This is a genomic window from Streptosporangium sp. NPDC002721, assembly GCF_042888905.1.
In the GTDB taxonomy this organism is placed as follows: domain Bacteria; phylum Actinomycetota; class Actinomycetes; order Streptosporangiales; family Streptosporangiaceae; genus Streptosporangium.
In genome coordinates, this window is the sequence record NZ_JBIAQI010000020.1 from 53,865 (window position 1) to 109,706 (window position 55,842).

Consider the following 55,842-nt stretch of genomic DNA (forward strand, 5'->3'; position numbering starts at 1 on the left):
AGGAAGACGATATTCGCCTTCGATCAGATGGTCGGCAAATGCTGAGACCAGGTCGACCGTGAGCAGTTCAGATCGAATGCTCTCACAAAGGAGAGCCAGTGTTCCCTGGTGATGCACATTATGAGACTTGGCCGCTCGACGTGCCGGACCGTCGTCGATGATTGCCATGGCGCCGTGTGCCTTGGCGTACGCCAGCACACCGGCTTCGCCCAGGTTGCGATTACCGGCGCCGACCAGCAGCGCGCTGAACGTTGCGAACTCTTCGTATTCGTCGATGAGATCGCGCTGCTCTATCCAGGACGCATTCAGAACGGAATGAAGGTATACGTGTTCACGGACACCGTTTTGAAGCTCGTAGACCACGGTGTCCGGGATCACAGCGGTTCTCTCACCGACAACCGCGCGCAGCACCCCGAGCCAGCTCTGCTTGGCGAAGTGGCTTAACGGGCCGGTATCGAAAACCAGGGTGTCAACTTGATCCGCCATGGTCAGACGTACTGCCAGATCGCACCTTCGGAGCGCCTGGGCAGCGGGGGCAACATGCTCTCGTCCCAGGTGTCGAACAGGAGATCCAGAGCTCGATCCGCAGAGATCACCTCGCTACGATACAACCCCAGAACGGCACGCTCGTAATTTCGCGGCAAACTGGGTGGAATCAGTTCGTCCTTCGCCACCACAAGATCGAAATCTACGATATCCGCCCGTGTCGTCCTGATCAGCCGGACTTTTCCGGCCTCGCCGTGACTGATGAGACCGAGTTCATTGAGCCGTCGAGCAAGCGTTGTCATGTCGACACGATACAAACTGGCAATGCGCACGGCAGCCGTTCGCAGTTCGCCTTCGCTGTCGGCCACAAGTTTCTTCCAGTCACGCTCAATGCTCATCCTGGGTAGCAGTAGAGCGCGCGCGAAACGATCGAACAAGCCCTCGCGCTGTTCGACACTTTGCTGCTCGGCGATGCGCCAATCCACGGTGTATTCATCGGCCACAAGATAATGCCCGAATTCATGGGCGAGCGCGAGACGCCTCCTGCCCACACGCCGCTGACCGTTGATGATCGCTACACCTCCACTGCGCAGCAGGACCGTCGCCGCGTCGGCCGTGTCGGTACCGAGGTCATATGAGAACACAAGCAGGCCGATCGAGGCCGCCTTCTCGTCCAAACCCACGATCGGGCCGTCACCGTCCACGCCCAGCAGCGCTCGTGTGTCCGAGGCGAGTTTCTCGGCCTGAGCATTGGTCGTAGGCATCTTCTTGCTCGGCGTAACGGGCAGGACGAAGTGCTCCGCCTGTTCGGCAACGAACTCGACCGCCCGGGTGAGCCGCTCGACCATCAGATCGATCTTCGGGCTGGGTGTGCCCGGTTCCTGCGCATTACGCCGGGAGACGATCGCAGCAGGTGCGTCCTGGATGAACCACTCGATTCGCACACCGATCACGTCAGACAGCTTGGCCAGCTCCAACGCCGAGATCCGACGATCTCCCCCTTCGATCTTCGCCAGAGCCGAACGATCCAATGGGATCAAGGCGGCCAGTTCGGCCTGCGTGAGACCGGCTCGCCCACGCGCCTCGGCGATCCGCCGCCCCAGCGTCTCCGCGTCAATCATCACGTGTTCGATAATAGAACATTGCCTTCGCGCCGCCGAGCGGGACGCTCCAAGTGATCCGCCTCGTTCACCGGTGCCGCGGCTGGACGGCCCGGCTGTCGTTCTCGGCGGGCCGCCCTACCTCGACGGCTCCGGCCCGGACGCGCGCGAACCCTGCCCCAGGTCTCTCAGGGGTACGTCGGCCGGTGCCGTTTGCCGCTTCTTCGTGACCGGGAGGGCCGGGAGTCGGAAGGATGGGCTCATGAGAGTCGAACGCGGCGAGATCGACGATGTCCTGCTCTTCGTTCCCACCCAGCACAGGGACGACCGCGGGCTGTTCACCCGTACCTTCGACGCGGCGCTCGCCGCCGCTCACGGGCTGCGGCCCGAGGCGTTCGTCCAGGACAGCCAGTCGCGGTCCCGGCTGGGGACGATCAGGGCCCTGCACGGCAGGGGCGGCCGTGGGGAGGCCAAGCTCGTCCGGTGCGCCCGCGGGGCCGTGCACGACGTGCTCGTCGACGTCCGGCCGGGCTCGCCGACCTTCGGCCGCCAGATGTCTGTGGTCCTCGACGACGAGACGTTCGTCCACCTCTACGTCCCTCCCGGCCTGTTGCACGGTTACCAGGCACTGACCGACCAGGCCGACGTCTGCTACCGGATCGACCGGGAGCACGACCCCGCCGAGGACCTCGCCGTCCGCTACGACGATCCCGAGCTCGGCATCCGGTGGCCGCTTCCGGTCACCGCGATCAGCGAGCGGGATCTGGCCGCGGGTTCCTGGGCGGATCTGCGTGCCCGGCTGGCCGGCTGACCTTCCGGGCTTCTCACCGGGCTTCCCGACGGCTTTCCCGGGCGGCCGCATACCCCGATGACCAGGAACGACAGGCCGGGCACGGTCGCGAACGGTCGCGGACGGGCGCGGGTCGAAGGTGGCCGCCCCGGCCTGGCGGGTTCCGGGTCTTCACCGCCTGCGCGGGCAGGCCGACGCCGACAGAGGCGGAGCGGGGCGACACCGCGTGCCTGTAACGATGGCTTCCCTTCCTCGATATGCCTCAGGAACGGAATGCCGCGTGAATTCCCCTGCCCGCAAGAGAATCGTGGAACCAGAAACGAGGGCGCGAGTGCGTTCGGTCGTCAACCTCACGGTGCACGGGATCGGCGCGACCAACCGCGAACTCGACCCCGGTGAAGACCTGACCTGGGTCGGCGTCGAGCAGTTCGAGCGGGTTCTCGACGCGGTGGCCGGCCGCCGGGACGTGCGGATCACCTTCGACGACGGCAACGCCTCGGATGTGGAGATCGCTCTTCCCCGGCTTCTCGATCGCGGTCTCACCGCGGAGTTCTTCGTCCTGGCCGGCCTGCTCGGCGAGCCGGGCAGGCTCGACGAGGAGGGGGTACGGGAGCTGGTCGCCGCGGGGATGTCCGTCGGCTCCCACGGCTGGGCCCATCGCGACTGGCGGCGGATGGACACCGAGCAGTCGGCGCGGGAGATCACCGGCGCCTGCCGGGCCCTCGCGGAGCTCACCGGACGGCCGGTCTCCAGGGTGGCCATCCCGTTCGGCTCCTACGACCGGCACGTGCTGGCCGGCCTGCGAAGGGCGGGGGTGACGCGCGCCTACACCAGCGACGGCGGTGGCGCCCGGCCCGGCTCCTGGCTCCAGCCGCGCAACAGCCTCCGCCACGACCTCGACGCCGGATGGACCGCGCACGTCCTGGACGGCCGTCCCTCACCCGTGCTCCGCGCCCGCCGGTTGGCCGCCCGCGCCGTGAAGCGCACCCGTGGCCGACCTTCCTGATCACCTTCTCCCGATGGAACGTGGTAAAAGCATGCCGACGCAGAGCAAGGACGATTCCCGGGTCGCCGTCGTGATCGTCACGTACAACAGCGCGGACGTGATCGAAGGCTGCCTGCGTTCCCTCGCCGAGGGTGCCCGGGGCGTGCGGCTGGCCCACGTCGTCGTGGCCGACAACGCCTCCAGGGACCGGACCCTCGAAATCGTCCGGGAGACGACCGATCTCCCCCTCCAGGTGGTCCAGCTCGGCCGGAACGCCGGCTACGCCTCGGCGATCAACGCGGGTGTCGACGCGCTGGACCTCGACCACCTAGACGCGGTGTTCGTGATCAACCCCGACTGCCGGTTGCTGCCGGGATCGCTCGTTCCCCTGGTGGAGAGGTTGCGGCAGCCGGGATGCGGTCTCGTGGTTCCCCGCCTGGCCAACCCGGACGGCAGCCTCCAGCCCTCGCTGCGCCGTACGCCCACGGTGGGCAGGGCGATCGCCGAGGCGGTGATCGGCGGTGACCTCGCGGGCCGGATCGGCACGCTCGGCGAGCTGGTCACCGATCCCCGCGAGTACGAACGGCCCGGCCCCGCGGCGTGGGCCACCGGCGCGGCCATGCTCATCTCCACGGAGCTCGTCCGCGAGATCGGACCGTGGGACGAGTCCTTCCTGCTCTACAGCGAGGAGACCGAGTACGCGCTCCGCGCCGCCGACCGGGGCTGGACGCTGTGGTACGAACCGGCGTCGACGGTCGAGCACATCGGGGGCGACTCCGGCGTCAACCCCACGCTCGCCGCGCTGCTGACCGTCAACAAGGTCAAGCTGTTCCGGCGGCGCAGGAGCAGGGCCGCCTCGCTCGCCTACTATCTCGCGGTCGTCCTCGGCGAGGGCGCGCGCGCGCTCACCGGCCGCCGGACCTCGCGGGCCTCGGTCACGGCGCTGCTCAGACCGTCACGCCGACTGCGCAAGCTCGCCGACTGACCGGACGACCTGAGGGAATCACGATGAGCGGTGCCGTGGGCGAGCCGTCCACCGGACGAGGGACGACAAGGTTGCGGACCGTCGGGTTCGACGCGCTCACCGCACGGGAGCTGGACACCTGGCACGCGCTGCGCGCGGACAACCCTCTGCTGGACAGTCCCTGCTTCCATCCCGGATTCGCCGCGGCCGTGCACGCCGGTGGGCGCGAGGTACGGGTGTCGGTGGGCACGGACGCCTCGGGCGGGGTGCGCGTCCTGCTTCCCCACCATCGCGAGCGGTCGCTGATCAGGCCCGCGGGCTGGCCCGCGGCGGACTTCCAGGGCCCCGTCCTCGCGCCGGGTTCCGCCTTCGACCCGCTGGATCTGCTCACCGGCGGGGTGCGCGCCTTCGAGTTCGACCACCTGGTGGAGAGCTGTCCGGAGTTCGAGCCCTGGGTGGAGTCCCGGCGGACGTCTCCGTACGCGGACACCTCCGGCGGGTTGGAAGGGTATCTCGGCCGGGCCTCCCGCAGCGGCAAGGACAACATGGGGCAGGCGCGCCGGCGCGCCGCCAAGGCCGAGCGGACCCACGGGGCGGTGCGTTTCGTCGCCGACGCGGTCGACCCACAGGCGCTGGACCGGGTCGTCGCCCTCAAGCGGGCCCAGTACGCCGCCACCGGTGCCCGGGACTACTTCGCCGAATCCGGTCGTCATGACCTGCTGACCCGGTTGCTCCACACCCGCGACTCCTCCTTCGGCGGCGTGCTGTCCACCCTGCGCGCGGGCCCCCACCTGATCGCGGCACATTTCGGGCTGCGTTCGGAGAACGTCCTGCACTGGTGGTTTCCGGTCTACGATCCGGCGTTCGCCAATCTTTCCCCCGGCTGGATGCTGCTGCGCGAGATCGTGGCCGCCTCCCCCGCCATGGGCATCACGCGCATCGATTTCGGTCGGGGTGACGACGAATATAAAAGGCGCGCGAAAACGGGCGAGACCCTGGTGTGCCAGGGAATCGTGACGCGGAGTTCGACCAGAAGGGCCCTTAGGCGGGCACGTGGTGTCATGGTCACCGCGGCAAAGTCGTCCACATTTGGACATAACCTTCGCAAGGCGCTACGAATATTTCGTGATATAAAGCGATAAAATCGCCTGAACCGCCGAGGTGAGCGCTTCTCGCAATCGTAACGATCGAGAGGAATTCCCCGAACAAAGGGTGAGTCGGGCGAGGCTTAGTAAATCGCCTCCCACACCGGGGCTCGCGGAAATGACGCGATGGAGGCAGCGCAGGATGAGAATCAGCGTGTTCGGGCTGGGCTACGTGGGCTGCGTCTCCGCGGCCTGTCTCGCGGCCGGCGGACATGAGGTGGTCGGCGTCGACGTCAATCCGGTGAAGATCGACCTCATCACCCGGGGCCGGGCACCGGTGGTCGAGGAGCGCATCGGCGAGCTGACCTCGGAGATGGTGCGGACCGGCGCGTTGCGGGCCACCGCCGACGTGGCGGAGGCGATCGAGGCCACCGAGATCTCCCTCGTCTGCGTCGGCACGCCCTCCGCTCCGAACGGCAGTCTGTCCACCGTCCATCTGGAGCGGGTGGCCGAGCAGATCGGCCGGGCGCTCGCCACCCTGGACCGCCGGCACACGGTCGTCTTCCGCAGCACCATGCTGCCGGGCACCTGCGCCGAGCTTCTCGTCCCGATCCTGGAGCGGGCGTCCGGCCTCCGTGCCGGGGCGGACTTCGGGGTGGCGGTCAATCCCGAGTTCCTGCGCGAGGGAACGAGCGTCCGTGACTTCTTCGAACCGCCGAAGACGGTCATCGGCGAGTTCGACACGGTGAGCGGCGACCTGGTGGCCGCGCTCTACGACGGCCTTCCCGGCGAGATCTTCCGAGTGCCCCTGGCAGTGGCCGAGATGACGAAATATACGGACAACGCCTTCCATGGCTTGAAGATCAGCTTCGCCAACGAGATCGGGGCGATCTGCCGGACCCTCGGGCTGGACTCCCACCAGGTCATGGAGGTCTTCACCGCCGACCGCAAGCTCAACATCAGTCCCGCCTACCTGCGGCCCGGCTTCGCCTTCGGGGGCTCCTGCCTGCCCAAGGACCTGCGGGGCCTGGTCTACGCGGCCCGGCGGGCCGACGTCTCGGTGCCGCTGCTCTCGCACATCCTGCCCTCCAACGAAGACCATCTGCGGCGCGCCTTCGAGCTGGTGGCCTCGGCCGGCAGCCGCCGGGTCGGGCTGTTCGGGCTGTCGTTCAAGCCGGGCACCGACGACCTGCGGGAGAGCCCGCTGGTCGAGCTGGCCGAACGCCTGCTCGGCAAGGGATACGAACTCCGCATCTACGACGCGAACGTCTCGCTGTCCCATCTCATGGGGGCGAACCGCGACTACATAGAGAGCAGGTTGCCGCACCTGGGCGAGCTGCTGACCAACTCCGCCGACGAGGTGCTCGCCCACGTGGACGTCTGCGTCGTCGGATGCGCGGACCCCGCCGTGCTGAGCGCGCTCGACAGGGCGGGCGACCGCACGATCATCGACCTCGTCCGCCTTCCCGACGCCGACGCGCGCCGGGCACATCCTGGATACGTGGGCCTTGGCTGGTAAAGCACTCATTCTCGTCGAGAATCTCTCCGTACCGTTCGACCGGCGGGTGTGGCAGGAGAGCACCACGCTGCGCGACGCCGGGTGGGAGGTGCACGTCATCTGCCCGCGCGGCACCAGGCGCGACAGTGAGCCCTACGTCGAGCTGGACGGGGTGCGGATCCACCGCTATCCGCTGCGGGCGGCGACCGGCGGGCCGCTCGGTTACCTGCGTGAGTACGGCTCGGCGCTGTGGCACACCTTCCGGCTGGCACGCCGTGTCGGGCCGGTCGACGTCGTGCACGCCTGCAACCCGCCGGACCTGCTGTTCCTGGTGGCGAGGACGCTCAAGCGGCGCGGCGCGCGGTTCGTGTTCGACCAGCACGACCTCGTGCCCGAGCTCTACCTGTCCCGCTTCGACCGCGGTGAGGACTTCCTCTACCGCATGGTGTGCCGGCTCGAACGGCTCACCTACCGCGCGGCCGACGTGGTCATCGCGACCAACGAGAGCTACCGCGAGGTGGCGATCGCCCGGGGCGGCAAGCGGCCAGAGGACGTGTTCGTCGTCCGGAGCGCACCCGCGGTCGAGCGGTTCCACGAGGTGCCCGCCGATGAGTCGATCAAGCGCGGCAAGCCGTACCTGCTCTGCTACCTGGGCGTGATGGGCCCCCAGGACGGCGTGGACTACGCGCTGCGGGCGCTGGCCAGGCTCCGCGACGAGCTGGGCCGTACGGACTGGCACGCGGTGTTCGTCGGAGGCGGGGACGCCTTCGACGACTCGGTCGCCCTCTCCCGCAGGCTGGGCCTCTCTGGCAGCGTCGAGTTCACCGGCCGGATCCCGGACGAGGACCTGCTGCGCCACCTGTCCACGGCGGACGTCTGCCTGGCCCCGGACCCGCTCAACCCGCTCAACGACGTGTCCACCATGAACAAGATCATGGAGTACATGGCGATGGCACGCCCGGTCGTCTCCTTCGACCTGCGGGAGGCGAGGGTCTCGGCCGGCGAGGCGGCGGTGTACGCGCCCGCCAACGACGAGTCGCAGTTCGCGAAGCTGGTCGCGCGCCTGCTCGACGATCCCGGCGAACGGCGCCGGATGGGAGCCGCCGGGCAGGCCCGCGTCCGGGGGCCGCTCTCGTGGGAACGTTCCGCGGCCGCGTTGCTCGCCGCCTACGAGACCGCCCGCTCCCGATGATCGAACGCTCCTGATGACCGGACGCTCCTGATGATCGGACGCTTCTGGCATTCGCACGAGAACGAATGGGTGGTCATGGAAACAGTGCCTGGAACCCGTACCTCACGGACATCTCCGGCGGTACGCGGATGAGCGCCTCCGGCGGGTCGTCGGCACTCATCCGGCGGCCGTACGCGTGGTTGCGCCGGAGCATCGGCCGGCTGCTCTTCGAGCGCAGGTACGGCGTGCGCACCGCGGAGTTCGTGAGCCTTGAGGAGTTCGGCCTGGCCCACCGGGACCGGGTCTACTACTCACCGGCGAACTGGCAGACCCTGCGGCGCGCGCTGCCCCGCCACGAGGTCGGCGAGCACGATGTCTTCATCGACCTGGGCTCCGGCATGGGACGGATGGTGCTGGAGGCCGCTTCGCACTACCCGTTCAAGAAGGTGATCGGGGTCGAGCTCTCCGAGGAGCTCAACGCCATCGCGCGCGAGAACGTCACCGGCACCCGGCTCCGCCTGCGTTGCGAGGACATCGAACTCGTCCGGTCCGACGTGCTCGACTACGAGATCCCCGACGACGTCAGCGTGGTGTTCCTCAACAACCCCTTCCGCGGCGAGGTCTTCAGCACGGTGATGGAAAGGCTGATCGCCTCGGTGGACCGGAACCCCCGGCGAGTCACGGTGCTCTACTTCAATCCGGTCGAGGAGGCGTTCCTCCTCGGCACCGGCCGCTTCCGGCGGCTGCGCACGGTCCGGCGGGGGCGTAAGGCGGTGGAGGACGACCCGTTCGGCTCGACCCGGGTCTACGCGATCATCGAGCCGCCCGATGCCTGACCGCTCCGGTGCCGGGAGCGCCCCGCTAACCGCCGGGGCCGGACCGGCTCCCGGTGTCGGTCCCCCACCGCACCTGACCACCGCGCAGGGTCCGCACCCGGGTGAGCGTCCGGTCCATCAACAGGACGGCGAGGTAGCAGCCCGCGTCGAGCGGGCTCACCTTCCGCCCCGCCACGAGCGCCCCGAGGGAACCCAGCCGCAGGCGGCCCTCGGCCGCGGTACGGCCCAGGGCCGCGAGCTGCCGGTTGCCCATCCGCACCCGCACCCGCCGCCTCAGGTGCGCCGCGACCGTCCTGGCCGGGCGCACCAGCGAACCGGCCTCGGGCACCACCACCCGTTCGTGGGGCGCGAAGGCTCCGTGCACCCAGCCGTCGTCGGAGATCACGTCCGGCATGGGGAAGACCCTGCCGTGCCCCTGCTCGGTGAGCACGTAGACCCCCGCCCCGGCCAGCGCGCGGAACGGCGCGATCAGCTGATCGTGCACCCTGTGCAGGCGCCGGGCCATCCAGCCGACCCCGTCCAGGTCACAGACCGGGACCGGGGCGCAGGCGAGCACGCCCGGCCGGCCCGCCGCGGCGACGAGCGCGCGCACCGAGGCCGCGCCGAGCTCGACGTCGGCGTCCAGATACACCCGGGGGAAGGTGCGGCAGGCCTCGTCGCCGAGGCGCAGGGCGTTGGCCTTTCCCGCCACCGGGGTCTCCAGGACCCGCACACCGGCCCGTCCGGCGGCCTCCGCCGTGCCGTCGGAGCACGCGTTGGCGACCACCACGACGTCGAACTCTCCGGGCTCCGTACCGGCGAGCAACCGGCTCAGGCCGGTCGCGATGACGGCCTCCTCGTTGTGCGCCGGCACGACGACGCTGACAAGCGGTGATCGTTCGCCGGGCTGCCCCGCCGGGAGCGGGACACCCTCCTCCACAGCGTCGTTCATCGGAACGCCTCCGGATCGCCGTTCAACGAAGGATGACCAGATGAGAGTAGAACGGGCGGCACTCGACGGGGTGCCGTTGTCCACACCGACGCCGCACCGTGACGACCGGGGATGGCCCCGCCTGCTCGCGGCCGTCTGCGTGGCCGGGGTGACGCTCCTGACGGCGTGCGGCCCCTCCCCGGACGTGACGCCGACGAGCGCTCCCGCCACCACCGGCAATGCCGTCGGACGCTGCCCGGAGCACCCGACCCCGGCGTGCACCGGTGTGCCGCCCGGTGCGAAGCTCAGCACGCCGGCCCTGAACGAGGACGGCGCGGCCTACCGTGTCAGGACTCCGGGCGCCGTGCTCGACGGCGTGCACATCACCGGTGACCTCCTCGTCCACGCCGACGACGTGGTCATCAGAAACAGCCGGATCGACGGCGGAGTGATCAACGCCGACGGGGACAAGACCTTCCGCTTCACCATCACCGACTCCACCGTCGGCCCCGCCCAGGGCTGCCAGACCCTCCCCGGCGTCGGCCAGGACAAATACACCGCGACCCGCGTACACGTCCGCGGCCACAGCGACGGCTTCCGAGCCTCCGGCGACGACATCGTCATCAAGGACTCCTACATCCATCTCTGTTCCAACCCCGGAGACCACTCCGACGGCATCCAGACCTACCACACGGGAAAAGGCCTGGTCTTCGACCACAACACCATCGACCAGCGCGACGCCGAAGATGCCACCGCCCCCATCTTCCTCGTCGACGAGCAGATCGTGGACGCCTCGATCACCGACAACCTCGTGATGGGTGGCACCTACAGCATCCAGCTCAGGAACGGCCGCGGAAAGCTGATCATGCGCGACAACAAACTGGTCGACAAATCCTGGATCTACGGACCGGTCGATTCCGAGTGCGGGGCCATCGACTGGGCCGGGAACTCCCTGGTGACGATCGACCAGAACTACCGGATCACCTCCACCGTCGGCCCGCTGGCCTGCGAGGGATGATTCACATATCGATATCCCCATCTTGCCGCGGTCAATTGCGAATGATCATTCATGTTAATGTCGTTACATAATGCCCCTACCGGAAAGTCGATATTTGATGACATTTAACCGCTGATACTGCAAACCCGGCACGCGTCTATGACCTCAGTCGCAACAATGGCCTCTGTACGGGGACCAGAACGGACATATTGTCGAGCCGATCTCGCATCGGCACGGAGGTCAGAGAAATGGCCAGTACAAACTCCCCAGGCCACGGCGACGCCGAGGGCGGGTCACCCCGCCGCCGGCGATCACAGCGGGGCCTTTTCATACCGGCCCTGGTCGTGGCCCTGCTGGCGGTCTCCATCCCCGCCGCCTGGATCGTCACGCGCGACTCCGTCACCGTGGAACAGGTGGCGGCGGCCGAACCGGCACCCACCGAGCACGCCCCGGAATCCCCCAGCCCCAGGGAGACGAGTTTCTGGTCCGCGGCGAGCGAGGTACAGGCGCCGAGACACACCGGTCGCGCGCCCGTCGAGCTGGGCATGCGGTTCACCCCCGCCCGGAACGGCTGGGTGACCGGGATGCGGTTCTACAAGGCCGAGGGTGAGAGGGGCAGGCACACCGGAAGCCTGTGGAACGCGGCCGGGCAGCGGCTGGCGCGCGTCGTGTTCGCCGAGGAGAGCGAGTCCGGCTGGCAGCAGGCCCGGTTCGCCACGCCCGTCCACCTGAAGGCCAAGCGGCTTTACACGGTCTCCTACCATAGCCAGGGCACCTTCGTGGGCAGCACGGGCTTCACATCCGCCCGCTCGGGCCCGCTGTCCACGACGCCCCGCGGCGCGGGGGTGTTCGGGTACGGCGACAGCGCGTTCCCCCGCAGGTCGAACCCCAAGGGTTACAACTACTGGGTGGACGTCGTCTTCCGCTGGCACGACCGCGGTCCCGGACCGCGAGTCACGAGGTCTCCCGGCTCCCGGCCGTCGACGGGTCCGAGCCCCGCTCCGGAACAGACCGCGACGGCGCCCCCGACGGTGACCCCGACCGGCACGACGCCCTCGGCCCCCGTCTCAAGCCCCACCCCGAACCCCACCCTGAGCCCCACCCCGAACCCCACTCTGAGCCCAACCCCGGGCCCGGCCGTCACCGCGACGCCGACCGTCACCGGGCCGGCCGTCACGGCGACGCCCGGCAGAACCCCCACCCGGAGCACCACCCCGAAGCCGAGCGCCACCCCGACGCCGACATCGAAATCGACGGTGACGCCGAGCCCGAGCGGCACCAGGACGAGCGGGCCGACCCTCACCCCGGGCGCGACGTTCTCCCCTCCGCCAGGCGGCGGTTGCCCGAGTCATCCGACTCCGGCGTGCACCGGCGTGCCGAACGGCACCGAACTCACCGAGAGAGCCCTGAACGAGGACGGCGCGGCCTACCGTGTCAAGACTCCGGGCGCCGTGCTCGACGGCGTGCACATCACCGGTGACCTCCTCGTCCACGCCGACGACGTGGTCATCAGGAACAGCCGGATCGACGGCGGAGTGATCAACGCCGACGGAGAGAAAACCTTCCGCTTCACCATCACCGACTCCACCGTCGGCCCCGCCCAGGGCTGCCAGACCCTCCCCGGCGTCGGCCAGGACAAGTACACCGCGACCCGCGTCCACGTCCGCGGCCACAGCGACGGCTTCCGAGCCTCCGGCGACGACATCGTCATCAAGGACTCCTACGTCCACCTGTGTTCCAACCCCGGAGACCACTCCGACGGCATCCAGACCTACCGCACCGGGAAAGGCCTGGTCTTCGACCACAACACCGTCGACCAGCGCGACGCCAAGAACGCCACCGCCCCCATCTTCCTCGTCGACAAGCAGATCGTGGACGCCTCCATCACCGACAACCTCGTGATGGGCGGCACCTACAGCATCCAGCTGAAGAACGCACGCGGGGAACTGGTCGTGCGCGACAACAAACTGGTCGACAAATCCTGGATCTACGGACCGGTCGAGGCCGACTGCAAGGCCATCGACTGGGCCGGGAACTCCCTGGTGACGATCGACCGGAACTATCGGATCACCTCCACCGTCGGCCCGCTGAAGTGTGACGGCTGAGGCGCCTCGAAACACGCGGACGCCGCGGGAGGCGCGGGCGGTCAGGGCACGACCTGACCGCCCGCGTCGCGATTCGCACCGGCCGGATCCCCTGAACCGGAAGCGCCCGGGGACGCGCCGGGGTCGCGCGGACGGGAGCCGGCCGGCTCGGTGGCGGCGCGCAGCAGCGCCCCCGCGGCGCCGATCAGCAGGAACGACAGGCCGGTGGCCGTGTCGAAGGACATCAGGTCGAAGGTGGCCGCCCCGATCAGCGGGACCACCATGCAGGCGGCGAGGGTGAGACCGAGGTCGCGGGTGCCGGGATCGGTGCTCAGATGCCGGGCCCGGAGCCCCGCGTAGAACGCGCAGGCGAACATGCCGACGATCGACCCGATGCCGATCAGACCGGTCTCCACCGTGGACAGGATGTACTGGTTGTCGAACACCTGGTGTTTCGGGGCGTACCAGGTGCCGGCTCCGCGTCCGAGCCACGGATGCTTGGCGATCTCGTGGGCGGCGACCTCGTAGTCGTGCGTGCGGTAGCGGATGCTGTCGTCGTTCCCGAAGTTCGCGAACAGGCCGTAGAACGTGCCGAGCAGCCCCGGGACCATGACCCTCATCAGGGCCAGGAAGACGAGGACGACCCCCAGCGCGTGCAACCGCCGCCGGGCGGGCCAGCCGAGGAACAGGACGACGGCGACACCGGCCAGCCCGAGCACCGCGGATCGGGAGACCGAGAACATCAGGCCCATCGCGATCAGCCCCGAGCAGGCCCACCAGCGCAGGGTGGGCTCGGAGCGCTCGCGGGCCTGGAACCCGTAGTGGATGGCGATCGGCAGGAGCATCGCGCACACGACGCCGAACTCGATGGGATGGCCGGTCGTCGCCGCGACCCGCCGGAAGTCGGACCTCTGGGTGATGAATCCGTCCTCCGCGGTGTAGCGGAGCCCGGGGAACTCCATGTAGCGGGTGAGGTCCAGATCGAGCAGGAACTGGCAGGCTCCGATCACCGCGATGACCGCCCCGGCCACCACGACGGTCTGGAGCACGAAGTCCAGGCGGGCGGTGCCACGGACCCCGTCACAGACCAGGAGCGCGAGGCCGGCGTTCGCCACCAGCAGGATCAGGGCGTGATCGGCGAGGTTGAGCTCGTCGGACGGCATGTATCCGAAGGTGGCGTAGCCGAAGGTGGCGACCATCGCGGTCAGGAAGAACAGCAACGCGGTGCGCACCGGACTCCGGCCCTTCGCCATCCCCAGGGTGAGGGTGAGGTGCGCGCACAGGCACAGGAAGGTGGCGGCGAGGGCGACGAGGCTGGCCGGTGTGATCGACAGTGGCAGCCCCCGGAACACCATGCGGGCCGGGACGATCAGAAGGGCCACCGCGAAGACGCAGGCCAGGGTCGCGGCGTCGGCGCGCCGTCGCGGCGGCAGGGCGGGTCTTCCCGCCGCGCTGGGATCCGCCATCGGGTCAGTGCCTCACAGCCGGGTCGGCGGGCAGCCGGCCGTTGAGCGCGGCCGCCACCTCGGAGGGTTCCGGGGCGGGAGGTGGACGCCGGAGCCGCCGCCTGTGCAGGAAGCTCTCGGCCATGAACGTGGCACACAGGCTCGTCATGACGCCCACGCCCGCCGCCGCGGCGACCGCGCGCAGTTTCCGCCCCCGCTGGGCCAGCGGGGTGGTCGGCGGCACCGCCTCGTAGGTGGTGATGTAGGTCGCCGAGGGAGCCCGCACCGCCTTCTGCCGGAGCTCCAGCTCCCTCTTCGCCCGCGCCAGGACCCGCCGCACGACGTCCTGTGCGGCCGCCGCCGAATGTCCCTCCCCCTCGACGAAAAGGAACGGTCCAGTGGCGAGCGACTCCAGGTTGCTGCCCCCGTTGGTGACCTTGAAGGTGACATCCCCACCGTCTCGCACGCCGATCTCGGCCGCCATCTCCGGCGTCCCCATCGCCGCGATGAGAATCGAGGCGGAGATGCTCAGCCCGTGGTCGAAGTTGAGCATGGGGTTGGTCAGGCCGTTGGGGATGTCCGGGTTGCTCGGCAGGCTGCCGCCGGTGGTCGGCGTGGTCAGGATCAGCACCGCGTTCGAGACGTAGGTCGTCGGGACCGTGGAGTAGAGGCTCGCGGCGGCGGCGACGGACAGCGCGAAGACCGGCAGGAAAACGTACCAGCGTCGGAACACAACGAGGACCGTCCCCCAGAAGTCCATGCGCTTCCTCTCCCGAATCGGGCGACCGTGCGACAGCCCACCAATGGTCATCGCCCGGACCGGGGCAGGGCGTTACTCGGAATGGGCTGGAAGATGTGCGTAATGCACACCGTAACGAATCGTTTAATGTGACGATACTGCTTGCGGATGATTCGTGACCATCGATGCCACAGGACTGGGGTTCATCGTCCATGACCAAGCTGGCCGTCATCACTCCGACCCACGGGCCCGACGCGGAACTTTTCGCCGATCTGCATCGGTCGGTACTGAAACATACCTCGGACGAGACAGTGCACCATGTGATCATATCTCCGGCCTGGACGAGCATTTTCGCCAAGTACGCCGGCCCTCGCTGTCGCATTTGGACGTACAACGAGCTTCTTCCGAAATACTACATACGTCTGGCCCCTTACCCCCTGTGGGTCAATTCCCGTAGACCGTGGCCTCCGGTCAGGGGCTGGGTCATGCAGCAGACACTCAAGATCGCGCTCTCCGCCCGGCTCGACGTGGACGCCGTGCTGATCGCCGACTCCGACGTGGTGCTCGTCCGCCCAACGAGCGCGGCAAGCTTCACCGTCGACGGACGGCTCTGCCTGCACCGTGAGGAGAAGGGGGTGACCTCCGACATGGAGCGGCACGTCATGTGGCACCGGGTCTCCCGTGAGCTGCTCGGTCTTCCTCCCGCCCCTCCGCCCCCGCTGACCGACTACGTGACGGCGATGAACTTCTGGGTTCCCGCCACCGTCCGGGCCATGCAGCGACGGATGGCCGAGACCACCGGCCGGCACTGGCTGGACGCGTTCAACTCCCGGCTGCACATCTCGGAGTTCATGCTCTACGGGGTGTTCGTCGACGAGGTTCTGGGCCAGACCACGAAGCCCCCGCCCTCCAACACCACCATCTGCCACAAGAACTGGCAGCGGACGCCGCTGGACCACGAGGGGGCCGTCGCGTTCGCCGATCGGCTCGGCCCCGAGGCGGTGGCGATGATGATCTCGGCGAAGTCGGAGACGCCGTGGGACGTACGGCAGACGGCCATCAGGCGATGCGCCGAGATCACTGGTTGACCGTCTCGGTCTCCCGCACCTCGCCCGCGCGCTTCGGACGATCGGCCGGCCGTCCGCTCCCGCGCACCTGGATCAGGCCGTACGCGATGGCGACACCGATCACGAGCACCAGGACCAGCGCCCCGCCCGCGGCCGTCACCTTCGCGGAGAGCTTGGCCTCTGGGGTGGTGGAGGGCACCACGTCGACGACCGAGATGAAGGTGGACCGCGGGGCCCTGAGCTCGTCCTGGCGGGTGGCCAGCTCCTTGCGGACGCGTTCCTTCGCCTTGGCCACCACGTCCCGGGCCGTGGTGGCGGAGGTGCTCTCGACCTCCACGTAGACGAACGGGCCGTTCGTGCTGATGCCCAGCAGGTTCGGGTTCGTACGGCCGTCGTTGACGGTGACCTTGGTGCTGCCGTCCGTCACCCCCAGCTCGGCCGCGATCTCCGGGGTGTTCAGCGACAGGATGAGAATGCCCGCCGTGACCCGGAGACCGTCGCTGAACTGCAGGAGCGGGTTGGTCAGCCCGAGCGGCCTGGTGGACTCGGTCGGGAGCGTCCCACCGGTGGTGGGGGTGGTCAACACCATCGACGCGCTAGAAACATACGAGGCGGGCACCAGGAAGAAGACCAGAACGGCCACGGCGAGCGCGGACAGGACCAAGGGGGGACCGACGGTTCCGCGTCTGACGATACCGAATACGGCTTTCCAAAAGTCCATATTTTTCCGCCCCTTGTTAGCAACGGGGCATTTCCAATCCCCGAGACAGTACAGTTACGAATCGGGAAGTATACGCTTACCGTTACATTGGCCGGAGACAGAATCAGCCCGTGCGCCATTTCCTCATTTGATGTTACGTCTGGCGGTCATACAACGATAGACCCGTCGATAGGCCGAAAAGGGCGGTTGAGTGAGCCCGACATCGGCCCGAGATGGGAGTTGATCAGGTGAAATCACCCGAAAAGGGCGAGCAGGATAATCCCATCGACAATCCGGAGCGGCCGCCCGGGGAGCGCGGCAGGCTGGCGGGGCTGGACGGGATCCGCGGCGTCGCGGCCCTGTTCGTCGTGGTGCACCACTGCTGGTTGATGTCCTTTCCCGGGTATCCGGCCAACACGGGCCCGAGCTGGCTCGGCTGGCTGCTCTACGGGCACTTCGCGGTGGTCGTGTTCATCGTCCTGTCGGGTTTCTCCCTCGCCGTCTCGCCCGCGCGTTCGGGATGGCGGCTCGGCGACGTGCGCCGCTTCGCCCGGCGCCGCGCCTGGCGCATCCTGCCGCCCTACTGGGCCGCCCTGACGTTCAGCCTGGTGATCGCGTGGACCCTGGTCACCCAGCCGGGAGAGGGACCGCCCACGGCCAAGTCGGTGGTCGTGTACGGCCTGCTGCTCCAGGACGTCTTCGGCGCGCCCAGCCCCAACGGGGCCTTCTGGTCCATCGCCATCGAGGCCCAGCTCTACCTCGCCTTCCCGCTGCTGTTGCTGATCCTGCGCAGGGCGGGCGCGGCGGTGATGGTCGGGCTCGTCACCGCGGTCGTGGTGGCGATAGGACTGCTCGCGCCCGGCGTGCCCGCGGTGGACATGCTGATGCGGCTGACCCCCCAGTTCGCGGTGCTCTTCGCCCTGGGCGTGGTCGCGGCGGGTGTCGTCGGCGCGGGTGAGCGGGCCCGGCGGCTGCCCTGGCACTGGCTCGCGCCGCTCGCCGCGGCCCCGGTGCTGGCGGTGATCGTCGTGCGGGGTTCGGTCTGGACGGTGGCGCACTACTTCTGGATCGACATCGCGCTCGGCCCCTCGGTGGCCCTGCTGCTCGCGGCGGTGGCCACCGGCCGGCCGGCGCTCCTGGTCCGGGTGCTGGACCTGCGCCCGATCCGGGCCCTGGGCTCCTTCTCCTACACGCTGTACCTGATCCACGCCCCGATCGTGGTGGCCGTCCACCAGCTGGTCGTCACCCCTCGGGTGCCCGCCGGCCTTCCGGCGTTCCTGGTCGCCCTGGCACTGGCCGTACCGGTGACCCTGCTGGCGGCCCGCCTGTTCGCGGCGGTCTTCGAGCTGCCCTTCCAACGCCATCGCGACCGGGCCGCCCTGCTCGCGGCGGCCCGGACCACGCTGTCACGGAACCTCACCTCGGGCGGGTGAGCGCCTCGGCCTCGTACTCCAGCGCCAGTTCCTCCGGCATCGGATCGAGGTCCGCGCAGCGTACGAAGTCACGCAGGGTGGTTCCGGTGCACGCGGCGTCCACGTTCACCGCGCCCCGGCGCGCACGCACGTCGTCGATGTTCACCGACCGGAAGTCGATGCTGAAGCGGGTCCTGCCCGAGGTGTTGGGGACCGTCGAGTGCAGCTGGGCACCGGAGAAGAGCAGCACCCCACCGGGCTCGGGCACCACCCGCACCTGCGGGTCGAGCTCGATCGGCTCCTCGGGCCTGGGCTGCTCCCTGCTGTCGGTGCGCACGTGCCGGGCCGCGGTGAGCCTGCTGGTCCGGTTCCACTCGGCGTAGTCGTACCGGGCGCTGCCGTTGCGTACCGGGTGGTCGAAGTACCGGGGGTGGAAGGCCATCACGTTCTCCGGCACCACCGGGTAGATCGGGATCCACCAGTTGAGCTGGTTGAACGGCGCGGAGTACCAGCAGTCGCGATGGGGGTGGAAGGCGTAGGAGATACCGGAGGTGAGGTAGTCGTCGGAGGTGGAGGTCCGCAGCCGGGGAACGTCGAAGTAGGTCCGGTCGAGCGCGCAGCCGAGCTCCTCCAGGACGGCCGGCAGCAGCTTCTTGCACTCGGGGTGGTGGATGAACCGCGGCTTGAGGGTGGCGAGCAGGGCGGCGAACTCCTCGACCGGCAGGTCGAACTGGGCGGTCTCGGGATCGCGGTCCCCGAACGCCTCGGAGATCAGCTCCCGGGCGAGGTCGACGAGGCGGCCGGAGGAGGGCGTCGCGGAGTAGACGAACACCTCACCCCCGTAGAGCAGTCCCCTGCGGGTCTCGTCGTTCACGACGCTGTTGGAGAAAACTGTGGTCATCGCTGCACGGTCTCCCATTCACAAGGTGTGGATCTTGATCGGTGCCCTTCGAGGCGGTCAGCTCCCCGCCGGGGAGCGCCCCGGGGTACGGCCGGCGAGATCACCCGCCAGCCGCGCGAGCTTGCGGCCGCGGTGGGACACGGTCCGCCGCTGGCGGCGCAGGTACATCCGGTGCGCGGCGGCGCGGGCGCGATGGCGCTGCTCCGCGGTGAGGTCCCACTCGCGCAGCGTGCGCAGGATCTCCAGATACTGCAGGGTCGAGGAGAAGTACGCCTGCCAGCCGGGCACGCCCAGGCGCCGGCCGACCATGCCGATGCGTTCCGGCCGCCAGTTGCGGTGGGCGAGCACCTCGGGGACGTGACCCCACGGTCCGGCCAGCGCGAGCTTCGCGGCGAACACCTCGTCCTCACGGAGCATGTTGCGCCGGGGGATGTCCACCACGGGAACGCGCCGCATCAGGCCGTACAGCGGATCGATGAGCAGATGGCTCTCGTTGAGCATCCGCAGCATCTCGCCGAAGCGCTCGACCGGATCGTCGGAACGCAGTCCCGTGCCGTCGTAGGGGACGCTCTCGGTCACCCCGTCGGGGCCGGTGTAGGCCACCCCCGTGGTGACCAGGACGAGCCGTTCGTCCTCGGCCAGGACCCGCAGGGAGCGGGACACGCAGCCGGGATCCAGCCGGTCGTCGTCACCGACCCAGCGGAAGAACGTCCCCCGGGCGAGCCGGCCCACCCGGATGAAGTTGTTGAGCAGCCCGATGTTCTCCGGGTTCCGGTGGTAGGTGACCCGGCTGTCGGACTCCGCCAGGTCGCGGCAGTACTCCTCGGTCTCGTCCGTGGAGGCGTTGTCGGAGATCACCAGCTGGATGTTCTCGTGGTCCTGCGCCAGCACCGACCGGACCGCGCCCGCGAGCCTCGCGGCACCGTTGCGCACCGGCAGCCCGACGGACACCAGCGTGTCGGTTCCCACCATTTTTCTTCCTTCGTGTTCTGGATCGGTTCTCTCATCGGCGTCGACGCGAGCCGACGTCAGCGCGGGCGTGCGGGGATCAGCCCGGCCACCCGTCCGCCCAACTGCCTGAGCACCGCCCTCGGCACGACGACGAGGACGTAGACGAGCAGCCCGGCACCGCCCGCCACACACAGCTCGACGAACGGGAACCCGTCGGTCAGCCGGGCCAGCGACGCCATGACGACCGCCGCGAACGCGCCGCCGAGCAGCGGGCGCACCAGTGAGGAGGCCACGGGCCGCAGTTCCACCCCGGCCCGGTGCAGGGCCAGCGTCGCCAGCGGCAGCGCGACCAGGAGGGCGACCACCGCGTGGCCGATCGCCGCGCCGCGGATGCCGTCCAGCCGGGCGCCGGCCGCCAGCGCCGGCAGCAGCACCGCGACCCAGCTCAGGTTGAGCCAGACGGTGGCCCTGGTGGCACCGAGGGCCGCCAGGATGTCGGTCGTCAGGGCGGTCAGCATCCGCACGGCCATCACGACGGCCAGGAAACGCAGCACCTCGGCGGAGGGCGCCCAGCGCTCGCCGTACAGGAAGGCCACCATGGCGGGGGCGAGCGTCCCCATCGTCACGGCGACCGGCAGCACGATGGAGACCAGCAGCGGGACCACCCGCTGCACGCCGAGCGAGAGCGCCTTCGGATCCTCCTCGGCCAGCCGCGAGAAGCCGGGCAGCGCGACGTAGCGGACGGCGGTGCCGATCAGGCCGGGCACCCAGCTGGAGATGTTGAGCGCGAGCAGGTAGAAGCCGAGCAGCGTGGCCCCCAGCGCGTCGCCGACGATGACGGAGTCGGCGTTCAGCAGCACGCCCTCGATGCCGAGGCTCGCGCACAGCGGGAGTCCGAAGACCAGCAGTCGCCTGGCGACCGCGCGGTCGAGGCGGAGGCGGATCCGCAACCTGGCGAACACGACCACCAGCACCCCGGTGACCGAGGCGCCCGCGAGCTGGCCCCAGGCGAAGCTGAAGGCCCCGGCGCCGTTGAGGGCGAGCGTGATGGAGACCGTGGCGTTCACCAGGAATCCCACCAGGTTGGCCTTGGTGAGCCTGTCCTGCTCGAACCTGCGCAGCAGCGCCGCACTGCGTACGGCGGTGAGACCGTAGACGAGGTTGGTGGCGCCGAGCACCCGGATGACCCAGGTGGCCTCCGCGCTCCCGGACAGCTCCGCGAAGAACGGGGCGATCACCCAGAAGATCCCGTACAGGGCGGTGCTGGACACGATGGCCACGACCGTCGCGGTGGGCGCCATGTCCTCAAGCCTGCCCCGCCACTGCACCGTCGCCGCGATGACGCCCGCGTCGTTGACGTGGATGACGAACTGGCTGGCCGCCAGCGCGATGGCGAAGACGCCGAAGTCCTCCGGCACCAGCAGGCGGGCGAGGACCAGGCTCACGACGAAGGAGCCGGCCTTGATCACCAGGTTGCCCACCAGGCTCCAGCGCAGCCCGCGACCGGCCTGCTCGCCGATCGCCCCGACCCGCGCGGCGGCCTCTGCCCGGTCGCCGGGAGCGCCACCCGTCGCCGCCGGTTCCGCGTCCTGTCTCTGTTCCACCTGTCGCCTCTCAGCACCTGCCCGCCGAACCCGGTCCAGCACCTCGGTGTGCGCCGGACCGCCAGGCCGGCTCCTCGATCCGCTCGCCAGAATGTGCGCCGGACCGCTATGCGGGCCCCTCGATCCGTTCCAGCCAGATCTCCCGCCAGAAGGGGACGAACTCCCGGGGACAGCCGACGCTGTACGCGCCCGCGCAGACGACGCCCTCCAAGATGATGCAGGGGCTCTTCATCTGGAGCATCCGGCCGGTCTTCTCGTCGAGGCACCGGTCGACCCGGGAGAGCACCCGGGCCGTCTGCCCGCAGTAGCGGGACATCTCCTCCTCGAACCCCATGCCGCGGTTGAGCAGGTCCCGGTTGAGGGTCTTGACGATCTCCCGCTTGGACTTGATCCGGACGAGCTCTCCCGGCCGGAGGTCGAGCGTGGCGGTCGGCGTCCTGCCGACGGCCGTCCCCCGGACGAAGCCCCACTTGAGGCCGCCCCTGATCCGCAGCCACTTCGGCAGCACCCGTCCGCTGCGGTCCTGGAAACGGTTGAACAACCCGACGAGAACCGCGCGGAGCACGAAGACCGGGCCCGCGTTCCCGGTGCGCACGTCGGCGACGTACTGCCCGACGTCCTTGAACGGCAGGCAGGTGGGCGCGGCGCGCAGCAGCTCGGTCGCCTGGCAGGAGAAGCGCTCCTCCCCGTCGGGGCCGGGCTCCTTCCTGGTGGCGGCCTGCAGGATCGGCAGCAGGGGTCTTCCGTCCGCGAGCCCGGCGGTGGCAGGACCTGCGGGGGAGTCCGGGTCCACCCGCTTGAGCCAGGACTCCTTCCAGTAGAACTGGCAGGCCGTCTGGCAGCCGCCGTGCGCCTGCCCGTCGCAGCGGGCCCCGGTCAGGTGGACGGCGCGCTCCATCCGCCGCATGCCGCTGCGGCTGATCGTGTCGCAGAGCTTGTGCGCCACCTTGTGCACCGTGAGCCGCCGCCCGCAGAAGGCCAGCATCTCCGGCATGAAGGGCAGCTCGTCCAGCTCCCCCCGCTCGTCCAGCGTGGCCATGATCTCGGCCTCGCCGAGCACCTCCACCGTCTCGCCGACCCGGAGGTTGAGCGTTCCGGGACCCGTGCCGGTCCGTTGCAGTGTCATTTCCCGTACTCCTTGAGCAGTCCCGCGCCGCACAGCGCCCGTGCCGCGTCGGCCACCGCGGTGAAGGGAAGATCGGATCGTTCCGCGATGTCCAGGAGGCTGTGCCTCCCGTCGGAGAGGTTCAGCACCCACAACATCGCCATCTGGGCCTCCTTGGTGTCGCTGCGCCCGCCCAGCGATCCGTACAGGCCCCGCCTGCCCAGCTGCGGTTCCCCGTACGGGCTGAGGTTCAGGTACGCGCGGTTGCCCTCCAGCACCCGGGTGACCTCCCAGCAGGTCTCCAGGGTGTCGGCCATCGCCTCGTCGGAGACGAAGTCCGGGTCGTCGGCGGAGGTGTGGTACTCCGGGTAGCCCGCGTACGGGGTCCTGGTGAGCGAGCCGACGGGCAGGTCGAAGCCGGGCGAGCAGAACTGCCGCTCGTCGTAGCCGTACGGGGAGAAGTCCACGACCGTGTGCGCGCGCCCGGAACTGCGCAGGACGTGCCGCACGGCCCTGTCGATCTCGGCGTCGCCCCGCCTGCTGCGCTTGTACGTCAGCGGGCCGCGGTCTCCCGCGCAGGCCAGCACCAGGCCGTGCCTGATCCGCCCGGCGCGTTCCCGGTTGCGCGCCAGCCAGGTGATCGCACCGATGGTGCCCGGCGCGAACAGGAAGCGGTAGGTGTACCACGGGTCGGCCCCGGCCAGCCGCCGCGCGAGCCGGACCGCCACCGCGACGCCCGCCAGGTTGTCGTTGGCCAGCGAGGGATGGCACACGTGGCAGGAGACGAGCACCTCCTCGGCGACCCTGCCGGGCACCACGTGCTCGCCGTAGGTCAGGTGCCCGTCGGCGAGCGTGGAGTCGATCATGACCTCGTACGGCCCGTCGGGGAGGCCCTCCAGGGTGTCGTGGGCCAGGCAGAAGCCCCACGTCTCCGCGTAGTAGCTCGTGCGGTACGGGACGAGGGCGGGCTGCTCGGGAAGGGTGTGCAGGTGCCCGCGCAGCTCGTCCAGGGTCATGGTGGCCGACACCGGGACGCTGTAGCCGACCACGTGCAGGTTCGACGCGGCGAAGTCGACGACCCTGTTCCCCGAGGCGTCCTTGACGTAGGCGTCGCGGATGTTCCACTCCCTGGGCACCGTCCAGTCGAGGACCTGGGTGCCCGTCGGCACCTCGTGGACCCGCAGGCTGAGGGACTCCCCGACGATCTCCAGGGTGCGGCGCACGCCGTCGCCGGTGATGCTCCTGCAGAGCGGGTAGAGCCGCTCCACGAGCTCCCGCATCTCACCCGCCTCGCCGCCGCTCACCGTCTCTTGAGCCTCGTCACCGGCCGTCCCCGAAGCCCGGCTCCCGTCCCCCGGAGTTCCCTCGCCGCTCACCGCCCCCGACGCCCGGCTCCCGTCCCCCGCCCCCGGAGCCCCCTCGCCGCTCACCGTTCCCGGCGCCCGGCCGCCGGTGTCACCCGCCACCGTTCACCGCCCCGCGTGGTCGCAGCGCCCCGTCGACGGTTCCGGCCTCGCGGCGGGCCGACAGCCAGGCCAGCCTGGTGAAGTGGAGCCGGAAGCCGTCCTCGGTCAGGCCGAACCGCTCGTACGCCTCGGTCAGCTCAATCGCGCCCGCCTTCACCGTCCACAGCGCCCGGTAGCCGGGGAGCGCGTCCCGGATCCGGGAGAAGTCGACCCGGTAGGAGCGCGGGTCGGCCCCGGTCTCGCCGGTGATCACGACCCGGGAGCCGGGCACCGCCTCGGCGACCTCGGCGGCGATCTCCGCCACCGTCACGTTGTTCTCCTCGGTGCCGACGTTGAACGCCCTGGCGTGGACCGCCTCGCGCGGGGCGGTCAGTGCCATGGCGAAGGCGTTCGCGATGTCGGCGGCGTGCACCAGCGGGCGCCACGGGGTGCCGTCGGACAGCACCTTGACCTCCCCGGACAGGAGCGCGTGCCCGACGAGGTTGTTCAGCACGATGTCCGCACGCAGCCTGGGCGAGAACCCGAACGCGGTGGCGTTGCGCAGGAACACCGGGCTGAAGTCGCCGTCGGCCAGGTCGAGCAGGTCGTTCTCCACCCGGACCTTGGAGTCGGCGTACGGGGTGACCGGGCGCAACGGAGCGTCCTCGTCGACCAGGTCCGAGCCGGAGGCGCCGTAGACCGAGCAGGTGGAGGCGTACAGGAAACGGCGCACGCCCGCGTCCCGGGCCAGCCGGGCCAGCCGTACCGCGGCGCGGTGGTTGATGTCGTAGGTCAGCTCGGGCGCCAGCGCGCCCAGCGGGTCGTTGGACAGCGCGGCGAGGTGCACCACCGCGTCCACCCCCGCCAGCAGCCCGGGGGTGACGTCCCGAAGGTCGAGGGCGTATCCGGGCGGGTCGTCGGGCGCGGGGCCCAGCACGCGTCCGGCGAAGAGCCCGGAGTCGAGCCCGGTCACCTCGTGGCCCTCGGCGGCGAGCGCCGGGGCCATCACACTTCCCAGGTAGCCCTGGTGCCCGGTCAGCAGCACGCGCATCCGGTTCAGCCTCCAGCCAGATCTAAGGTCAGCTTGTTGACGTGGAACCCCTCGGCGTAGCGGGCGTGGCACTCGATCCCGCGGATGCGGGCCAGTCCCAGGAACGCCTCGCGGTCGTACCAGGAGCGGTGCCGCTGGGAGGGGTAGTGGCGGTGCAGCAGGCCCACCTTCGCCTCGGCCACCTCGGGCGTGAGCGGCTGGTAGGCCGAGGGCCGCCCGAGGTCGCCGTCCCACTTGGCGATCTCGTAGCCGAGCACCTGGTGGTCGCGGAAGGCCGTGGGCACCAGCCTGGCCAGGCCCCGGTGGTCCTGGTGGGCGTCGGCGGGGTTCGGCGCGAACAGCAGGTCCGGGTCGGTGCGCGCCCGCAGTTCCTCGACCGCCTCCTTCGCCTCCTCCCAATGCGCGGGCAGCCGCCCGTCGGGCAGCTTGAGCACGGTGAGCCGCAGGTCGGCGCCGGGACAGAAGGCGGCCAGCGCCGCGCGTTCCTCGTCCTCCCGCTCGGTCCCGCCGCCGGAGAGCACCAGGGCGTCCACCTGGACGCCGGGGCGCGCGGAGCAGAGGGTGAGCAGGCTGCCGCCCGCCCCGATGGCGAGGTCGTCGCAGTGCGCGGCGAGCAGCGCGATCCGGCCCGTCCCGGCCGGCCGGAACCGGATCACGTGGCCGTCACCGCCGCGGGCTCGCGTTCCCACAGCGCCCAGGGCCGGTCGCCGCGCGAGTAGGCCTCGTCGAGGGCCACCCGCTCCTTCACCGTGTCGGTCGGCCGCCAGTAGCCCCGGTGCGGGTAGGCGAGCATCCTGCCGCGCTTGGCCAGCTCGGCGCAGCCGTCCGCGACCAGGTCGCCGCCCACCGGGATGTGGTCGAAGATCTCCTGGCGGAGCACGAAGTACCCGCCGTTGACCCAGAGCGGCATCTCGCTGACCGGGGTGATCCCGCCGACCGTGCCGCGCTCCCCCAGCTCGATGCAGTGGAAGGTGTCGGAGGGCGGCACCACCATCATCGACGCGCCCGCGCCCGACCGGGTGAAGCGCTCCACGATCTCCGGCAGCGGCGCGTCGGTGAGCACGTCGGCGTAGTTGGCCAGGAACATCTCCTCGCCGTCCAGGTGGTCGCGGACCCGGCGCAGCCGCTCGCCGATCGGCGACGCGATCCCGGTCTGCACGAACGAGATCGACCAGTCGGAGATGTCGGTGGACAGCAGCTCGACCCTGCCCCCGCGCAGCACGAAGTCGTTGGACGTCGTCTCCTGGTAGTTCAGGAAGAAGTCCTTGATGTGGTGCGCGCCGTATCCCAGGCAGAGGATGAACTCGGTGTGCCCGAAGTGCGCGTAGTAGCGCATCACATGCCAGATGAGCGGCCGGGGCCCCACGAGCTGCATGGGCTTGGGCGCGTCACCGGGGGTGCCGTTGCGCATCCTGGTGCCGTATCCGCCGCAGAAGAGAACGACCTTCACGGGTTCACCTCGACGATCTCCAGGTTGGGGATGGGGAAGACCAGCCGGCCTCCCCAGTCGTGTACGAAGGACAGCTGGCCGACGAGTTCCTCGCGGAGGTTCCACGGCAGGACCAGCACGTAGTCGGGCCGCTCCTCGGCGAGCCGCTCGGGCGGCAGGATCGGTACGCGCGTGCCGGGGGTGAACCGGCCGTGCTTGTACGGGTTGCGGTCGACGGTGAAGCGGAGCAGGTCGGGCCGGATGCCGCAGTGGTTGAGCAGGGTGTTGCCCTTGCCCGGCGCCCCGTAGCCCGCGACGGTCCTGCCCTCGCGGGCGGCGTCGAGCAGGAAGCCCAGCAGGTCGCGCCGCACCCGCGCCACCCGCTCGCCGAACTCGGCGTACCCGGACAGCTCGTGCAGGCCGGCGGCCTTCTCCCTGGCGAGCAGCGCGGCCACCCGCTCGCTCGGCTCGCGTTCCCCCACGGCCTCCACCGGCCTGGCCCACAGGCGGATCGAGCCCCCGTGCGTGGGCAGCGACTCGACGTCCACGAGCGCGAGCCCGCCGGTGGCGAGGGCGCGCTGGGCGGAGGCGACCGTGTAGTACTGGAAGTGCTCGTGGTAGATCGTGTCGTACTGGTTACGCTCCATCAGGGTGAGCAGGTGCTGGACCTCGACGGAGACCCAGCCGTCGTCGGCCACCAGGGCGCGCAGCCCCCGGGTGAACCCGACGACGTCCGGGATGTGGGCGTAGACGTTGTTGGCCACCACCAGGTCGGCGGGCCCGTGCTCCACGCGCACCGAGGCGCCGGTCTCCGGGCCGAGGAACGCCGTGAAGGTCGTCACCCCGGCGTCCCTGGCCGCCCGGCCGACGTTCTCCGACGGCTCGATGCCCAGGCAGCGGATGCCCCGCCCGACGACGTGCCGCAGCAGGTACCCGTCGTTGCTGGCCACCTCGACCACGAACGACCCCGCCCCCAGCCCGAGCCGGTCGACCGCCCCGTCCACGAACTCCCGCGCGTGCTCCACCCACGAGGTGGAGTAGGAGGAGAAGTAGGCGTACTCGGTGAAGGTCTCCTCCGGCGTGATCATCGGCGGGATCTGCGCCAGCCAGCAGCCGGTGCAGACCCGCAGGTGCAGCGGGTAGGTGACCTCGGGCTCCTCCAGCTGCCGCTCGGTGAGGAACCGCTCGCAGGGCGGTGTCGCCCCGAGGTCGACGACGCTGGCGAGGCTCGTCGAGCCGCACAGCCTGCAGGTTGTCATGAATGCGCTCCCTCGCCGCGTGACGCGGTCCGACTCTTCTCCGACCGGGTCCCTCTCGTGCCCCGCCGCCGGGGCCCGCCGGGCCCGTCCCCCCTAGCCCGCCGCGAGCACATGGGACTCCCTCAGCGCCTCTCTCCAGTGCCGCATCGGCGGCAGCCCGGCCGCGCGCCAGCCGCCGTGTCCCAGCACGCTGTACGCGGGCCGGGGCGCGGGGCGCGGGAAGTCCTTGGAGGAGACCTCGGTCACCCGGGCGGGGTCGGCGCCGAGCAGCGTGAAGACCTCCCCGGCCAGGCCGAACCAGCTCGTGTGGCCCGAGTTGGTGGCGTGGTAGACGCCGGGCGGCGCCTCGCTCCGGACCAGGTCGACGATCCTGGCCGCCAGGTCCCCGGCCCAGGTGGGCTGGCCGCGCTGGTCGCCGACGACGTCGGGATCCGCCCCCTCCCCTTCCAGGCGGGCCATCGTGCGGACGAAGTTGTGGCCGGTCGCGGCGTACAGCCAGGCGGTGCGCACCACGTAGCCGCCGCGCGGCAGCACCTCCAGCACGGCCCGTTCGCCGGCGAGCTTGGTCCTGCCGTACGCGTTGACCGGGCAGGGCCGCGCGTCCTCGGGATAGGGGTCCAGCGCGGTGCCGTCGAAGACGTAGTCGCTGGAGGGCTGGATCAGCCGCGCGCCCGTGTGGCCGCACGCCTCGGCGAGCGCGCGGACCCCGGTGCCGTTGACCGCGAGCGCCTCGTCCTCTCGCGTCTCCGCCTCGTCGACGGCGTTCCACGCGGCGCAGTTCACCACGACGTCGGGCCGCAGGGCCGTGACCAGGCGGTGCGAGGCGGCGGCGTCGCGAAGGTCCAGCTCCCGCCTGCCGAACGCGAGGACGAGCTGCCCCTCGGCGCCCAGGCGGGCCGTCAGCTCGGTCCCGAGCATGCCGGAGGCCCCAATGATCATCCAGCGGGTCATCCGGTCTCCCCTCCCCGCCGCCCACCCGCCGGACCGGCCGAACCAGGTGAACTCCCCGGGCCGGGCGGGCCGTCGTCCGCCTCCACGGCCGCCTCCCACCAGCCCGGGTTGTCCTCGTACCAGCGGACCGTCTCCGCCAGGCCCCGCTCGAACGGCACGGACGGCCGGTAGCCGATCGCGCGGAGCCGGGAGTCGTCCAGGGAGTAGCGGCGGTCGTGCCCCTTGCGGTCGGGGACGCGCTCGACCATGTCCCACCCGGCGCCGCAGGCCTCCAGGAGGCGGGCGGTGAGCTCGACGTTGCTCAGCTCCGCCGTACCGCCGATGTGGTAGACCTCGCCGGGCTCGCCGCACTCGGCGACGAGGCGGATGCCCGCGCAGTGGTCGTCGACGTGCACCCAGTCGCGGACGTTGCCGCCGTCGCCGTAGAGCGGGACCCCGCGCCCCCGCAGGAGGCGGGTGACGAAGCGCGGGATCAACTTCTCCGGGTGCTGGCGGGGACCGTAGTTGTTGCCGCAGCGTGTGATGGAGACCGGCAGGCCGTGGGTGACCGCGTACGCCTGGGCGACCATGTCGCCGCTCGCCTTGGCCGCGGAGTAGGGCGAGCGCGGGCTGAGCGGCGCGCTCTCGTCCCAGGACCCCCTGTCGATCGACCCGTACACCTCGTCGGTCGAGACCTGCACCACCCGCGGGGTGCCCGCGTCCAGGCAGGCCTGCATCAGCGCCTGCGTGCCGAGGACGTTGGTCCGTACGAAGTCGGCGGCACCGTCGATCGACCGGTCGACGTGGGACTCGGCGGCGAAGTTGACGACGAGGTCGTGCCCGGGGACCAGGCCCGCCAGGAGCTCGCCGTCACAGACGTCGCCGTGCACGAAGTCGTGGGGCGTCCCCTCCAGGTTGGCCGGGTTTCCCGCGTAGGTGAGCTTGTCGAGGACCGTCACGGCGGCCCCGCTCGCGGCGACCACGCGGGCGAAGTGGGAACCGATGAAACCAGAACCACCGGTGACCAGGACTTTCATCGAATACCTCCAGTGTGGAGACTCCGGGGTTCGGTCTTGGGAGAAACGTCGGGAGAGAGCCCGGGGGAAGCCTTGGGAGAGACCTTGAGGGGGGCCTTGGGAGGGGCTTCGAAGGGGGCCGGTCCGCGCGGACGAGGACCCTCCGGCTCCGGCCGTGGGATGGATGTCAAGAACTGATCTGGACCTTGCTGTGATCGCCCAGCACGAGACGGTGGGCTCTGGGGGTGGTGGGTGCGGGGGTGACCTCGACGTCGTGGCCGATGAGGGAAGCCTCGATCCGCGAGACCCCGGCGATCGACGACCTGGGCAGGACAATCGAGTACTCGATCTCGCTGCCGTCGACCGCGCAGCCCGCCGCGATCGAGGTGAAGGGGCCGATGTAGCTGTCGCGGACCCGGGCTCCGGGACCGATGATCGCGGGCCCGACGACGCGGGACCGCTCGATCTCGGCGCCCGGCTCGACGACCACCCGGCCGATCAGCTGGCTGGCGTCGTCGACCAGGCCGTCCACCCGGGGCTCCAGGGACTCCAGCACCAGCCGGTTCACCTCCAGCATGTCGGTGACGTCGCCGGTGTCCTTCCAGTAGCCGGAGATGACGGAGGAGTCGACCCTCCGCCCACTGGAGATCAGCCACTGGACGGCGTCGGTGATCTCCAGCTCTCCCCGCCACGAGGGCTTGATCTCGGCCACCGCCTCGTGGATCTCGGCGGTGAACAGGTAGACGCCGACCAGCGCGAGGTCGCTCTTGGGGACGGGCGGCTTCTCCTCCAGCCCGGCCACCCGGCCGGTGGCGTCGAGCTCGGCGACCCCGAACTGCCGGGGGTCCCCGACTTTGGTGAGCATGATGTGGGCGGCGGGCCGCTCGCGGGCGAAGCGTTCGACGACGTCGTCGATGCCGCCGACGATGAAGTTGTCGCCGAGGTACATGACGAAGTCGTCGTCGCCGAGGTAGTCGCGGGCGACGAGCACCGCGTGGGCCAGGCCCAGCGGCGCCCGCTGGCGGATGTAGGTGACCTCCAGGCCGAACGCGCGTCCGTCGCCGACGGCCGCCTCGATCTCGGCGTGCGTGTCGCCCACGACGATCCCGATCTCGCGGACGCCCGCGGCGGCGATGGCCTCCAGGCCGTAGAAGAGGACGGGCTTGTTGGCGACGGGTACGAGTTGCTTGGCGGAGGTGTGGGTGATCGGCCGCAGCCGGGTGCCCGATCCTCCGGCGAGCACGAGCGCTTTCACTAGTAGGCCCCTTCTCCGCCGGTCACGGCGCTCCAGGTCTTCCAGAGGATCTGCAGGTCCAGGAAGAGAGACCAGTTCTCGACGTAGCGGAGGTCCAGGCGGACCGACTCCTCCCAGGTCAGGTCCGAGCGGCCGCTGACCTGCCACAGGCCGGTCATGCCGGGTTTCACGACCAGGCGGCGGCGCACGTCCGCGCCGTACTGCCTGACCTCGTCGGGCAGGGGCGGGCGCGGGCCGACGAGGGACATCTCACCGCGCAGCACGTTGAGCAGCTGGGGCAGCTCGTCGAGGGAGTATCGGCGCAGGAAGGCGCCCACGCGGGTGATCCTTGGATCGTTCCTAATCTTGAACAGGACGCCGTCGAACTCGTTCTCCCGCTCCAGGTCGATCTTGAGCTGCTCCGCGTCGACCACCATCGTGCGAAATTTCACGACGCGGAACTCCACGCCTCCCTTACCCACCCTGACCTGGCGGAAGAGGGCGGGTCCCGGGCTCGTCGCGCGGATCAGCGCGGCGATCACCAGCATCGGCATCCCCAGCGCGAGGAGGGCGAGGCCCGCCCCCGTCCGGTCGAACAGGCTCTTCGCCAGCCGCCGGGCACCGCGGAAGTCGGGGTGCTCGACGTGCAGGAGCGGCATGCCGGCGACCGGGCTGATGCTGATGCGCGGGCCCGCCACGTCCATGAGGGCGGGCGCCACGAACAGGTCGGTGCGGGCGTCCTCCAGCCCCCAGGCGAGCCTGCGCAGCGCCGCGCCGTCCAGTTCCGGACAGGCCAGAACGGCGACGGCGTCGGCGTTGACCTCGGCCACCACCGTGGCGACGTCGGAGAAGTTGCCGAGGACCGGAACCCCGTCGACCTCCACCAGGTCGGGCCCCGCGGGCAGGCACGCGGCGACGACGGTCATGCCGTGGTAGGGCTGCCTGCGCAGTTGCATCACCAGGTCGAGCACCGACTCCCGATGGCCGACGGCGACCATGTGGCGCATGTGGTCGCCGCGCGAACGCCCGCGGTGCAGCCGCTTGCGCATCCGGTAGCGGAAGAAGAGGGTGAGGGCGAAGGCGAGGGGGAACATCGCCATGACAAAGCTGCGGGCGATCGGAGTTTGCGTGATGTACGCGCCGATCGCGACCGCCGCCGTCAGGCCGGCGGCACCGTTGAAAACCGCTCGGAATTCATCCGTTCCCTCGCCGTGCGTACGCTTGCGATAGGCGCCCCCCGACGCCAGGGCCAGCGGCCAGACCAGGGCGAGGCCGAGCCCGAGCAGGGCCTCGGTCTCCGGGATAAAAGCACCGAACCATAACCGAACGCCCAGAACGGCCCCGCAGGCGACCACGGAACACGCGATGTCTCCGGCAAGCAGAATACGGGCATAAGAGCGCGTCCAAATGCCCGGAGCAGTGCGTGCGGGACCTTTGAGAAGACCGACGGTGAGCTCCTCGGTTTCTACTCTCATATCACCCCGTCCCCCCCAAGACGCTCAGGCGCGACCGCATAAGGTGCCGCGCATCTCATTCAATGGTTGACAGTATTCCCTTATGCATCAGGAGCGTGGATACCCATGGAAATCCTAGTGATCACCAATGAGTAGGGGAATACCGGCCACTGTCCACTATTGGCCGAACTACGGAGAGATGGCATCTTGACGGAACGGTCCAAACGTGTAACTTTGACCGCCACATATTGGAAATAATCGGAAATTAGTCGTATTCAAAATCCGGCAGAGCCGAAGGTGGTTCGGGGCTGCGCCATACGACGACGTAATCCTCCCGCGCCGACTCCACCGCCGCACCGAGCCGGTCGAGGTCGAAATCCGGGAGATACCGGAGACGGGCGAGGAAGGTCGCGTCGGTCGCCGAGTCGGGCACGACACACCCCTGACCTGCCCGGTCGAGAAGGATGTACAGAATGTCCGAGTCTGTGTCGCCCGCTACCCGCACCTCGACGACGTCCTCCCACGCGAGGGCGTCGACGCTGCCGTCCGCGTAGTGACGGGTCACGCCTTCTTCGGTGACATATACGTAGGAGTCCGGCACTGCGTTGCCGTGCATGGGCGCGATTGTGACGACTTCAGGGCTCCGGGTGCAATAGAGCCATGCAAGTCGAGTCCCTAATGATCGCCCCAGCTGTGGTCGAGGTGCCCGGCGACCGCCTCCCTGGCGGCCTTCCCGGGCCCCCGGCCGATCGCGTCGAGCAGGTCCCGGTGCTCGGCGACCAGCACGTGCCGGTCGGGATAGACCGAGCGCAGCCTGACCAGGCCGAGCCTGGTCTCGGCGGCCAGCATGCCGTAGAGCCGCTCCAGGCGGGGGCTGCCGACCGCGACGACCAGCGCCTGGTGCAGGGCCATGTGCTCGGCCACCGTCTCCGACCAGGGGGCGTCGGCGGGCAGCGCGGCCATCCGCGCCAGCGCCGCGTCGGCCTCCGCGACCCGCCGCCCGGCCAGCGAGGTGGCCATCAGGTCCTCCAGCGGGCGCCGGACGAACATCAGGTCGTCCAGGTCGGCCACGGTCACCTCGGCCACCTGGGCGCTGCGGTGCCGCTCGCGCCTGAGCAGCCCCTCGTGCACGAGCACGGCGAGCGCCTCGCGGACGGTCGGGCGGGCCACCCCGTACAGGGCCGAGAGCTCCTGCTCCGGCAGCGTGGTGCCCGGCGGGATCTCGCCGGACAGCACCCGCCGGCGCAGGGCGTCGGCGAGCGCGCCGACGGCGGAGACGGGATGGAGCGGGAGGGTCACGCCGACGACCCTATTGCCCTCCGGCCCCGGCTTCCCTGACGGACGCGCTCGGGCAGGGAGACCGCGACCAGGCTGGCGCCGAGCAGGACGAGCCCGGCGACCGAGGCGGGCGCGAGCCGCTCGCCGAGCACGACGACGCCGAGCAGGGCCGCCACCGCGGGCTCGGCGAGGGCGAGGGTCGCGGCGGTCGCGACCGGGGTCGTGCGCAGCCCCCTGCCGTACAGGAAGTAGGCCAGCGCGGTGGTGGCGCAGCCCAGGTAGAGGGCGGTGAGCAGGCCGCGCGGCTCGGCCAGCCAGCCGATGCCCGTCCACAGCAGGACGGGCGCCATGACGACGGCGGCCCCGCCGAACATCAGTCCCATCACCGCGTCGGAGGGCGCCCCCACGCCGATCGCCCGCGCCGCGGTGACCGCGTAGGACGCGTACAGCAGGCCGCCGAGCAGCGCGAGCAGGACACCGTCGGCCCGCACCTCGCCTCCCCCGCCGGTGAGCACGGCGCAGCCGGCGATCGCCACCGCGGTCGCTCCCGCCCAGCGGAGGCCGGGCCACGCGCGGTCGAGCAGCCAGGACAGCAGCCCGGTGAAGACGGGACCGCTGCCGATGGCGACCACCGTGCCGACGGCCACCCCGGTCCTGCCGACCGCGGCGAAGTAACACAGCTGGTACGCGGCCACGGCCACCGCCGCCGCCACGAGCGGGCCCGGCCGCGCCCTGCCCCCGGGAGAGCCCCCGGAAGAGCCTCCGGGGGAGCCCGCGAGGGCGCCGCCGGGGAGGAGCAGGAGCCGGGCCGCGGGGGCGGTGGCGATCGCGAGGACCAGGCCGCCGATCACCAGGCGGGCGGCGGCCAGGGAGACGGGCTCGACCCCGGTGACGAGCAGGCCCGCGGTTCCCGCGGTCCCCCAGAGCACGGCGGCCCCGATCACGGCGATTCTCATGGGCCGATTGTAGGCAGATTGTATGACAACCAGACAATCCAATAAGGAGCAGAAGGCGAGGAGGACACGCCCGGCACCCCGTTTTCACGGGTCGGCGCGCGGGTAGTTCGGCGGGGTGAGATGTCCGAGAAGGAGCAAGAACCAGCAGCTCAGAGGGCACGACCGGACACAGGCTCCGGGCGTCGCCCGCGAGAGGACCAGTACGGGCGCACCCGGCCGGGGGCGAGGATGACCACGGTCTCCAGGGGGACGTTCCGCCACGGGGCGGCCGACGAGGTCGACTCCATGCTCGGATCCGCCACACCCCACCCGCTGGACGGCGCGAGGATCACCACCTCCGCCGAGGCGATGGACGCGATCATCGAGGCCCTCGACCTGCCCGACCATTTCGGGCACAACCTCGACGCGCTCTACGACGTGCTCACCGACCTGTCATGGTTGCCGCCGGGCGAGCACCTGCTGATCTGGTCGGAGCCGTCGACGCTCCGGGCCGGGGACCAACCGGCCTACGACGCGATCCGGACCGTTCTCTCCGAGGCGGTCGCCGACGGAGCGGCGGGAGAGTCCTTCCTGTCGGTCCTGATCCTGACCGACTGAGCCGTCGCCACGCAGTGGGCGCAGAACGCGCCGTCCCTGCCCGCCGGACAGCTGCAGTGCCAGACAAGCGCCCCCTCGACGAGCCGGAACTCGACGCACGCGGCGCCGTCGTCGACCTCGGCGGTCACCCTCGGCGGGCTGAACCGGACCAGCTGCACCGCGCCCGCCCCGGCCAGCTCACCACCGCGCGCCAGCGCCGCCCGGTCGGCGCGCTCGGCCTCGGCTTCGATCAGGTCCGCGATCTTCTGCATCGTTGACCCCTCTCCTCTCCAAGAGAGACGTACGCGAGGAGTCGGCGGTTCCGAACCAACAGATCGCGATAAATCATCTCAATGTGACTCACGTGCATGCCTGGTCCCAAGTGACCCACATTGCTATGTTTGGCCATTGTCAACCACGCATCTCAAGGTGTGCGAGGTATTATGGCCACCCGAAAATACTCAATCAGGGTAAAGATTTTTACCTTACTCCTGGTACCCATTATATCCCTTGTCGTGATTTGGGTATTTGCGGCCAACCTCACGGTCCAGGACGGGCAGCAGCTGCTCAAGATACGTGGCGGTTACGAGCACGTGGTGGTGCCCGCCAGGAAGGTGACCACCGCGCTCCAGCATGAGCGGCTGCTGTCACTGTCCGTCCTGGGGGACGTCGGCGTATCGCGCACGGAGCTGGACGCCCAGCGCCTGCGGACGAACGCCGCCCGGGCCGAGCTGGACCGCCTCACCACCGCGGTGCGCCCCGACATCGACCCCGCCACCTGGGGACGCCTGAGCCGGCTCCTCGCCTCGCTGGACCGGCTCACCGAGATCCGCAGCGGGGTCGACACCCGTACCGAGACCAGACTGCGGACCCTCGACGCCTACAGCGGGATCGTCTCGGCCGCCTTCGACGCCTACGAGAAGATCCGGATCTCCGCCGACGTCGAGCTGAGCGACCAGACGCGGGCCATCGTCACGATCGGCCGGAGCCGCGAGATGCTCAGCCAGCAGGCCGCGCTGATATCCGGAGCCGTCGTCGAGGGGGCCATGCCCCCCGCGGAACGCGCGAGGTTCGGCCAGCTGGTCACCGGCCGCAGGCTCCTCTACTCCATGGGCTTCGACCAGCTCGACTCCGGGTTCCAGTCCCTCTACACCCCCCTGCGCGACTCCTCCGACTACTCCTCCTTCGAGAGGATCGAGGACGCCATCACCGCCTCGGCCGTGCCCGAGCCGTCCTGGGCGGGTATCGCCGCGCGGGTCTCCGACGACTTCGACAGGCGCGCCGGGGATGCCGGCAGGCGCATCAGCGAGCGGTCCATGCCCCTCGCCAGGGACATCATGGTCCAGATCGGCCTCGCCGGGGGGCTCGGCCTGGTCGCGGTCGGGCTGTCCGTCTTCGTGTCGGTACGGTTCGGCCGGAGGCTCGCCGGCGAGCTCGTCGGCCTGCAGAACGCGGCCCTCGACCTCGCCGACAGGCGGTTGCCGGACGTGGTCCGGCGGCTCCGCCGGGGCGAGGACGTCTGCTCCGAGGCCCCCGAGATCAAGGTCGGCGACACCGCCGAGGTCGCCGGGGTCGCCGAGGCGTTCTCCTCCGTGCAGCGGACCGCGGTCGAGGCCGCCGTCGGCCAGGCCGAGATGCGCAAGAGCGTCAACAAGGTCTTCGTGAACCTGGCCAGGCGCAGCCAGTCCCTGCTGTACCGGCAGCTGGCCATGCTGGAGGCGATGCAGCGGCGGGCCGACGACCCGGCGACCCTTGAGGACCTCTTCGGCCTGGACCACCTGACCACCCGGATGCGCCGCCACTCCGAGGGCCTGATCATCCTGTCCGGCGCCGCTCCCGGCCGGGGGTGGCGGAACCCGGTCACGATCTACGACGTGGTCCGCGCCGCCGTCGAGGAGGTCGAGGACTACCCGCGCGTGACGATCGGCGTCCCGCACGGCCCGTCCGTGATCGGCGCGGTCGCCACCGACGTGATCCACCTCGTCGCCGAGCTGGTCGAGAACGCCGCCGTGTTCTCTCCCCCGCACACCGCCGTACGCGTCCACGGCGACCTGGTCGCCAAGGGCTACGCCATCGAGGTCGAGGACAGGGGGCTCGGCATCTCCGCCGAGGAGACGGCGCGGCTCAACGCGCTGCTCGCCGACCCGCCGGAGTTCGACCTGGCCGACAGCGACCGGCTCGGCCTCTTCGTCGTCGCGCAGCTCGCCGTCCGGCACGGCATCCGCGTCTCCCTGCGGCCCTCCCCATTCGGCGGCACCACGGCGATCGTGATGCTCCCGAGCGAGCTGGTGGTCGAGCCCGCCGATCCTCGGTTCACCTACTCGGTCGAGGTCGAACGGCTGCCCGAGGCCGACGACGGACTGCCCAGGCGGGTGCGCCAGACCGTACCCGCGGAGCGGGCCGCCGCCGGCACCCCGGGGACCCGCGAGGGCGGGACGGGCGAGGGCGCCGTCCCGGGCGACGCGTTCGGGACGGCCCGCGACGGATGGCGGAGCACCGGGCGGGAGGGTGGACCGTGACAGCGGAGCGCTCACCCGGCCAGGAGGCCGGTCCGGTCGTCCGCCCCTACACGATGACCCGCGGCCGGACCAGGCACGCCGGAGCCCATCTCGACCTGATGGCCGTGGTGGTGGCGGTCAGGGCACCCCACCGGGAGCTGCAGCCCGAGCACCTGTCGATCCTGGACGCCTGCCGGACGCCGATCCCGGTCATCGAGCTGGCCGCGCGGACCGCCCTGTCCGTCGGGGTGCTCCGGGTCCTCCTCGGTGACCTGCGTGACAGCCATCTGATCACCGTACGGCCGCCCGCGCCCCCGTCCGCGACCCCCCGCGAGCGCCTGCTCCGCGACCTGCTCGCCGGGCTCAGAACCCTCTGAACCCTCTGAACCTTTTGGACCCTTTGCACCCTTTGGACCCGGCCCCGCCTTCGTGGTCGGTGGCCGGGGCGGGCGTGCCGGTCAGTCGGTGGCCAGGCGGGCGTGCCGCTCCACGTCGTGGCGGACGCCCTCGTAGCTCAGCTTGGCCCGCTCGATCCCCTCCGGCAGGAACCCGGCCCTGGTGGCCACCGCGCAGGAGGCCTCGTTGGCGACCCGGTGTGCCAGCTCCAGGCGGAACAGCCCGCGCTCCTTGAACGCCCACTCGGCCATCATCCTGGTGGCGGCCACCGCGACACCCCGCCCCCTGGCGCGCGGGAGCGTCCAGTAGGAGACCCAGCCGGTGTCGTGCGCGTCGATGTTGCTCACCGCGACGTTCCCCACGACCTCGCCGTTGGACACCACGGCGAACGCCCGCGCGTCGTCGCGGAACCCCCAGACCCCCATCCACTCCAGCGCCGCCTGGGCGGTGTCGATGGGCCGGGCCGCCTGCTCCGCCATGTCCGGGGAGCTGAACGCGTCGAGCACCACCGGCATGTCGTCGGGCCGCCATCCGCGCAGCTCCACTTCCGTCACCCGTGCAGGGTAGTGCCCGGCGACCTGCCCGTGAAGCGCGCCGGCGACCGGATCGGGTACGGGAGGGACAGGTGGTGTGAGAGCGGTTTCACCGGCGCCGGGACGGCCCTCCCGACGGCTGTCCGGCCCTACCGCCCGGCTCCGGGCCGCTCACCTGCCTCGATCGGAGAAGGGGCCGGACAGCGCCGCCCACTGCAGCAGCATGATGGTCTTCGCGTCGGCGATCTCACCCGAGGCGATCATGCCCAGGGCCTTCGCGAAGGGCAGCTCCACCACCTCGATGTCCTCTCCGTCGTCGGCGAGCCCCCCGCCGTCGGAGGTCCGCCGGTCCGCGCTGTAGGGGGCGGCGAAGAAGTGGACGCGCTCGGTCACCGAGCCGGGGCTCATGTAGACGTCGAAGACGTGCTCCACCTCCCCGATGTCGTAGCCGGTCTCCTCCGCGGCCTCCCTGCGGATCGCGGTCTCCGGGTCGTCGTCGTCGAGCAGGCCCGCCGCCGTCTCCAGCAGGAGCCCGTCGGGATGGCCGTTGACGTAGACCGGGTAGCGGAACTGCCTGGTCAGCAGCACGGTCGCCCGCTCGGCGTCGTAGAGCAGCACCGTCGCGCCGTTGCCCCGGTCGTAGGTCTCCCGCTGCTCGGTGCTCCAGCCGCCGTCCCTGCGCCGGTAGTCGAACGTCGTCTTGCGCAGCACGTACCAGCTGGACGAGAGCAGCCGCACCTCCCGCACCCGGACCCGGGGGTTGCCGGTCAGGTCCAGCCCCGCCCTGTCCAGTCCCGTACGACCCCGCCCGTCCGGGACATCCACCCCGGGTACCTCACCTGACACCGGCTCCCCACCCTCCTCTTGACACCGCGCCGCCCACCGGTACGGCCCGTCCGGCCGGGCCACCGCCCGGTAGGGGGTGGGCCGCCGAAGGACAAGTCTGCACTAATAGGCGAGAAGGCCCACGAACCATCACGCGTACGGGGTGGACGAGGACATGGCCCGCAGTGACGCGGGGACGTCGGGGTCGAGGGAGAACGCGCCCGCGAGGCCGGTGATCGTCAGGATCCGTCCCAGGACCCCGTGGACACCGGCCAGCCGCAGGCAACCCCCCGCCGCGACCGCGCGCCGCTGGAGTTCGAGCATGATCCACAGGCCGGTGGAGTCGCAGAACCTCAGGCCGGTGACGTCGAGGACCAGACGGCACACCCCGTCGTCCAGCTGCGCGACCATGACGTCACGGAGCCGAGGGCCGGACAGCTTGTCCAGCTCACCGGTGAGCGCGATCACCGAGGCGCCCTCATGTCTGTGGACCGAGAGATCAAGCCGCGTCGTCATCCCCCACGATCCTTAGGCCGGTTGCGTCGAGGCTATTTTAAAGATCTTGGTGAGAAGAGGCTCTCCGGCTAACCGCAACACGCCCGTAAGTGAATCGCGCCCTGGACATGGCCCACGGCTCTCACGTCGGGAAATCGTCCACATCGGATCGTGGGTCCCAGATAGATCTAGGACTTGCGGGGCACTCAGCAGCTATGAGCGACGATTCGGAGAGCCGCGACTTCATCGGGAAGGGGTTCGGCAACGAACTCTCGGGCCGGCCCAAGACAATGGGAGAGATAGCCGTGAACCTGGCGGTCAGCGAATCACTCGCCAATCACGGCCACCACGCGCTGGTCAACGCCCACGAGGCGGCGGCGAGCAGCCACCAGCTCATGGCCGAGGCGGGTGTCGGCGATGTGGACGAGCACCTGGACCTGGCGCGGTGGCACCGCTGGTGCGCCATCGTCGAGGATCAGCTGGCCGACGAGGCGGACCAACGGACCCCCGCCAGACGGAACAAGGAAGGCTGATCCCGGCGAGCGCCCCGGGAACACCCGGGGGCGGGGCGGCGCGCACCCACGTCTCCACCTGCTACCGGTGGGAGGCGCGGTCACGGTGAAGGTGACCGCGCCTCCCACCGGTGTGCGAACGGCCCCGGGAACGATCACGGGAACCGTCCGGGGAGCCTTCCGGCTACGCGGTGTTCCGGTTCACCTCCCGCAGCACCCCGCCGTGGAGGGAGCAGGCTCCCTGGATCCCGCCCGACAGGCTCACCCTGTTGTCCTTGCACATGACCAGGTAGCCGGTCCCGTTGCGGAAGTTCTCGATGCACGGGAAGACCTGGCAGGCGTCGGTCGCGGGCGGGTACACCCTGGCCCCCGTGGAGCAGAACGTGAACCCGTAGGGGTTGGGGGGCGCGTTGCAGAGCGGTCCGGTCACCGTCGCGGAGGGCGTGACGGAAGGGGTCGGGGTGGGTGTGAGGGTGGGTGTGGGGGTGACGGTGACCGTCGCGGTGGCGGTGACGGTCGCCGTCGCGGTGGCCGTCACGGTCGCGGTCACCGTGGTGGTCACGGTCTCGGTGATCGTGACCGTGGTGGTCACGGCCGGGGCGGTGGGCCGTACGGTGACGGTCACCCGGGGCGCGGGGGTCGTCCGCGCCGGCTGCGGCGTCTTCACGGAAACAGAGGATTTACCGCTTTTCTTATAGGTGCCGGTACCGAGATATGTTTCGTGCCAGGCCGTCCGCCCGGCATTCACCGACAGGACGGCCGTCACCGTCCGGCACTTCTTCTTCACGCAGACACGTTGTTTCACGGAGAAGCGTCTGGTGGTGTCGTACCCGCTCGTCACCTGCACCCTGAGGTAGGACTTGCCCCCGGCCTTCGTCACGGAGGTCTTGACCACCCGCTTGTCCGTCGCCGTGGGAGCGGCGTTCGTCCCCTTGTCCACCAGGGCGGAGGCGCCGGCCGCCCCCTTCTCCGCCTCCAGGAAGCTCCTGATCGCCCGCCTGTCCGTACTCGCGCCGGGACCTGTGGCGGAGCTCACGGCCGAGGCGGAGAAGGTGTCCCGGACGTCGATGGCACCCAGCCAGCCGATGACGGCGATCAGGGTGCCGACGGCCGCCACGGACAATATGAAAACTCTCATACCACCACAAATGTCCCGTATGTCAGAATTGGGCTGATAAATAAATTATCAGCACTTATATCACTTCTCTCCGTTGATTTCAGCCGAACGGAACGTCCCGACGACCCGCGCTTTCATCGGCGGAAGGCCCCGGGACCGGCGCCTTCCACCGACGGGCTCTCCTCTCGCCCTCCCGTCAAGTCGTCCTCCCGTCAAGGAAGCAGCAACCCCCAGTAGAGGGCCCACGGGACGAACGCCGCTCCACCGGCGAGCAGGAGGCCGAGCCGCACGCCCTCCCCTCGCGGCACCGAGCCTCGGGCGCGGCGCCAGGCCAGCGCGGTGAGGGCCGCCGCGACCACGGAGACCACCGCGAGGGCCTGCAGCGCCAGCCAGAGCACCGGGCGTTCCGCCACCACGGGCCCCGGAGCGGCCAGCTTGCCTCCGGTCATCACCAGGTAGAACAGGTAGGAGAACGACCCGAGCACCGCCGCGAGCCCCGAGGCGCCGACCAGCCACGCGGGCCCGGTCGGCGAGGGACGCGGCCGGCCGCGCAGGCGCCGCACGAGGGCGACCACCGGGTAGGCGGTGAAGGCGACGAGGATCAGCAGCAGGACCGCCAGCTGGACCGGCGCCGACTCCCACGGGGCGGAGGGGTCCACCGGCACGGTCCGCGAGGCCTGCACGGGAGCGGGCCCGGACGTCCCCGACGCCGGCGGCCTGCCCGCCGTGACGTCGCCGACCCAGGAGCCGACCAGCTCCGCGTAGCCGGGGGCGAGCTCGGGCGACCGGGTGACGCCGCCGTCGGGAGTCCGGTGCGCGGCGTGATCCGCCCCGGCGAAGAAGCGGAACGTGTAGTGCCGGTTGCCTCCCTTCTCCAGTGCCCTGGCGAAGAGCGGCGGGCTCTCCTCCGGCGGGGTCAGCAGGTCGTGCGTGCCCCAGATGGCGAGCACGGGCTGGCGCACCTTGGCGATCGTCGGCCCGGGGTCGTAGTACGGCTCGGGGAACATGCCGCCGTCGGCGATCGTCCGGTACAGGTTGAACTCGGCCCGGTCGATCAGCGACCCCGACACCCCCGCCTTGCGCAGCCCGGCCGCCACGGCCCAGGTCTGCTGCCGCAGCGGTGACACCCCGTTGGCGCCCACGAGCACGACGAAGGCGATGTCGCTCGACCGCGCCGCCGCGATGGGAACCACCCAGCCGCCCTCGCTGAGCCCCCACACCCCGACCTTCGCCGGGTCGACGCCCGGCTGGGAGCGGAGGACGGCCAGGGCGCCGAGCGCGTCGTCGGCGAGCAGCGGGTAGGAGCGCTCGAAGAGCGAGTAGTCCTTCGAGCGCTTGTCGTAGATCAGCACGGACATTCCCTGGCGGGCGAACGCGACGGCCTCGGCCATCAGCTTCTCGCGGGGCGTGCCGGTGCCCGCGCCGTGCACCAGGACCATGCCGGGCCGCGCGGACCCGGCACCGGCGGGCGAGACGACCGTGCCGCGCATGGCGAGGCCCCCGCCGCCGCGGAAACCCACCTCCGTCGCCACGAGGTCGGACGGAACACTCGGGGCCCCGGTTGTCGAAGCCACGGCCGTTGAAGCCACAGCCGGGAGGACCGTGGCCGAAGGGACCGAGGGCGCGGCCCCGGACACGGGCCCGGACGCGGCGGCGGAGACGGGAGCTGTGGACGCGGTCCTAGACGCGGCGGCTGCGGCGGAGACGGGGGCTGTGGACGTGGGCCCGGACGCGGCAGCGGCCGCTGGAGTCGTGAACAGGCAGAGGGCGGTGGCGGCGGCCACCGCCCGGAGTCCCAGGGTGACGAAGGGGACCGGGGGGATTCTTCTCATATGCCGAAATTACTTTGCAGAGAGTTCTCGGCAAAGCTTTGTCTGCAGATATCGTTCTGCAGGACTAGGCTGATCCTCATGAAGGATGACGAGACGAGGGATGACGAGCCGTTCCTGCTCGACGACCCCGGGAAGCTCAAGGCCCTCGCCCACCCCATGCGGCGGCTCATGCTGCGCCATCTCAACGTCCACGGCCCCGCGACCTCCACCACGCTCGGCGAGCTGCTCGGCGCGAAGACCGGCACGACCAGCTACCACCTGCGCCAGCTGGAGAAGTACGGCTTCATCGAGGAGGTCCCCGAGCGCTCGACCGGCAGGGAGCGCTGGTGGCGCAAGGCGAGGGGCCCGCGTGACCTGCGGCTCCCCATGCCCGAGCAGCTCGCCCCCGAGGACCGGCCCGCCCTCGCCGAGTTCCACCGGATCGGCATGGAGGAGGACCGCGAGCTGATCGAGCGATTCCCCGAGGCCTACCTGCGCGATCCCGAGTGGGCCACCGGGTCGCGTGGCCTGGGCCGGATGACCAAGGCCGAGTTCAAGGAGTTCTTCGAGGCCTACATCGCGTTGCTGATGAGATACAGCCCCCTGCCCGAGGACGCGTCCCCCGGCGCGCGTCCCATGCACATCCGGCTCTTCGCCATGCCCGCCGACGAGAACTGACACCGGCGGTTCACCCCTCTCCCGAGCCTGCGGCCGGGACGGTACCGGCGCCCGACCAGGGGGTTGACGAGCCTTCCCTCCCAAAACGGCCATCCATGACTTTTGACCCATTGACGTCATGTTTCCGACTAGTTAAATTAAGTGTAGAAATAAGGCGTTGATTTACCGTTCCCCGTAAGTCGCCCTTCACCTGCAGTTAGACCTTCCACCCCCCGGATCCGCAGTGGAGACATGCATGAGAGGTCTGTTCCGTCCTGCCGCCTTATGGACTGCCACGGCAGTCGCGGCAGCTCTGCTCGCAGTACCGTCGACCCCCGCCTACGCCGACACGTTGTTGTCGCAGGGTAAGGCCGCGACGGCCTCATCGACCGAGAACGCCGGGACGCCGGCGAGCGCCGCCGTCGACGGCGACGCCGGGACCCGCTGGTCCAGCGCCAACACCGACGCCCAGTGGCTCCAGGTGGACCTCGGCACCTCGACCAGCGTCAACAAGGTCGTGCTGAACTGGGAGGCCGCGTACGGCAGCGGATACAAGGTTCAGATCTCCACGAACGGCACCACGTGGACGGACCTGAAGACCGTCACCGGCGGTGACGGCGGGATCGACACCTGGGACGTCACCGGCACCGGCCGGTACGTCCGGATGCAGGGCGTCACACGGGCCACCGGCTACGGCTACTCGCTGTGGGAGTTCCAGGTCTTCGGCCCCGACGGCGGCCCCGGCCCCGGCGGGCCGTGCGGGACCACCAACGCCGCGCTGAACAAGACCTACAGCGCCTCGTCGATCCAGGGCGCCGGCCTTCCCGCGAGCGCCGCCTTCGACGGCAACAACGGGACCCGCTGGGCCAGCGTGGCGAGCGACCCGCAGTGGGTCCAGGTCGACCTCGGCTCGGCACAGAACCTCTGCAAGATCGACCTCAGGTGGGAGGCCGCGTACGCGAGCGCCTTCAAGCTCCAGGGATCGACCAACGGCACCACCTGGACCGACCTGAAGACCGTCACCGGCGCCACCGGCGGCGTCCAGTCGCACGACGTGACCGGCTCCGCCAGGTACGTCCGGATGCTGGGCAGCGCGCGGGGCACCGGCTACGGCTACTCACTGTGGGAGTTCGCGGTGTACACCACGTCGGACGGTCCCGGTCCCGAGATCCCAGGCGGCGGTCCGCTGGGCCCGAACGTCCACGTCTTCGACCCGTCGATGTCCAGCGCCACCATCCAGAGCCAGCTGGACGCGGTCTTCACCCAGCAGGAGTCGGCCCAGTTCGGCACCGGGCGCCACGCCTTCCTGTTCAAGCCCGGCACCTACAACGTGAACGCCAAGGTCGGCTTCTACACCTCGATCATCGGCCTGGGCCAGAACCCCGACGACGTCACCCTGAACGGTGTGACCGTGGACGCGGGCTGGTTCAACGGCAACGCCACCCAGAACTTCTGGCGCTCGACGGAGAACCTGTCGGTCCAGCCTCCCGGCGGCACCAACCAGTGGGCCGTCTCCCAGGCCGCGCCGTTCCGCCGCATGCACATCAAGGGCGCGCTGAACCTGGCCCCCACCGGCTACGGCTGGGCGAGCGGCGGCTACATCGCCGACAGCAAGATCGACGGTGCCGTCGGCCCGTACTCGCAGCAGCAGTGGTACACCCGTGACAGCTCCGTCGGCGGCTGGGTCAACGGCGTGTGGAACATGGTCTTCTCCGGGGTGCAGGGCGCTCCCGCCACCGACTTCCTCGGCAAGTCCTACACCACGCTGGAGAACACCCCGATCAGCCGCGAGAAGCCGTACCTCTACGTGGACGGCGGCGGCGCCTACCGGGTGTTCGTCCCGGCCCTGCGGACCAACGCGCGCGGCGTGAGCTGGGCGAACGGCTCCACCCCTGGCAGCTCGCTCCCGCTCAGCCAGTTCTTCGTCGCCAAGCCCGGCGACTCGGCCGCGACCATCAACGCCGCGCTCGGCCAGGGTCTGCACCTGCTGCTCACCCCCGGCATCTACCACCTCAACCAGCCGATCAACGTGACCCGGGCGAACACCGTGGTCCTCGGCCTCGGCCTCGCGACGATCATCCCGGGCGGCGGCTCCACCGCGGTCAAGGTGGCCGACGTGGACGGCGTGAAGCTCGCCGGCTTCCTGGTGGACGCGGGCACCCAGAAGTCCGACGTGCTCATCGAGGTCGGCCCGCAGGGGTCGAGCGCGGACCACGCCGCCAACCCGACCACCCTGCAGGACGTCTTCGTCCGCATCGGCGGCGCCTTCGCCGGCAACGCCACCACCAGCGTCGTCGTCAACAGCGACGACGTGATCATCGACCACACCTGGCTGTGGCGCGGCGACCACGGCGAGGGCATCGGCTGGAACGTCAACACCGCCGAGACCGGTCTGATCGTCAACGGCGACGACGTCCTGGCCACGGGCCTGTTCGTCGAGCACTACCGCAAGTACGACGTCGAGTGGTACGGCGAGCGCGGCCGGACGATCTTCTTCCAGAACGAGAAGGCGTACGACCCGCCGAACCAGGCGGCCTACATGAACGGCACCAGCAAGGGGTGGGCGGCCTACAAGGTCGGCCCCGCGGTCAACAACCACGAGGGCTGGGGTCTCGGCAGCTACGTCTACTTCAACGTCGACCCGACGATCGAGGTGGAGAACGGCTTCGAGGCGCCGGTGAAGCCGGGCGTGAAGTTCCACAGCCTGCTCACCGTCTCCCTGGGCGGCAACGGCCGGATCAACCACGTGATCAACGGTGTGGGCGGCCCCGCCTTCGGCACCGCGACGATCCCGTCCAAGCTCGTCTCCTACCCCTGAGGTCCTGAGCCCGCCTGATCAGCGGTGGTCACAGCGCTCTCCTCGCTGATCAGGCGTTCCACCCCACGCCGTGGGTCTCCGCCGGACGCGGAGGCCCACGGCTTCTCCATGCCGGGGGCTCGCGTCAGGACGCGGCGGGGGCGGCGGGGGCGCGGTAGCGCAGGCCGTCCATCAGCAGGTCGAGCAGGCGGCGAGCCTGGTCGCGCTGCTCCGGCTCCCCCGCGGCGAGGGTCACGCCGCTCATGCTCACGACCACGTCGACCGGATCGACGTCCGACCTCAGGGTCCCGGCGGCGGCGCCCGCCCGGAGCAGCGTCGTGATCGCCTCGATCAGCCGGTCCCGGCTCTGCTCGTACGGGTTCCCGCCGGACGCGATGACCACGCGCAGCGCGTCGGCCATGCCGCGCTTGGTCGTCATGTAGTCGACGAAGTGGTCCATCCAGGTGCGCGTCGCCTCGTCCGGCGGCAGGGTCTCCAGCAGGTCGGGCACGACGTCGCACAACCTGTTCAGCTCGCTGCGGTACGCCTCCTCGATGAGCGCCTCGCGCGTGGGGAAGTGGCGGTAGAGGGTGCCGATGCCGACGCCCGCGGCCTTCGCGATCGCGTCGAGCGTCACGTCCGGCCCCTCGTGGGAGAACGCGCGCACGGCGACCTCCAGCAGCCGTTCGCGGTTGCGCCGCGCGTCGGCGCGCAACGGTCGGGGGCCGGTGGCCGACACTGTCTCTCCTCGTCAGTCCCTGCGGACATGGTGGTGGGCATGGTGGTGGGCATGGTGGCCGGCGCGCTGGACGCCGGGGCGGCTTGCTAAACGGAGGAATCTCCGCTTACAGTGGTTCGTAGTGGAGGGTCCTCCGTTTCCACATCGTACCGGCCGGGCCCTCGTTCGTACAGCCGAGCACATCGCCGACAGGACAGGCATGACCATGACCGAGAACAGCCGCATCACCACACCGTTCACCGCCACGTCCACCGCCGCCGAGGTCGTGGACGGCATCGACCTCACCGGCCGCCGCGTCGTCGTGACCGGTGGAGCGTCCGGCATCGGCATCGAGACCGCGCGGGCGCTCGCCGGAGCGGGCGCGGAGGTGACCCTGGCGGTACGCGACCTCGACGCCGGGGAGCGCACCGCGAACGACATCGTCGCGACCACCGGCAACAAGCAGATCCTCGTCGCCCCGCTGGATCTCGCCAACCAGGCCTCCGTGGCGGCGTTCACGTCCGCGTGGGACGGCCCGCTGCACGTCCTCGTCAACAACGCCGGCGTCATGGCGTCGCCCGAGGCGCACACGCCGGAGGGCTGGGAGCTGCAGTTCGCCACCAACCACCTCGGCCACTTCGCGCTCGCCACCGGGCTGCACCGGGCGCTCGCGGCGGCCGGCGGCGCCCGCGTCGTGTCGGTCAGTTCGAGCGCGCACCTGCGCTCCCCGATCGTCTTCGAGGACATCCACTTCCGGGAGCGCGCCTACGAGCCGTGGTCCGCGTACGGGCAGTCGAAGACGGCCAACGTGCTGTTCGCGGTCGAGGCGACGAAGCGCTGGGAGAGCGACGGCATCACCGTCAACGCGCTCATGCCCGGCGGCATCCGTACCAACCTGCAGCGGCACGTCTCCCAGGAGGACCTCGACCGGGCGGTCGCGGCGGCCGGGGGCGCGAGCGGCATCACCTGGAAGACGCCCGAGCAGGGTGCCGCCACGTCCGTGCTGGTCGCGACGTCGCCGCTGCTCGAAGGCGTCGGCGGGCGCTACTTCGAGGACTGCGAGGAGGCGGGCCCGAACCGGCCCGGCTCCCGCAACGGGGTCGCCGCGTACGCCCTCGACCCCGAGGCGGCGGCCCGTCTCTGGCAGGTGTCCGTCGAGACGCTCACCCGGTGACACCCCGGGCGCCCGCCCCACCCGCCGTCACCGGAAGCGTTCCCGACCTCGGCGGCGTCTTCGCCGACCTCGGCCGTGAGATGGGCGCCTTCATGACGAGGTACGACGAGCGCGAACGCTCCGCGATCTTCGACTACGTCACCGACACCATCGCGGTCCTCAAGGCCCGGACCGCCCGCCTGGCGTCGTCCGACGGTCGGTGACACGGGCGGTCGCCGTGAACCCCGGCGCGCCACGGGGACGCCTTCAGCCCTGTCGCGGGCCGACCGGCGAGGCGAGGAACTCCCGGACGGCCGCGACGAACCCGTCGGGGTCGCCGGTGTGGACGAAGTGGTCGCCGTCCAGCTCGGCGAGGCGGGTGCCGGGGCGTCGCTCGACCATGGCGCGGGCCTGGTCGGCGGGGATGACCCCCTGGGTGCCCCGGACCAGCAGGGCGGGACAGGTGGTCGCCAGCCAGTCGCCCCAGTGGTCGCCGTGAACCAGGTCCTCGGAGTCGACCATGTCCTGGGGGTGGAAGGGCAGCCGCCAGGTGCCGTCGGCGTTCTCGCGCAACGTGCCGGCGAAGAAGGGGGCCATCCGGCCGAGCCCTTCGACGAGCGCCTCGCGGGTGGGGGCCTGGTCGCGCAGGGTGAGGACGAAGGCCAGCGGGTTGGGGCCGTGCGGGTCGAGCGAGACCGGCCCTTCCACGTTGACGAGGGCCTCGACCCGGCCGGGGTGGCGGGCGGCGAACTGGTAGGCGTTGATGGCGCCCAGCGAGTGACCCAGGATCGTGACCCGGTCGAGGCCGAGGTGGTCCAGCAGGGCGAGGACGTCGTCGAGGTAGCCCTGGCGGGAGTAGTCGGCCGCCCGGTCGGAGTCTCCGTGGCCGCGCTGGTCGGGAGCGATGACACGCCATCCGGGAGCCAGCCCGGCCGCCAGGCCGGCGAAACCCGCGCCTTCGGACAGGTGGCCGTGCAGGGCGAGCAGGGGACGGCCCGTGCCGCCGAAGTCGAGGTAGGACAGGCGGCGGCCGTCGATGCGCAGCTCGGCGCGGATGGGACCGGTCACGGCAGGTCCCCAGGGGATCGTCGCTTCATGCCGGCGACCATAACGCGGACTTGGGCGCTTGCGCAAGGCGCTTGCCTTAGGCGCTTGTATTAGGCATACGCCTGATTCGCTCGTGCCAGGCGTGGATACCATGCCTGGCATGGGAAATCGCGAGGATCTGCTGGCCGGGGCGCGGCGCTGCCTGGAGGAGAAGGGGTGGGCGCGCACCACCATCCGTGACATCACGGCCGCCGCGGGCGGGGTCAGCATGGCCGCCATCGGATACCACTTCGGCTCGCGCGAGGCACTGCTGAACGCGGCCCTCATCGAGGCCATCGACGAGTGGGGCACCGAGACCGGCCGTACCCTGTCCGGCTACGCCGAGCCGGGCGCCACCCCCGCCGAACAGTACGAGGCCATGTGGGAGAGGATCATCGAGTCCTTCACCGCGCACCGGCCGCTGTGGATCGCCAGCTTCGAGGCGCTCCTGCAGGCCGAGCACTATCCCGAGCTGCGACAGCACCTGGCGCGCGGCCAGGCCGAGGGCCGTCGCGGGCTGGTGTCGATCCTGACGGGCGTCCAGGAGGACGCGGTCGACGACGGGGTGGTGCGCACCCTGGGCGCGGTGCAACTGGCCCTGATCAGCGGCGTCATGACGCAGTGGCTGCTCGACCCCGAACAGGTCCCGTCCGCGGCCCAGGTGGTGGCCGGCCTGAGAGCCGTCGTGGGCGGCCTCGATCCCGCGACGGGGTGACGGCTCCTACGCGAGGTGACGACCCTTCGGCAAGGTGACGGGCCTTGGTGAGGTGACGAACCTTCGGCAAGGTGACGGGCCTTGGTGAGGTGACGGCGATTCCCGGAATCGCGCGGACCCTGTCGCCGCGGCCCAACGGCCACACCAGCGAAGAGCCACACCACCAAACGGCCACACCACCGAGCGGCCTCCCCGCCGAACCCTCGGTGAATGCACCTCTCGTACTTGTCGTACTTTGGGCCGATCCAGAGTGACAAGGGCTCTCGTACCATGATGAGGTGCTCCCCCTTGTTCGTTCTGTGTGGGACGAGCCCCGTCCCCCCGATCCGCCTCGGCGGGTGTGGCGGGACTGGGCGCTCGTAGGAGTGCTCGTCCCGATCGCGGTGCTCGAAGGAGTGCTGCGGCCGGACCTCCCGTGGCGGGCCGTCTCGGTGGCGGTCACCGTCGGGCTGATCCCCACGCTGCTGTGGCGCCGGAGCAGGCCGCTGCCGGTGGTCGCGATCGTCTTCGGCACCACGAGCCTGGCCCCGCTGCTGACGGGCGGCGAGTCCGCGGAGACGTACACGATGGGCTACCTGCTGATCGTGGTGTACTCGCTGTTCCGGTGGGGGGCCGGGCGCGAGGCGGTGATCGGGTTGGTGATCATGGTCGCCGCGGTCCATCTCTCGGTCGTCTCCGGCCGTCTCGCCCCCGCCGACCTGGTCGCCGCGTTCGCCGTCATGTTCTCCGCCGCCGCCCTGGGCGGGGCGCTCCGGTACCGGGCGAGGGCGAGGATGCGCGAGCTCGACCAGGTCAAGATGCTCGAACGCGAGCAGCTGGCCCGCGACCTGCACGACATCGTCGCCCATCACGTCTCGGCGATGGCGATCCGCGCCCAGGCCGGCATCGCCACCTCGGCGTCGCGGCCGAACGCCGCGACCGAGGCGCTCCACGTGATCGAGGCTGAGGCGTCGCGCGCCCTCGCCGAGATGCGCGCCATGGTCCGCGTCCTGCGCCGGAACCAGGCCGCCGACCTGGCTCCCGGCCGGCGCGTCACCGACCTCCGGCAGCTCGCGAGCCGGGGCGCCTCCGGCCCGTCCGTCGACGTGGAGATCTCCGGCGACCTCGACGGCCTCCCCCCGTCGGTCGAGGCCGCGGTCTACCGCCTCGCCCAGGAGTCGGTCACCAACGCCCGGCGGCACGCCCGGCACGCCACCCGCGTCGAGGTCCGCGTCACCGCCGACGACACGTCGGTGCGCCTGCGCGTGAGCGACGACGGCGACACCGCTTCCGTACGCCCGTCCGCGCCGCCGGGGTACGGGCTCATCGGCATGATCGAACGCGCCGAGCTGCTCGGCGGCACCTGCGAGGCCGGACCGGACCCCGACCGGGGCTGGACCGTCACCGCCGTACTGCCCAGAAGCGGGGCGGCGGCGTGACCATCCGGGTGCTCGTCGCCGACGACCAGGAGATCGTCCGCACCGGGCTCGTGATGATCCTCGACGCCCAGCCGGACATCGAGGTCGTCGGCGAGGCCGCCGACGGGCGGCGAGCCGTCGAGCTCGCGCGGCGCCTGCGCCCCGACGTGTGCCTGTTCGACATCCGCATGCCCGGCATCGACGGCATCCACGCCACCCGCCTCCTCGCCGGACCGGCCGTCGACGACCCCCTCGCCGTCGTCGTCATCACCACGTTCGACCTCGACGAGTACGTCTACGCCGCGCTGCGGGCCGGTGCCCGGGGGTTCCTGCTCAAGGACGCGGGCACCGTCCTGCTCACCCAGGCCGTCCACGCCGCCGCCGGCGGTGACGCGCTCATCGCCCCGAGCGTAACCGCGCGCCTGCTCGGCGCCTTCGCCGCCGCCGGGCCCACCTCGGCGTCGGCGCACCCCATCGAGGCGCTCACCCACCGGGAGGAGGAGATCCTCGTCGCCGTGGCGCGGGGGCGGACCAACAACGAGATCGCCGACGAGTTCCACATCTCCCTCAGCACCGTCAAATCCCACATCGCGAGCCTGATGGCCAAGCTCGGCGCCCGTAACCGCGTCGAGATCGCCATGTGGGCCTACGAGACCAGGCGCCTCGGGAACTGACCCGGGCGCCGGTGGTTCCCCGTCCCGTTCTCATGGGTCGTGACGGCTCGGGCGGTGGCCGCTCCTCGACGGAACGGCCACCGCGGACCGGCCGATCGTCCGTCGATCGGGCGTACTTTCGCCTGATGAGTCCCTCGCGCAGGGCTTCTACCGTGATTCTCGTGGCCCGGGACACCCCCGGCGCCACCTGGCCGGTGACGCCGTCGATCCACTCCACCGGCACCGGCCACGACGCCGATCCGCGAGCATCGCGGGTCCCGGCGATCCCCGTACCCACCCGTGATGGATGAGGAGAACGCGATGAAGGCATTCGTCCTGCGCTCGTACGGCTCACCCGACGTCCTCGATCTGACGGACGTCGACAAGCCCGTTCCCAATGACGACGAGGTGCTCGTCCGGGTGCGTGCCACCTCCGTCAACCCCTACGACTGGCACAACATGAGAGGCGAGCCGTATGTCGCGCGCCTGATGGGCGGCCTGGGGCTGCGCGCACCGAGGCTCCGCGTCCTGGGCGCCGACGTGGCCGGGCAGGTCGAGGCGGTCGGCCGGAACGTGACGGGATTCCGCCCCGGCGACGAGGTGTTCGCGCTGCTCAAGCAGGGCGGCTTCGCCGAGTACGTGTGCGTCGGGGAGGACGAGCTGGCGCCGAAACCGAAGAATCTGTCGTACGGGCAGGCGGCGGCGGTACCGATGGCGGCCGTCACCGCCCTGCTGGCCCTGCGCGACGACGGGCGGATCCGGCCGGGGCAGCGGGTCCTCGTCAACGGCGCCTCGGGAGGGGTCGGAACGTTCGCCGTGCAGCTCGCCCGGGCGTTCGGCGCGGAGGTCACCGGCGTCTGCGGTCCGGGGAACGTGGAGCTGGTCCGGTCGATCGGCGCCGACGAGGTCGTCAACTACGCCAAGGAGGACTTCACCCGGGACGGGCGACGCCACGACCTCCTGCTGGACATCGCGGGAAACCGCCCGGTGTCGGCGTGCCGTCAGGCGCTGGCTCCCAAGGGGGCCCTCGTCCTCGTCGGAGGACCGGGCGGCCGATGGGTACAGCCCCTCGGCCACATCCTCTCGGCCCTCGCGACCTCGCCGTTCGTCTCCCAGCGGACGGCCAGGACGGACACGACCCGATGCACGGAGAACAAGAGGAACCTGACGACCCTGACCGAGCTCATCGAGGCCGGGAAGGTCACCCCGGTCATCGACCGGGACTACCCGTTCGCGGAGACCCGGGCGGCCGTCAGGTACCAGGAGGAGGGACACGCTCGGGGCAAGGTCGTCATCACGCTCTGAGACGACGGGCTCGTCACCTCTGGATCGATGGGTCCGTCACGCGTACGACCATCACCTCTCGCGGGCGGCGCGACGTGGACGCGGAGATCGCGGCGGACCTCGTGGTGGGCCTCGTGGTGGGCCTCGTGGTGGGCCGGTGTGGTTCGGGGGCATCAGCGGTGTCCCCCTCCCGTGGCACCGTCCGGTGAAGGGGAGAGCCGGCGCGAGACCTGTTTCACGAGCCGGCTCCAGGCCGTCCGCGTCGGGTCACCACCGCCCCGCTCGCGGCCATGGACAGGATCATGCCCAACTCGCCGCGGGTTCCCACGTCTGGGAGAGGTACGGCAGGCGGGCCGAGCGATAGAGCGTGACGATCAGGGCCGTGACGGCCACGAACCAGGCGACGGCCAGGGCCGGACCCAGGTCGGCGTAGCCGTACCCGGCCAGCATGCCGAGCGCTCCCAGACCGGCGACGGCCCAGCGCAGAACGTCGAGGAGGACGACCCTGAAGATGTCCCCGCCGGGACGGATCCGCTTGATGACGGCGTCGACGGACAACCACACGGTGATCAGGGCACCGGCCGTACCGGCGATGCCGATCCCGTGCTCGACGGGGGAGAGCGTCAGGAGAGCGTTCGAGGGCGCGCCGGACACGACCATGACGACAAGCGAGGCGCAGAGCGTGGCGACGGCGAAGACCCTGGCCCGGTCGAAGGGGTCGTCGGCGGACCGCCGAAGCTGGGACAGCCCCGACACGCACAGGCACCAACCGATGGGGTCGAACAGCAGGTCGAAGCCGTTGACACGCAAGGCGGCGAAGGCGAAGAGGAAACCGGTGGCGATCTTCGCGACGGGCAGCATGCGTCACAACCTTCCAGGCTTGTCCATGTCCATGTCCATGTCCATGTCCACGTCCACGTCCACGTCCACGTCCACGTCCACGTCCACGTCCATGTCCACGTCCGCGGAAGGGTTGGCCTTCAGGGCCAGTCCGGGCTCACCGCGTCGTTGCAGACCTTGCCGGCGAGACCTCGCTGCCAGGCGACCGGCAGCCTCGCCTCGGGTCCTGTCAGCTCCCACGAGTCCCACGTCACCTCCGCCGACCCCGAGCCCATCCAGGTGCTGTAGGTGAAGCTGACCGGCTGGGGCTCGCGTGGCACCGCCGCACAGTCGGTGATGACAACGCTCCTCCGCAGGGTCTTCAGGTCACCACTCCCCACGGTGACCGAAGAGGGATCCTCTTTCGTCCCGTCGGCGGGCAACAAGCGGATTCCCGTCGCCGGGATCACGAGCACCGACAGCACCGGTAGCACCGCCATCAGTGCCACGAAAGCGGCACGTAGTCGTAAGTGGTTCAAAGCGTTCCCCCTGAAGAAGAGTGCCCGCGACCCGCCCCGGTCGCTCCGAGGTCGCCCCTCCGGCCGCCGCGCGTACCCATGTTGACCGCACCCCGTTGCGGGAAACGTATATTTCTGCTTTAAATGCTTTTTAGAAACTTTCATCGTCATTCATTCGTTATCACCGAATGCTTGGGGAATCGGCGGGGGCCTTCGCGGGGGAAGCCGGACATGGAGTTTCGAGTACTGGGGCGGCTTGAGGTATGGCGTGACGGATTGTGTATCGGTATCTCGGCTCCCAAACAGCGCGTTCTTCTCGCGACGCTGCTGTGCCATGCCAATGAGGCGGTCTCCCGTGACCGCCTGATCGACACCCTGTGGGGAGAGCGCCCGCCCCGTT

The 55,842-nt window shown here is 70.4% G+C and carries 56 protein-coding genes and 1 pseudogene (2 of these 57 running past the window's edge); 25 read left to right on the forward strand and 32 right to left on the reverse strand.

The genetic code is table 11. The features are described 5' to 3' along the window. Together ACFYWM_RS27670 and ACFYWM_RS27675 are read right to left on the reverse strand one after the other, a co-directional pair. Positions 1–486 carry the 5' portion of a hypothetical protein gene (locus ACFYWM_RS27670; protein WP_389919056.1) on the reverse strand. 51 nt of this gene lie to the left of the window's left edge, so 486 of the gene's 537 nt are visible here — the first part of the coding sequence; its start codon is at positions 484–486; its stop codon lies beyond the left edge, outside the window. A 2-nt stretch (positions 487–488) separates the two neighbouring features. Next, positions 489–1,607 (reverse strand): helix-turn-helix domain-containing protein, encoded by a 1,119-nt coding sequence (locus ACFYWM_RS27675; RefSeq protein ID WP_389919410.1) that lies wholly within the window; start codon positions 1,605–1,607, stop codon positions 489–491. 241 nt (positions 1,608–1,848) lie between these two features. Here ACFYWM_RS27675 and ACFYWM_RS27680 point away from each other — a divergent pair, with 241 nt between their 5' ends. From ACFYWM_RS27680 to ACFYWM_RS27710, 7 genes are all read left to right on the forward strand, one after another. Continuing rightward, complete coding sequence (locus tag ACFYWM_RS27680) at positions 1,849–2,397, forward strand: dTDP-4-dehydrorhamnose 3,5-epimerase family protein (RefSeq protein ID WP_389919058.1); 549 nt, start codon at positions 1,849–1,851, stop codon at positions 2,395–2,397. Positions 2,398–2,707: 310 nt separating this feature from the next. Further along, complete coding sequence (locus ACFYWM_RS27685) at positions 2,708–3,382, forward strand: polysaccharide deacetylase family protein (protein ID WP_389919061.1); 675 nt, start codon at positions 2,708–2,710, stop codon at positions 3,380–3,382. Positions 3,383–3,395: 13 nt separating this feature from the next. Next, complete coding sequence (locus ACFYWM_RS27690; protein ID WP_389919064.1) at positions 3,396–4,346, forward strand: glycosyltransferase family 2 protein; 951 nt, start codon at positions 3,396–3,398, stop codon at positions 4,344–4,346. 23 nt (positions 4,347–4,369) lie between these two features. Continuing rightward, positions 4,370–5,467 (forward strand): GNAT family N-acetyltransferase, encoded by a 1,098-nt coding sequence (locus ACFYWM_RS27695; protein ID WP_389919067.1) that lies wholly within the window; start codon positions 4,370–4,372, stop codon positions 5,465–5,467. Positions 5,468–5,612: 145 nt separating this feature from the next. Further along, positions 5,613–6,929, forward strand: a complete 1,317-nt coding sequence (locus ACFYWM_RS27700; RefSeq protein WP_389919070.1) for a nucleotide sugar dehydrogenase — start codon at positions 5,613–5,615, stop codon at positions 6,927–6,929. Further along, entirely contained in the window at positions 6,919–8,100 is a 1,182-nt protein-coding gene (locus tag ACFYWM_RS27705) for a glycosyltransferase family 4 protein (RefSeq protein ID WP_389919073.1), read from the forward strand. Before ACFYWM_RS27700 ends, ACFYWM_RS27705 begins: the two co-directional genes overlap by 11 nt. A gap of 65 nt (positions 8,101–8,165) precedes the next feature. Continuing rightward, on the forward strand, positions 8,166–8,915 hold the full coding sequence (locus tag ACFYWM_RS27710) for a methyltransferase domain-containing protein (RefSeq protein WP_389919076.1): 750 nt from the start codon (positions 8,166–8,168) through the stop codon (positions 8,913–8,915). A gap of 25 nt (positions 8,916–8,940) precedes the next feature. Here ACFYWM_RS27710 and ACFYWM_RS27715 read toward each other — a convergent pair whose 3' ends face one another. Next, on the reverse strand, positions 8,941–9,846 hold the full coding sequence (locus ACFYWM_RS27715; RefSeq protein WP_389919078.1) for a glycosyltransferase: 906 nt from the start codon (positions 9,844–9,846) through the stop codon (positions 8,941–8,943). 40 nt (positions 9,847–9,886) lie between these two features. On the opposite strand from ACFYWM_RS27715, the gene ACFYWM_RS27720 reads away from it, so the two are divergent. After that, complete coding sequence (locus tag ACFYWM_RS27720; protein ID WP_389919081.1) at positions 9,887–10,843, forward strand: right-handed parallel beta-helix repeat-containing protein; 957 nt, start codon at positions 9,887–9,889, stop codon at positions 10,841–10,843. A gap of 323 nt (positions 10,844–11,166) precedes the next feature. Then, entirely contained in the window at positions 11,167–12,927 is a 1,761-nt protein-coding gene (locus ACFYWM_RS27725) for a DUF4082 domain-containing protein (protein WP_389919083.1), read from the forward strand. A gap of 41 nt (positions 12,928–12,968) precedes the next feature. On the opposite strand, the gene ACFYWM_RS27730 is transcribed toward ACFYWM_RS27725, so the two are convergent. After that, positions 12,969–14,372, reverse strand: coding sequence for an O-antigen ligase family protein (locus tag ACFYWM_RS27730; protein WP_389919086.1), 1,404 nt, complete (start codon positions 14,370–14,372; stop codon positions 12,969–12,971). Positions 14,373–14,376: 4 nt separating this feature from the next. Further along, entirely contained in the window at positions 14,377–15,111 is a 735-nt protein-coding gene (locus ACFYWM_RS27735) for a hypothetical protein (RefSeq protein ID WP_389919089.1), read from the reverse strand. 191 nt (positions 15,112–15,302) lie between these two features. On the opposite strand from ACFYWM_RS27735, the gene ACFYWM_RS27740 reads away from it, so the two are divergent. Continuing rightward, on the forward strand, positions 15,303–16,178 hold the full coding sequence (locus ACFYWM_RS27740; protein ID WP_389919092.1) for a DUF6492 family protein: 876 nt from the start codon (positions 15,303–15,305) through the stop codon (positions 16,176–16,178). On the opposite strand, the gene ACFYWM_RS27745 is transcribed toward ACFYWM_RS27740, so the two are convergent. Further along, positions 16,168–16,821 (reverse strand): hypothetical protein, encoded by a 654-nt coding sequence (locus ACFYWM_RS27745; protein ID WP_389919095.1) that lies wholly within the window; start codon positions 16,819–16,821, stop codon positions 16,168–16,170. The genes ACFYWM_RS27740 and ACFYWM_RS27745 overlap by 11 nt on opposite strands. 284 nt (positions 16,822–17,105) lie before the next feature. On the opposite strand from ACFYWM_RS27745, the gene ACFYWM_RS27750 reads away from it, so the two are divergent. Beyond that, a complete protein-coding gene (locus ACFYWM_RS27750) occupies positions 17,106–18,290 on the forward strand; it encodes an acyltransferase family protein (RefSeq protein ID WP_389919097.1) in 1,185 nt (394 codons plus the stop codon). Here the strand turns inward: ACFYWM_RS27750 and ACFYWM_RS27755 are convergent. From ACFYWM_RS27755 to ACFYWM_RS27830, 16 genes are all read right to left on the reverse strand, one after another. Continuing rightward, complete coding sequence (locus ACFYWM_RS27755) at positions 18,274–19,170, reverse strand: hypothetical protein (RefSeq protein ID WP_389919100.1); 897 nt, start codon at positions 19,168–19,170, stop codon at positions 18,274–18,276. The genes ACFYWM_RS27750 and ACFYWM_RS27755 overlap by 17 nt on opposite strands. A 57-nt stretch (positions 19,171–19,227) precedes the next feature. After that, complete coding sequence (locus ACFYWM_RS27760; RefSeq protein ID WP_389919103.1) at positions 19,228–20,142, reverse strand: glycosyltransferase family 2 protein; 915 nt, start codon at positions 20,140–20,142, stop codon at positions 19,228–19,230. Positions 20,143–20,198: 56 nt separating this feature from the next. Continuing rightward, on the reverse strand, positions 20,199–21,725 hold the full coding sequence (locus ACFYWM_RS27765; RefSeq protein WP_389919106.1) for an oligosaccharide flippase family protein: 1,527 nt from the start codon (positions 21,723–21,725) through the stop codon (positions 20,199–20,201). Between the two features lie 106 nt (positions 21,726–21,831). Continuing rightward, complete coding sequence (locus ACFYWM_RS27770; protein ID WP_389919109.1) at positions 21,832–22,851, reverse strand: hypothetical protein; 1,020 nt, start codon at positions 22,849–22,851, stop codon at positions 21,832–21,834. Then, positions 22,848–24,296: a DUF4910 domain-containing protein gene (locus ACFYWM_RS27775; protein WP_389919112.1), complete on the reverse strand. Its 1,449-nt coding sequence runs from the start codon at positions 24,294–24,296 to the stop codon at positions 22,848–22,850. Before ACFYWM_RS27775 ends, ACFYWM_RS27770 begins: the two co-directional genes overlap by 4 nt. Continuing rightward, the gene (locus ACFYWM_RS27780) at positions 24,286–25,326 is read right to left on the reverse strand and encodes an NAD-dependent epimerase/dehydratase family protein (RefSeq protein WP_389919115.1); all 1,041 of its coding nucleotides are present in this window, start codon (positions 25,324–25,326) and stop codon (positions 24,286–24,288) included. Before ACFYWM_RS27780 ends, ACFYWM_RS27775 begins: the two co-directional genes overlap by 11 nt. Before the next feature lie 5 nt (positions 25,327–25,331). After that, positions 25,332–25,982 (reverse strand): PIG-L deacetylase family protein, encoded by a 651-nt coding sequence (locus ACFYWM_RS27785; RefSeq protein WP_389919118.1) that lies wholly within the window; start codon positions 25,980–25,982, stop codon positions 25,332–25,334. Then, positions 25,979–26,776 carry a sugar phosphate nucleotidyltransferase gene (locus ACFYWM_RS27790; protein WP_389919120.1) on the reverse strand — a complete coding sequence of 266 codons (798 nt, stop codon included), beginning with the start codon at positions 26,774–26,776 and terminating at the stop codon, positions 25,979–25,981. Before ACFYWM_RS27790 ends, ACFYWM_RS27785 begins: the two co-directional genes overlap by 4 nt. Continuing rightward, positions 26,773–28,014, reverse strand: a complete 1,242-nt coding sequence (locus ACFYWM_RS27795; RefSeq protein ID WP_389919123.1) for a class I SAM-dependent methyltransferase — start codon at positions 28,012–28,014, stop codon at positions 26,773–26,775. Before ACFYWM_RS27795 ends, ACFYWM_RS27790 begins: the two co-directional genes overlap by 4 nt. 93 nt (positions 28,015–28,107) lie before the next feature. After that, the gene (gene rfbD / locus ACFYWM_RS27800; protein WP_389919126.1) at positions 28,108–28,965 is read right to left on the reverse strand and encodes a dTDP-4-dehydrorhamnose reductase; all 858 of its coding nucleotides are present in this window, start codon (positions 28,963–28,965) and stop codon (positions 28,108–28,110) included. Further along, a complete protein-coding gene (gene rfbB / locus ACFYWM_RS27805) occupies positions 28,962–29,981 on the reverse strand; it encodes a dTDP-glucose 4,6-dehydratase (RefSeq protein WP_389919128.1) in 1,020 nt (339 codons plus the stop codon). The genes rfbD and rfbB overlap by 4 nt, the downstream gene beginning before the upstream one ends. Positions 29,982–30,147: 166 nt before the next feature. After that, the gene (locus tag ACFYWM_RS27810; protein WP_389919131.1) at positions 30,148–31,215 is read right to left on the reverse strand and encodes a glucose-1-phosphate thymidylyltransferase; all 1,068 of its coding nucleotides are present in this window, start codon (positions 31,213–31,215) and stop codon (positions 30,148–30,150) included. Beyond that, positions 31,215–32,669: a sugar transferase gene (locus ACFYWM_RS27815; RefSeq protein ID WP_389919134.1), complete on the reverse strand. Its 1,455-nt coding sequence runs from the start codon at positions 32,667–32,669 to the stop codon at positions 31,215–31,217. The genes ACFYWM_RS27810 and ACFYWM_RS27815 overlap by 1 nt, the downstream gene beginning before the upstream one ends. Before the next feature lie 244 nt (positions 32,670–32,913). Beyond that, the gene (locus tag ACFYWM_RS27820; RefSeq protein WP_389919136.1) at positions 32,914–33,264 is read right to left on the reverse strand and encodes a hypothetical protein; all 351 of its coding nucleotides are present in this window, start codon (positions 33,262–33,264) and stop codon (positions 32,914–32,916) included. Positions 33,265–33,323: 59 nt separating this feature from the next. Next, a complete protein-coding gene (locus ACFYWM_RS27825; protein WP_389919139.1) occupies positions 33,324–33,947 on the reverse strand; it encodes a GntR family transcriptional regulator in 624 nt (207 codons plus the stop codon). Next, positions 33,944–34,882 (reverse strand): DMT family transporter, encoded by a 939-nt coding sequence (locus ACFYWM_RS27830; protein ID WP_389919141.1) that lies wholly within the window; start codon positions 34,880–34,882, stop codon positions 33,944–33,946. Before ACFYWM_RS27830 ends, ACFYWM_RS27825 begins: the two co-directional genes overlap by 4 nt. A 228-nt stretch (positions 34,883–35,110) precedes the next feature. Between ACFYWM_RS27830 and ACFYWM_RS27835 the strand changes: the two genes are divergently transcribed. Next, positions 35,111–35,479, forward strand: a complete 369-nt coding sequence (locus ACFYWM_RS27835; protein WP_389919144.1) for a barstar family protein — start codon at positions 35,111–35,113, stop codon at positions 35,477–35,479. Here the strand turns inward: ACFYWM_RS27835 and ACFYWM_RS27840 are convergent. Further along, complete coding sequence (locus ACFYWM_RS27840; RefSeq protein WP_389919147.1) at positions 35,389–35,730, reverse strand: hypothetical protein; 342 nt, start codon at positions 35,728–35,730, stop codon at positions 35,389–35,391. The two genes, ACFYWM_RS27835 and ACFYWM_RS27840, sit on opposite strands and share 91 nt — an antisense overlap. Positions 35,731–35,973: 243 nt before the next feature. Between ACFYWM_RS27840 and ACFYWM_RS27845 the strand changes: the two genes are divergently transcribed. Beyond that, positions 35,974–37,977: a nitrate- and nitrite sensing domain-containing protein gene (locus ACFYWM_RS27845; protein WP_389919150.1), complete on the forward strand. Its 2,004-nt coding sequence runs from the start codon at positions 35,974–35,976 to the stop codon at positions 37,975–37,977. After that, entirely contained in the window at positions 37,974–38,333 is a 360-nt protein-coding gene (locus tag ACFYWM_RS27850; RefSeq protein WP_389919152.1) for a DUF742 domain-containing protein, read from the forward strand. Before ACFYWM_RS27845 ends, ACFYWM_RS27850 begins: the two co-directional genes overlap by 4 nt. A gap of 81 nt (positions 38,334–38,414) precedes the next feature. Here ACFYWM_RS27850 and ACFYWM_RS27855 read toward each other — a convergent pair whose 3' ends face one another. The 3 genes from ACFYWM_RS27855 to ACFYWM_RS27865 form a co-directional block, all read right to left on the reverse strand. Beyond that, entirely contained in the window at positions 38,415–38,906 is a 492-nt protein-coding gene (locus ACFYWM_RS27855) for a GNAT family N-acetyltransferase (RefSeq protein ID WP_389919155.1), read from the reverse strand. Between the two features lie 150 nt (positions 38,907–39,056). Further along, positions 39,057–39,710 carry an NUDIX domain-containing protein gene (locus ACFYWM_RS27860; protein ID WP_389919158.1) on the reverse strand — a complete coding sequence of 218 codons (654 nt, stop codon included), beginning with the start codon at positions 39,708–39,710 and terminating at the stop codon, positions 39,057–39,059. Positions 39,711–39,860: 150 nt separating this feature from the next. Continuing rightward, positions 39,861–40,226, reverse strand: a complete 366-nt coding sequence (locus tag ACFYWM_RS27865; RefSeq protein ID WP_389919160.1) for an STAS domain-containing protein — start codon at positions 40,224–40,226, stop codon at positions 39,861–39,863. Between the two features lie 194 nt (positions 40,227–40,420). On the opposite strand from ACFYWM_RS27865, the gene ACFYWM_RS27870 reads away from it, so the two are divergent. Then, positions 40,421–40,738 carry a hypothetical protein gene (locus ACFYWM_RS27870; protein WP_389919162.1) on the forward strand — a complete coding sequence of 106 codons (318 nt, stop codon included), beginning with the start codon at positions 40,421–40,423 and terminating at the stop codon, positions 40,736–40,738. A 163-nt stretch (positions 40,739–40,901) separates the two neighbouring features. Here ACFYWM_RS27870 and ACFYWM_RS27875 read toward each other — a convergent pair whose 3' ends face one another. After that, positions 40,902–41,834, reverse strand: a complete 933-nt coding sequence (locus ACFYWM_RS27875) for a hypothetical protein (RefSeq protein ID WP_389919164.1) — start codon at positions 41,832–41,834, stop codon at positions 40,902–40,904. Between the two features lie 212 nt (positions 41,835–42,046). After that, entirely contained in the window at positions 42,047–43,366 is a 1,320-nt protein-coding gene (locus tag ACFYWM_RS27880; protein WP_389919166.1) for an alpha/beta hydrolase family protein, read from the reverse strand. 378 nt (positions 43,367–43,744) lie between these two features. Between ACFYWM_RS27880 and ACFYWM_RS27885 the strand changes: the two genes are divergently transcribed. After that, positions 43,745–44,323, forward strand: a complete 579-nt coding sequence (locus ACFYWM_RS27885) for an ArsR/SmtB family transcription factor (protein ID WP_389919168.1) — start codon at positions 43,745–43,747, stop codon at positions 44,321–44,323. 331 nt (positions 44,324–44,654) lie between these two features. Then, the gene (locus ACFYWM_RS27890) at positions 44,655–47,120 is read left to right on the forward strand and encodes a discoidin domain-containing protein (RefSeq protein ID WP_389919170.1); all 2,466 of its coding nucleotides are present in this window, start codon (positions 44,655–44,657) and stop codon (positions 47,118–47,120) included. 124 nt (positions 47,121–47,244) lie between these two features. On the opposite strand, the gene ACFYWM_RS27895 is transcribed toward ACFYWM_RS27890, so the two are convergent. Next, on the reverse strand, positions 47,245–47,838 hold the full coding sequence (locus tag ACFYWM_RS27895; RefSeq protein WP_389919172.1) for a TetR/AcrR family transcriptional regulator: 594 nt from the start codon (positions 47,836–47,838) through the stop codon (positions 47,245–47,247). Between the two features lie 199 nt (positions 47,839–48,037). Between ACFYWM_RS27895 and ACFYWM_RS27900 the strand changes: the two genes are divergently transcribed. Next, complete coding sequence (locus ACFYWM_RS27900) at positions 48,038–48,991, forward strand: SDR family NAD(P)-dependent oxidoreductase (protein ID WP_389919175.1); 954 nt, start codon at positions 48,038–48,040, stop codon at positions 48,989–48,991. After that, positions 48,988–49,194: a hypothetical protein gene (locus ACFYWM_RS27905; protein ID WP_389919178.1), complete on the forward strand. Its 207-nt coding sequence runs from the start codon at positions 48,988–48,990 to the stop codon at positions 49,192–49,194. The genes ACFYWM_RS27900 and ACFYWM_RS27905 overlap by 4 nt, the downstream gene beginning before the upstream one ends. Positions 49,195–49,237: 43 nt before the next feature. On the opposite strand, the gene ACFYWM_RS27910 is transcribed toward ACFYWM_RS27905, so the two are convergent. Continuing rightward, positions 49,238–50,038 (reverse strand): alpha/beta fold hydrolase, encoded by an 801-nt coding sequence (locus ACFYWM_RS27910; RefSeq protein ID WP_389919180.1) that lies wholly within the window; start codon positions 50,036–50,038, stop codon positions 49,238–49,240. A 139-nt stretch (positions 50,039–50,177) separates the two neighbouring features. Between ACFYWM_RS27910 and ACFYWM_RS27915 the strand changes: the two genes are divergently transcribed. From ACFYWM_RS27915 to ACFYWM_RS27935, 5 genes are all read left to right on the forward strand, one after another. Next, positions 50,178–50,771 (forward strand): TetR/AcrR family transcriptional regulator, encoded by a 594-nt coding sequence (locus ACFYWM_RS27915; protein ID WP_389919183.1) that lies wholly within the window; start codon positions 50,178–50,180, stop codon positions 50,769–50,771. 278 nt (positions 50,772–51,049) lie between these two features. Beyond that, on the forward strand, positions 51,050–52,189 hold the full coding sequence (locus ACFYWM_RS27920) for a sensor histidine kinase (protein ID WP_389919186.1): 1,140 nt from the start codon (positions 51,050–51,052) through the stop codon (positions 52,187–52,189). Further along, positions 52,186–52,842 carry a response regulator gene (locus tag ACFYWM_RS27925; RefSeq protein WP_389919188.1) on the forward strand — a complete coding sequence of 219 codons (657 nt, stop codon included), beginning with the start codon at positions 52,186–52,188 and terminating at the stop codon, positions 52,840–52,842. The genes ACFYWM_RS27920 and ACFYWM_RS27925 overlap by 4 nt, the downstream gene beginning before the upstream one ends. Before the next feature lie 161 nt (positions 52,843–53,003). Continuing rightward, positions 53,004–53,132 carry a hypothetical protein gene (locus ACFYWM_RS27930; RefSeq protein ID WP_389919191.1) on the forward strand — a complete coding sequence of 43 codons (129 nt, stop codon included), beginning with the start codon at positions 53,004–53,006 and terminating at the stop codon, positions 53,130–53,132. Between the two features lie 10 nt (positions 53,133–53,142). Beyond that, on the forward strand, positions 53,143–54,126 hold the full coding sequence (locus ACFYWM_RS27935) for an NAD(P)-dependent alcohol dehydrogenase (protein ID WP_389919193.1): 984 nt from the start codon (positions 53,143–53,145) through the stop codon (positions 54,124–54,126). A gap of 279 nt (positions 54,127–54,405) precedes the next feature. Here ACFYWM_RS27935 and ACFYWM_RS27940 read toward each other — a convergent pair whose 3' ends face one another. Both ACFYWM_RS27940 and ACFYWM_RS27945 read right to left on the reverse strand, forming a co-directional pair. Continuing rightward, a complete protein-coding gene (locus ACFYWM_RS27940) occupies positions 54,406–54,966 on the reverse strand; it encodes a hypothetical protein (protein ID WP_389919195.1) in 561 nt (186 codons plus the stop codon). Between the two features lie 119 nt (positions 54,967–55,085). Continuing rightward, a complete protein-coding gene (locus tag ACFYWM_RS27945; RefSeq protein ID WP_389919198.1) occupies positions 55,086–55,424 on the reverse strand; it encodes a hypothetical protein in 339 nt (112 codons plus the stop codon). A 249-nt stretch (positions 55,425–55,673) separates the two neighbouring features. On the opposite strand from ACFYWM_RS27945, the pseudogene ACFYWM_RS27950 reads away from it, so the two are divergent. Next, positions 55,674–55,842: pseudogene (locus ACFYWM_RS27950) on the forward strand (winged helix-turn-helix domain-containing protein) (its annotated part continues 287 nt past the right edge of the window); the annotation flags it as partial.

Bases quoted from the DNA above. Each gene is read 5' to 3' on its own strand.
- ACFYWM_RS27885 (WP_389919168.1), top strand. From the start codon at position 43,745: ATGAAGGATGACGAGACGAGGGATGACGAGCCGTTCCTGCTCGACGAC.
- ACFYWM_RS27865 (WP_389919160.1), bottom strand. From the start codon at position 40,226: ATGACGACGCGGCTTGATCTCTCGGTCCACAGACATGAGGGCGCCTCG.
- rfbB (WP_389919128.1), bottom strand. From the start codon at position 29,981: ATGAAAGTCCTGGTCACCGGTGGTTCTGGTTTCATCGGTTCCCACTTC.
- ACFYWM_RS27700 (WP_389919070.1), top strand. From the start codon at position 5,613: ATGAGAATCAGCGTGTTCGGGCTGGGCTACGTGGGCTGCGTCTCCGCG.
- ACFYWM_RS27940 (WP_389919195.1), bottom strand. From the start codon at position 54,966: ATGCTGCCCGTCGCGAAGATCGCCACCGGTTTCCTCTTCGCCTTCGCC.
- ACFYWM_RS27770 (WP_389919109.1), bottom strand. From the start codon at position 22,851: ATGACACTGCAACGGACCGGCACGGGTCCCGGAACGCTCAACCTCCGG.
- ACFYWM_RS27715 (WP_389919078.1), bottom strand. From the start codon at position 9,846: ATGAACGACGCTGTGGAGGAGGGTGTCCCGCTCCCGGCGGGGCAGCCC.
- ACFYWM_RS27695 (WP_389919067.1), top strand. From the start codon at position 4,370: ATGAGCGGTGCCGTGGGCGAGCCGTCCACCGGACGAGGGACGACAAGG.
- rfbD (WP_389919126.1), bottom strand. From the start codon at position 28,965: ATGACCCGCTGGATGATCATTGGGGCCTCCGGCATGCTCGGGACCGAG.
- ACFYWM_RS27690 (WP_389919064.1), top strand. From the start codon at position 3,396: ATGGAACGTGGTAAAAGCATGCCGACGCAGAGCAAGGACGATTCCCGG.
- ACFYWM_RS27760 (WP_389919103.1), bottom strand. From the start codon at position 20,142: ATGGTGGGAACCGACACGCTGGTGTCCGTCGGGCTGCCGGTGCGCAAC.
- ACFYWM_RS27710 (WP_389919076.1), top strand. From the start codon at position 8,166: ATGGGTGGTCATGGAAACAGTGCCTGGAACCCGTACCTCACGGACATC.
- ACFYWM_RS27820 (WP_389919136.1), bottom strand. From the start codon at position 33,264: ATGCACGGCAACGCAGTGCCGGACTCCTACGTATATGTCACCGAAGAA.
- ACFYWM_RS27945 (WP_389919198.1), bottom strand. From the start codon at position 55,424: ATGGCGGTGCTACCGGTGCTGTCGGTGCTCGTGATCCCGGCGACGGGA.
- ACFYWM_RS27830 (WP_389919141.1), bottom strand. From the start codon at position 34,882: ATGAGAATCGCCGTGATCGGGGCCGCCGTGCTCTGGGGGACCGCGGGA.
- ACFYWM_RS27730 (WP_389919086.1), bottom strand. From the start codon at position 14,372: ATGGCGGATCCCAGCGCGGCGGGAAGACCCGCCCTGCCGCCGCGACGG.
- ACFYWM_RS27835 (WP_389919144.1), top strand. From the start codon at position 35,111: ATGACCACGGTCTCCAGGGGGACGTTCCGCCACGGGGCGGCCGACGAG.
- ACFYWM_RS27795 (WP_389919123.1), bottom strand. From the start codon at position 28,014: ATGACAACCTGCAGGCTGTGCGGCTCGACGAGCCTCGCCAGCGTCGTC.
- ACFYWM_RS27915 (WP_389919183.1), top strand. From the start codon at position 50,178: ATGGGAAATCGCGAGGATCTGCTGGCCGGGGCGCGGCGCTGCCTGGAG.
- ACFYWM_RS27900 (WP_389919175.1), top strand. From the start codon at position 48,038: ATGACCATGACCGAGAACAGCCGCATCACCACACCGTTCACCGCCACG.
- ACFYWM_RS27675 (WP_389919410.1), bottom strand. From the start codon at position 1,607: ATGATTGACGCGGAGACGCTGGGGCGGCGGATCGCCGAGGCGCGTGGG.
- ACFYWM_RS27755 (WP_389919100.1), bottom strand. From the start codon at position 19,170: ATGACCACAGTTTTCTCCAACAGCGTCGTGAACGACGAGACCCGCAGG.
- ACFYWM_RS27720 (WP_389919081.1), top strand. From the start codon at position 9,887: ATGAGAGTAGAACGGGCGGCACTCGACGGGGTGCCGTTGTCCACACCG.
- ACFYWM_RS27815 (WP_389919134.1), bottom strand. From the start codon at position 32,669: ATGAGAGTAGAAACCGAGGAGCTCACCGTCGGTCTTCTCAAAGGTCCC.
- ACFYWM_RS27840 (WP_389919147.1), bottom strand. From the start codon at position 35,730: ATGCAGAAGATCGCGGACCTGATCGAAGCCGAGGCCGAGCGCGCCGAC.
- ACFYWM_RS27680 (WP_389919058.1), top strand. From the start codon at position 1,849: ATGAGAGTCGAACGCGGCGAGATCGACGATGTCCTGCTCTTCGTTCCC.
- ACFYWM_RS27735 (WP_389919089.1), bottom strand. From the start codon at position 15,111: ATGGACTTCTGGGGGACGGTCCTCGTTGTGTTCCGACGCTGGTACGTT.
- ACFYWM_RS27870 (WP_389919162.1), top strand. From the start codon at position 40,421: ATGAGCGACGATTCGGAGAGCCGCGACTTCATCGGGAAGGGGTTCGGC.
- ACFYWM_RS27935 (WP_389919193.1), top strand. From the start codon at position 53,143: ATGAAGGCATTCGTCCTGCGCTCGTACGGCTCACCCGACGTCCTCGAT.
- ACFYWM_RS27740 (WP_389919092.1), top strand. From the start codon at position 15,303: ATGACCAAGCTGGCCGTCATCACTCCGACCCACGGGCCCGACGCGGAA.
- ACFYWM_RS27780 (WP_389919115.1), bottom strand. From the start codon at position 25,326: ATGCGCGTGCTGCTGACCGGGCACCAGGGCTACCTGGGAAGTGTGATG.